The organism is Sabulicella glaciei, from assembly GCF_026183895.1.
In the GTDB taxonomy this organism is placed as follows: Bacteria; Pseudomonadota; Alphaproteobacteria; order Acetobacterales; family Acetobacteraceae; genus Roseococcus; species Roseococcus glaciei.
This window is the reverse complement of the sequence record NZ_JAPFQI010000028.1, coordinates 1-43,076: the sequence shown is the minus strand read 5'-3', so window position 1 is coordinate 43,076 and position 43,076 is coordinate 1. Positions and strand designations below refer to the sequence as shown.

The following is a 43,076-nucleotide window of genomic DNA, read 5'->3' as shown; positions in this document are numbered from 1 at the left end:
CCCGCGGGCGAGGCGCGTCCCGCCCGGTTTCAGCCCGAAGAGCCGGAACACCACCGCCCCCGCCAGGTTGATCCCCGCCAGTTGCAGCAGCAGCAGGAAGAAGGCCGACCGGACCATTCCCCATTCGCCCATCACGGCCCCGATGCCCACGAGCCCGGCAGGCGGCGCCAGGGAGGCCGCGACAAGCATGCCGGTCGCGGCCCCGCTCACGAGGCTGCTGCGCTCCGACTGGCACAGGTTGAGCGCGCCGGCGGCCCCGGCCATGAGCGGCAGGAGGATGGCGACGGAGGACACCATGCTCGTCGCGACCATGAGTTCCGTCGAGACCTGCTGGCCGAGGACAAGGGTCAGGAGGCCCGCCACGAGGATGGTGGTGGCGAGCGCCGCGAAATAGCGGCCCACCGCGCGCCCGAGCAGCACCGCGTCCCCCCTTGCGGTCGCGAGCGCCGCGTTCATCGCGGGGCCGGCGAATGGCGCGATCAGCATCGCGGCGGTGAGCAGATAGACCGTGTTGGTGAACAGGCCGGCCCAGACGACCACGCCGGCCGAGGCGGCATAGCCGAGGAAGCCCTTCCAGGAACCGACGCTCTGCAGGCCGCCGAGGACGATCTCGAGAGGGCTGCGCGACGCGACGTCCTGCACCTGCTCGGCCGCCTCCTCGGCGGGCGGGCGGAGGGGAAGCACGCCCTGCGGGGCCAGCGTGGCATGGAGGTCCGGCAGGTGTTCCAGCGCGTCCAGCAGTGGGCCGATCTCATGATTGGAAAGGCTCAACATCAGCAGGTCGACGGCGCCGCCTTTGGCGTCCCGCCCTTCCATCGCGGCGACGTTGACGGCGCCTCTCGCGGTTGCGGCGGCGAGAATCTCCTTCCCCCGGCCGCGCGGCGCATGGATCATGATTTGCCGCATCGCCTTCTCCTTTCGCCGCCGCGCCAGGTGGCGAAGGCGGTCCGGCGGGGCGTATCCCTCCGGCTGGTTTCGCGTTGAGCGGAGACCCAGAAGGAGGTCACCGCCATGCCCACTGGCTCCCACGATGGGACCCGCCGCGCGCCGATCGGCCCTTGGCTTGCGGCAACCGCATTCCTCGCCCTGACCGGGGGAGCGGCTCTGGCGCAGGTGCCGTCCGGCGCGCCAGTGGAACGCCGCGGCGGCACGAGCGATGCCACGACGCCTGCGCCGCCCCAGGCTCAGACCGTCTCACCGCAGGTGCGCGAGATCCCCCGCTCCGGCGTGATCCAGCCTCCGGCCGGCATCGATCCGGAGATCCGGGACTCCAACGTGCCTGTGCCGAACCCGGGCACGACGCCCGTGATCCCGCCCCCGGTGCCGCCTCAGGCACAGCCGCCGGTCCAGCGCTGAGCGGCGACTTGGCGAGCACCCAGTCCTGGGCTGCTCGCCGCCGTTCCAGTACCCCTGCCTTGCGCTCAGCCCTGTCGTTCTGCGAGGGGCAGTGCGATGAAGCTGCTGGCCTCGCCGCGCTGGATCTGCAGCGCCACCACGGGACGACCCGCCTGGCGCGCAGCCTCGACCGCCGCCACGACGTCGCCCGGTCCCTTGATCTCCTGGTTGCCGACACGAAGGATGACGTCGCCCGGCTGCAGGCCGCGCTCGGCCGCGGCACTATCGGGCGCGACGCGCGTCACCGAAGCGCCTTCGCCCCCGCCCTGCCGCGGCCCCAGGGCCAAGCCCAGCGCGCCCGCGCCCGGCTCGCGCGCCGGCCGCTGACCGCCGCGGGCGGCGACCTCGCGCCGGTCGGGCGGCGTGCCCAGGCTCACCGGCTGCTCGCGCCGCTGCCCGTCGCGGTTGATCGTCAGCGCAAGGTCAGCCCCAGGCCGCGCGGCGGCCACTGCGCCCGACAGGTCGCGCGGGCTGCGCACGGGACGGTCGCCCGCCCGCGTCACCACGTCGCCCGCCTTCAGCCCGGCACGGTCGGCGGGCGAGCCCGGCTCGACGGCGGCCAGGAGCGCGCCTCCCTCCTCGACGCCCAGCGCCTGGGCCAGCTCGCGGTCCAGCGGCTGCAGCGACACGCCGAGCCAGCCGCGCTCGACCTTGCCGTCGTCGCGCAGGTCCTCGATCACGCGCCGGGCCAACTGCGAGGGGACGGCGAAGCCAATGCCGATATTGCCACCCGAAGGCGAGAAGATCGCGGTGTTCACGCCCACGACCTCGCCACGGGTGTTGAAGAGCGGCCCCCCTGAGTTGCCGGGGTTGATGGAGGCATCCGTCTGGATGAAGTCGTCATACGGCCCGGCGCCGATCTGCCGGCCGCGGGCGGACACGATGCCCGAGGTGGCCGTGCCGCCCAGGCCGAAGGGGTTGCCCATTGCGAGCACCGGATCGCCCACACGAAGCGCATTGCTGTCGCCCCAGGGGACGGTGGGAAGGGAGGCGCCCACCTCGACGCGCAAGAGGGCGATGTCGGTCTGCGGGTCGCTGCCGACGACGCGGGCGGGCAGTTCGCGACCATCGGCGAGTTCGACCGTGACGCGCTCGGCGCTGCCGATGACGTGGTTGTTGGTCACGACAAAGCCGCTGGCGTCGATGATGAAGCCCGAACCCTGGCCCATGGCGCGGCGGGGCTGCTGCCCGCCCGACCCGCGGCCGCTGTTGCCGCCGCCGCCGAAGCGGCGGAAGAACTCCTCAAGCGGCGAGCCGCGCATCTCGGGCGGCACCTCGCTTTCCGCCACCTGCGCCCGGCCCACCACCGTCACCCGCACCACCGCAGGCGCCACCCGCTCGACCAGGTCGGCGAAGTTGTGCACCGCCACCTGAGGGGCAGTGTTCTGGGATTGGGCAGGGCCTGGCGGCACGACCAGAAGGCCGCACGCCAAAAGTCCCGTGGAGATCATCTTGCGACTGCACGACATGGCAATTCCTTCAACGCGATTGGCCTTCCCTGGCGGGACGAGCGCTTCCTGACTTGGCGAGAAGTCGGGTGAGGCACCGCCGCCTTCGTCGAAAGACGCAGTGAAACGAGGGTGGACCGCAGCCACGCCCCTTAAGCGGCATGTGGAACGCATCATGACGACATGGGTTCGACGGCTCAGACCCTCCGTTCGCCGAGCGTAGCCTTGTTCGCTGCGCCCGCTCATGAAAGGGCTGTCACGCCCAGCTTCTGGCCGTTGCTTAGGTGAAACGGTTCCGAACTCGGCTCGTTGTGCTGCGATCACCATCAGCCGAGGGGACAGCATGCCGATCTCCCGCGACAGCATTGCCGACATCTGGGGCGAACGGACGCCTTTCCACGGTGAAGGCCAGTGGCCAGCGCGCGTGGATGAGCGAACCCTGGCCGAGCCCGAGCGCTGGGTGCAGTCGGCCTGCGTGCTGTGCTCCAACGGCTGCGGCCTCGATATCGGCGTGAGAGATGGTCGCATCGTCGGGGTTCGCGGGCGGGAGAAGGATACCGTCAACCACGGACGGCTCGGCCCGAAGGGGCTGCATGGTTGGGAGGCCCACAACAGCCCGGATCGCCTGCTCCGCCCCCTGATCCGCGACGGCGGCACGATGCGGGAAGCGAGCTGGGACGAGGCGATGGAGCTGATCGTCCGCCGCTCCCGCGAGATCCGCGAGACCTACACCTCGGGCGCGATCGGCTTCTACACCACCGGTCAGCTGATGCTCGAGGAGTACTACACGCTCGGCCTGATCGGCAAAGGCGGGCTCGGCACCTCGCACATGGACGGCAACACCCGGCTCTGCACCGCTACGGCGGCGGCCGCGCTGAAGGAGAGCTTCGGCTCGGACGGGCAGCCGGGAAGCTATCACGACATCGACACCACAGACTGCATCCTCCATTTCGGGCACAACATCGCCGCCACCGACACGGTGCTCTGGATGCGCATCCTCCACCGGCGCCGCGGTCCCAACCCGCCGAAGCTCGTGGTGGTGGACCCGCGCCGCACCGCGACCGCCGCCGAGGCCGATGTCTGGCTCGCGCCTCATGTCGGCACGAATGTCGCGCTGCTCAACGGGCTGATCCACCTGCTGATCCGGGACGGGCATGTCGACCGCAGCTTATCGAGCAGCGCACGCTGGGCTTCGAGGAGCTGCGCGAAACGACAGCGGAGTATCCTCCGGAGCGCGTGCAGGAGATCACCGGCGTTCCGCCGCACCTTCTCGAGGAGGCGGCGCGGCTGATCGGCGAGGCGCCCACCCTCGTCTCGACCTGCCTGCAGGGTGTCTACCAGTCCAACCAGGCCACCGCGGCGGCCTGCCAGATCAACAACATCAACCTGCTCCGCGGACTGATTGGGCGGCCCGGCTGCGGAATCCTGCAGATGAACGGCCAGCCCACCGCCCAGAACACGCGCGAGACGGGCGCGGATGGCGACCTGCCCGGGTTCCGCAACTGGGACAACATGGCGCATATCAAGGATCTGGCGCGGATCTGGAACCTGGAGCCGCGCCAGATCCCGCACTGGGCCCCGCCGGCCCACGCGCTGGAGATCTTCCACCTCGCCGAGACCGGCCCCATCCGCATGTTGTGGATCCAGTGCACCAACCCGGCGGCCTCGCTGCCCGACCTTGGACGCATCCGCTCCATCCTGGAGCGGCCAGACCTCTTTGTCGTGGTGCAGGACGCCTTCATGACCGAGACGGCGCGGCTGGCCGACGTGGTGCTGCCGGCCGCGATGTGGGGCGAGAAGACCGGCACCTTCACCAACGTGGACCGCACGGTGCACATCTCGCACAAGGCAGTCGATCCGCCGGGCGAGGCGCGGTCGGATTTCGACATCTTCCTCGACTACGCGCGCCGGATGGATTTCCGCGACAAGGACGGGGCGCCGCTGGTCAAGTGGCGGACGCCTGAGGAATGCTTCGAGGCATGGAAGGAATGCACGCGGGGCCGGCCTTGCGACTACACCGGCTTCAGCTACGCCAAGCTGACCGGCGGTTCAGGCATTCCCTGGCCCTGCAACGAGCAGCATCCGGATGGCGCCCCGCGCATCTACGAGGACCACGTCTTCCCGACCGACCCCGATTATTGCGAGTCCTTTGGACACGACCTTCAGACGGGCGGCGTGATCACGCCCACGGAGTACGAGGCACGCAGCCCGGCGGGGCGCGCTTTCCTCAAGGCCTCGCATTAGCTGCCCGTGCCCGAGCAGCCGGATGACGACTATCCCTTCATGCTGACGACCGGGCGCTTGGTCTATCACTTCCACACCCGCACCAAAACCGGACGTGCCGCCGGTCTGCAGAAGGCGGCGCCCGAAGCCTTTGTCGAGATCTCGCCGGAGGATGCTGCGCGGCTCGACGTCGCGGATGACGACATGCTCCGCGTCACCTCCCGCCGCGGCGTCCTGGAGGCGCCGGCGAAGATCGGCGACATCCACGCGGGCCACGTCTTCGTGCCGTTCCACTACGGCTACTGGGACGATCCCGGCCGGGCGAGGGCAGCAAACGAGCTGACCAGCTACTCCTGGGACCCAGTCAGCAAGCAGCCGCACTACAAGTTCGCTGCTGTGAAGATCGAGAAGCTTGCCTCCCCGCGATCCGCGCAGCCGGAGGATATGGACGCCGCCAAGAACCGGCAGGGTGTGCTGGAGGCGATCGGCAGCGCCGCGCGATCGGCCTACAAGGCCGCGGCGGAGACGATCGCGCCGCCGCGCGCGCATGTCGCGGATTACATCGGCCTTTTGCAGGCGAGCGAGAAGATCCTCGCCGACGCCTTCGAGCAGGTGAAGGCCAACCACCCGAAGGTGCCGGATATCGAGTTCGAATGCAGCCTCTTCGCGCAATGGTCCCGCCAGGCGGCGGAGGAACTGCAACCCTTCCGCGACCGCTACGGCACGGAGCAGGAGGGCGAACCGCAGCGGCTGGAACGGGTGCTGGTGAAGCGGCGCGGGACCTCAAGCGGCTTCACCCTGGTCCGGGACCTGCACGACCTGTTCCTGCTGACCAATGAGAGCCTAATCTCCGTCACAATCCTGCACCAGGCGGGAATGGCGCTGCGCGACGAGGATCTCGAGAAGACTCTCGAGGACATGCGGGAAAGGAACAGCCGCCAGCGCCGCTGGATCCACACCCGCGTCATGCAGGCGGCACCGCAGGCGCTCGTGGTGCCGGAATGAGCGCGCTGAAGCTGGCCGCCGCTGGCCTGTCTGCGCTGGTCATCGGCCTGATCGGCCTCCTCGGCTGGTGGGCTGGCCAGCCCTGGCTGCTGCCCAGCCTCGGCCCGACGATTGCGCTGCAGGCCGCCTCGCCGGAGTTGCCGGCCTCAAAACCAAGGCATGTGCTCGTCGGCCATGCCATCGGCCTCGCGGCTGGCCTCGTCGCGGTCTATGTCACGGGCGCCTATGCCGATCCTTCGGTGGCGGGCGCGGATGCCCTCACCCTCGCCCGCGTCGCGGCCGCCGCATTGGCGGTCGGCCTCGCCATGACAGGGGAAGTGCTGGCCCAAGCCTCGCATCCTCCAGCTCAGGCGACCACGCTGCTCGTCGCCCTCGGCGCCGTCGAGCCGACCATCAAAGGGGCGGCGAGCGTGGTTTGCGGGGTTCTGCTGGTCGCGGCTTTTGGCGAGGCCATTCGCCGGCTGCAGGCCAGGGCCTGACGTGCCGTTCGCGAAGAGACCGTCCCGCGGCCATCCCTGCAGAATAGCTGCTGCCAGAACACGACATGCCACTTTCTTGTAGGCCCAGCGCTGGTCGAGCTGCATGTCGCGGTCGCCGAAGAGAAATGCAGCCGCATGGCTTCGCAGCATGAAAGCCGTGAGACAATGCTGGCCTCGTCGCGGTGGGGAGGCAATCAGCCGATGAAGGCTTTGGACGGCTAGGCAGCCAACAAGAAGCCCGAAGGAGCCCTTGCCGCCTGAGCCCTCTCCGCCCACCCAATCGCTTTGGAATCCGGACCCGGCGCTGATGAAGCCAGGGTCAAATCCGGTAGCGCGCTCTTGCCGAGCCGTGCCAGGGTGCCACAGTCCGATGAGACGCAAGAAGCAAGGGAAGGTAACGTCCATGTCATCGAGCCGCCGCTCTCTGCTGCGCGGCGCGGCTGCCCACGGCGCCGCGTTTCTTCTCGCCGCTCCAGCTCTGGCCCAGGGCGATCCGGGGCGCTACCCCGACCCAGCAGTCGAAATCCTCGACCCTTCCTTCGGTCGGTATCGCCTCGTCCTCGCCGCCGTCGAGCGCTTGGCCACGGGCTTCCGCTGGAGCGAGGGGCCGGCCTGGTTCGGCGACCAGCGCTGCCTGATCTGGTCGGACATCCCGAACAACCGCCTGATGCGCTGGCACGAGCCCACGGGCCTCGTGGACGTGTTCCGCGAGCCGTCCAACAACAGCAACGGCAACACGCGCGACCGCCAGGGGCGGCTCATCACCTGCGAGCACCTGACGCGCCGCGTGACGCGCACCGAGCCCGATGGCCGCATCACCGTCATCGCCGACCGCTTCGACGGCAAGCCGCTCAATAGCCCCAACGACGTGGTGGTCCGGAGCGACGGCTCCATCTGGTTCACCGATCCGCCTTTCGGCGTCCTCGGCTTCTATGAGGGCGAGCGGGCCGAGCCGGAATTGCCAACGCACATCTACCGCGTGGATCCCGGCAGCGGCCAGGTGACCGTGGCGACCGCCGAGATCAATCGACCCAACGGCCTCGCCTTCTCGCCGGATGAGCGCACGCTCTACGTCGTGGAAGCGGCCGCGACGCCGCGCGTGATCCGCGCCTTCGACGTCGCGGGGGATGGGCGGCTGACGAACAACCGTATCTTCTTCCAATGCCGCGATGGCGAGACGCCGGATGGGTTCCGCGTGGACGTGGACGGCAACCTCTGGTGCGGCTGGGGCATGGGCACGCCGGAGCTGGACGGCGTGCGCGTCATCAACAAGGACGGTGCCTCGATCGGGCACATCCACCTGCCGGAGCGCTGCGCGAACGTCGCCTTTGGCGGGCGACACCGCAACCGCCTGTTCATGACGGCAAGCAAGTCGCTCTACAGCCTCTACGTGAACACGCAGGGGACGCCCTACGGCTGACGCGGGCCATGAGCCGCCGTTCCGGTGGCTTGCGCGGGGGCGCCGTGCCGGGCAGCGTCCTCCGTGGAGGTACGCGGACTCATGGCACGACGGCTTTACGAGCTTTGTGGGAAGGACCCTGCACGGGTGTTCAGCCCCTATTGCTGGCGCATCCGCATGGCGCTCGCCCACAAGGGTCTGGAGTTCGAGAGCGTTCCCTGGCGCTTCACCGAGACGGAGCGCCTCGCTTTTGCGAATCACGCGCTGGTCCCGGTGCTAGTGGATGGAGAGCGGGTGGTGGCCGATTCCTGGGCCATCGCCCTGCATCTCGAGGAAACCTACAAGCAGGCGCCCGCGCTGTTCCGGGGCGATCCCGACACCTACCGCTTCCTGGTGGCCTGGAACGACAGCATCCTGCAGGGAGGGCTCGCGCGCTTCATCGTGTCGGACATTCCGTCCCTGCTGGGTGATGCGGAGCGCGCCTATTTCATCGAGAGCCGCGAGAAGCGGTTCGGCAAGCCCTTGCACGAGGTGACGGCGGGACGCGAGGAACGCCTGCCGGAGTTCCGCGCATCCCTTCAGCCGCTTCGCGTCGCGCTCAGATCCGCACCCTTCCTCGGCGGCGCAACGCCCGATTACGCCGACTACGTCGTGCTGGGTTCCTTCATGTGGGCACGCGGCGTGAGCCCCCTGCGGATCTTGGAGCCGGGCGATGCCGTCCATGCGTGGCGCGAAAGGATGCTCGACCTGCATGGCGGCATGGCACGCGGCGCGCCCTGCTTCGGCGCATGAACAGGGAGACGTCTCTATGAGCCAGGACAGGCTGGACGCATGACGGCGCTGACGGGGATCCGCGCCTGCGTCTTCGACGCCTATGGCACGCTCTTCGACTTCGGCACGGCGGCTTCCGGCTGCGCGGAGGTGCCGGATGACAGGAGGGCGGCCCTCACCACCCTTTGGCGTGACAAGCAGCTTCAGTATTCCTGGCTGCGCGCCTTGCAGGGTTTTTACGTTCCGTTCTGGCAGGTGACGGGCGAGGCGCTGGACCATTCGCTCGAGACGCTCGGCCTTGCGGAGGATGACAGCCTTCGGGAGCGGCTCCTCGATCTTTACCGGACGCTTGGCTGCTTTCCCGAGGTGCCTTCGGTGCTGGAGGCCCTGCGGCAGGCCGGCCTCGTGACCGCCATCCTTTCCAACGGCTCGCCCGACATGCTCGCGAGCGCCGTCGAGGGGGCGGGTCTTTCCGAGGCTTTCAACGCTGTCCTGTCGGTGGACGAGGTGAAGACCTTCAAGCCGGACCGACGCGTCTATCAGTTGGCCGTCGACCGCCTCGGTGTCTCCGCGGACGCCATCTGCTTCCTGTCGTCCAATGCCTGGGATGCGCATGCGGCCGCGGCCTTCGGCATGCGGGTCATCTGGTGCAACCGGCAGGGGCAGCGCCCCGACCGGCTGCCGGGAGAACCCTGCCGCGAGATCCGCACGCTGGCCGAACTTCCATCCCTTCTGGAGAGCTACCGATGACCCTGCCGGAGATCCGCGAGGCCGATGCCCCACCGGAAGCCGCCCGCATCTATGACGGGATCCGGGCGGCTTCCGGTCTCCCGCTGGTCAACCTGATCTGGCGGCACTTCGCCGCGCTTCCCGGCGTCCTGCCCTGGGCGTGGGAAGTTGCGGGCCCGGTCGTGCGCTCTGCGCAGATGGACGCGGCGCGGCAGCGGCTTGCTGCTCGGCCATCCCTGCCGGCCCTGGCCCCCGTCGACTGGAACTCGGTGGGCTGCGGCGAGGCGGAGATCGCGCGAATACGGGCCATCGTGCTTGCCTATACGCGGGGCAACCTCACGAATCTCCTCGCCCTCACCGCCCTGCGGATGCGGCTGCAGGAGCCCGATGCCCCGGCCGCCCGCCTGGAGCCAACGCCGGGGATTCCCGCTGCGCCGGACCCGATCGACCCGCTGCCGCGCCTCGCGGAGCTTGGTCCTGGCGTCGCTCGTGCCGTGCAGGCCCTTTCGTCCCGCCACGACGTCCGCCCCGGCGTGATCCCGAGCCTGTACCTGCATCTGGCGCCTTGGCCGGCCATCCTCGACGCCCTTCCGGTCTGGCTGGGTCCGCTCTACGCGCCCGGCGCGTTGGAACAAGCAAGCGCGGCGATCCGGCGCCACGCCGAGGAGGAGGCGCGCCTTCTGATGCCGGGCACCACCCCGCCGCCGGCCGGAAGCGGGGCGGAAATCCGCTCGGCCCTGGACGAGTTCACGGGGCGTGTCATTCCGGACCTGTCCACCGTCTGCCTTGCCCTGCACGGCCTTCTTCCGCAGCAAGGCGGCGAATTTCCAGCCGGGATGCCAGGCTAGTCCCGCAGCGCGACGACCTCACGCCGCATCGCCATGTCCATGCCTGCCAGGTAGCGCAGGCGGAGTTGGCCCATCGCCTCCGTGGCGGTCAGGTCGCGGCCTTGTGGGCGGAAGATGCGCGAATTGGCGGCGATCGCCGGCGCAGCAATCACCTCGCTCGCGGGGCGCGCGGGTTCCCTGCGCACGGCGTCGAGGAGACGGAGGCCCCCCTGCGTGCCCAGCACGTGCATCGCGTAGAGGGCGTCGGGCGCGGCCTCGCTGCCGAAGCGACCCCGGAAGCGTGCGGCATTGAAGCGGGCCGTTTCGGCTGCCAGGGATGCGGCAAGGCGCGCGTCGCCACGCAGGTCCAGGACGCGCGACAATTCCTCCTCCGATGCCATGCCGAACCGGCCCTGGCGCTGGGTGATCCGGCCCGCCAGCTCACCCAGCCCATGGGAATGGCCGAAGCGGCGCACGGCGAGGAGCCAGGACTGCTCCGTGAACTGCATGAGCCCCACCGCCGAGGAGCGGCTGTTGCGGGCCGAGGCGCGCAGGCTGCTCTCGCTGGCGGCGAAGGCCAGGAGGACCGTGCGGTCAATGCCGGTCTGGACCGCGGCGGCCTGCGTGGCGTTCGTGATCTCGTCCAGCCCCCCACGCGATCCTGCACGGGCGGCGGAGGAAGCGCGAGGTGGTGCGGCCGGCGAGGGGTTCTGAGCGCCGGCAGCCGCCGATCGGTGCTCTGACGCAGGACGCGGCGCTTCCAGGGCCGAAGGCGGCCACTCGCGCAGCGCGTAGCCGGCCGCGAAGCCCAGCGGCAGCACCGCCAGGCAAATGGCAATCAGGGTCCGGGGCTGAAGCAGCCGGTCGGTGGGACGGTGGATGTTCTGCATTCTTTCTCATGCGCGATGTGGGTCGCGCAGAGGGGTCGGACAAGGTCCATGCCTCGTCAGGGACCGGATGCCCGTGCCGTTGGGCGGCGGAGCTCCTTGCCTCCAGCCATGCGCTTCATCGGGCTGGCTTGAATGGCCCCGACCGGATCCAGGAGGCGAGGAACAGGACGGCCTGCCCTCCGCACGCGCTCATGACCGGGGCCAAGCTGGGCCTTACCGGCCCGCGCCCCTGCCTCAGCCTGCGCGGCTGAAGGCAGAACGGCAGGTGGCTTGGAGTCGACGGCCGGGTTCGGTGCCGAGGGGCCGCGGCAGGACTAGCCGGGCTGGTCTGTCTTTGCCCGGCTGGCAGCCAGTTCCCGCCGCAGGGCTCGCAGCTCCTCGAAGCGGCGCGTCACGTCCCGCAGGATCGCGGCCATGCCCTCCATCCGACCATCGGGCGCATGGAGCGGCACGATGGTGAACTCGAGTGAGATGCGGCCACCATCCGCGCGTAGGCCTGGAACGGCGAGCAGTTCGCCAGCGCCGTAGCGGCTCTCGCCCGTATGCATGACGTGCCGGAAACCGGCCCAGTGACGGGCCCGCTGCGGCTCTGGAATGATGATGTCGAGCGACTGGCCGAGCGCTTCTGCGGCGGGAAGGCCGAAGATGCGCTCGGCTCCCGGGTTCCAGAAGCGGATGATGCCGTCCCGGTCGGCCACGATGATGGCGTCGGATGCCGTGCCGAGCAGCGCGCGGCCCACACGGTCGAGTTCCCCAGGGCTCAGTTCCCCACCACTCACGGCGTTGCCTCCTCTTTGGCCCGCTGGTGCATTCTGTTGAGGCGCGCAGCGCCCCCGTAATTGCCCGATGCGTTGGAGCAGCATGCGTCTCGGCAAGAGTGCGCGTCCAGGTGGGACCGCCTGGGGCCGGGTTCCCAGCAGGCGCATCAGACCTCCTCCATGATCGAACGCGGGTCCTTGCCCGGTTCTGCTCCACGGTTCCAGCATCGCGCCCTGGCAGGCGGAGAAGCGCGTCAACACGGGTTTCAGTCGCGGTGGCGCTTCAACCGTCCGGTCTCGTGCCCCTGCCAGCACCGGGCGCAGCGGGAAACGGTGTAGGCGAGGGGCGAAGCTCCTTGCCTCCGTGAAGGACTGCGCGACCTGGTCCACGCTGCAGGAGAGCGTGCGCACCCGGCATCGCGAGCAGCGTGCTCTGCCGGGAAGTGTCGCGCCCTATTCGACGGTCACATTGGCCGTGCGGATGACTTCGGCCCAGCGCGTCACCTCCGATCGCAGCAACTCGCTCGTCTGGGCGGGATTGCGACCTTCCGCGAGGAGGCCGATCTCGCGGAGCCGCGCCGTCATCGCCGGTTCGCGGACGATGCGCGTCACTTCGGAGGAAATCCGCTCGACGATGGCAGGTGGCGTCCCCGCGGGCGCGAGCAGCATGGACCAGGTGCTGACGGCGAAGTCAGGAATGCCCTGCTCCTGGATGGTTGGGATGTTGGGAGCGAAGGCCGCGCGCTCGCTACTTGCGATGCCCAGCGCGCGGATGGTCCCGGCCTCGAACTGAGGGGCCAGTGCGGAGTTGACGTCGAACATCGCGCCGATGTTGCCGGCCATGAGGTCCTGGAGCGCCGGCTGGGTGCCGCGATACGGTGCGTGGACCATGCGGATCCCGGTGCGCATCTTCAGGAGTTCCATGGCGAGATGCGCGGTCGAGCCGATGCCGCTCGATCCATAGGTGATCGCGTCGGGCCGGCCCTTCGCGTGCTCGATGAATTCCTGAAGCGTGCTGGCCGGAAGGCTCCGGCCACCGGCGAGGACCAGGGGCGAGGTGGCGACGAGCGAGACGGGCGTGAAGCTGGTAATCGGGTCGAAGGGCATCTTCCCGGCCTGGAGCGTCGCGTTCGCCGCATGCGCGGGAAGCACCATGACGAGCGTATGCCCGTCAGGCGGGCTGGAAGCCGCCACCCCCGCGCCGAGGATGCTGTTCGCACCGGGCCGGTTCTCCACCACCACCGGCTGCCGCAGGGCCCGCGAAAGCGGCTCCGCGACCAGGCGCGTGGAAAGATCGGTGAAGCCGCCGGGCGTGTAGGGAACGATGATCCTGACCGGCCGCGTCGGGTAGTCGGAAGCGCGGGCCGAGCCTGCGACGCTGGCGCCGCCGCCGCCAAGGAGGGCGAGTGCCGCGCGGCGAGGCAGGATCGCCCTCTTGGTGATCCGGTCGATCATTGGCGTTTCTCCCATCTGTTTTGCCGCCCTGCGGTGCGGTTTCTCCGCCTCAAGGGAAGGACGGCTCCTGCCATGGTCCCCGCCCCCGGCGAGAAAGGGAAGTGGGGCACGACAGGTCAGGACGGATTGCGGTCGCTGACGATGTCCAGCCGGGCCGTCACCTCAAGGCGGATGCGGCCGCGCGCCGGGCGATGCAGGCGGAGCGGCGCACGCTTGTCCTCAAGTCTCCGCTGCAGGAGGAGAAGCCGCGTTTCGAGGTTGTCCTTCAGTTCGGGCAGCCGCATCCCGGCATCGGCCCGGATCTCGCGGTTCGTGAAGTCGATGCGGCCGGAGGCCGAGTGGGCATCGAGCATCCACATCAGCAGCCGGCCGGGGACGCCCTTGACCAAGTACTGATGGTCGATGAACACGCTGTCGTCCTGCGCGTGGTGCACCACCTGCGCGGAACGGCCCCGTGCGACCTCCGCTTGGCCCGACGGGGCGAGGGGGGTGGCGTCCCCCGCCTCGGCCTCGGCCAGCGCAATCGCGAGGCCGAGTTGCCGGGCCACCAGGGAAAGCACGAGGCCATCCTCGGCGTCGAAAGCCATCCGCCTTTTGCTTTCCAGGAACAGCACGCCCTGTAGCCGCCCCTGCGCTTCCATCGGCACGGCGATCTGGCTCATCGCGTCCGGCACGCGCGGCAGGGCAACCGAACGCGTCCGCGCCTCCTGCTCGGAACCGGCCAGGATGGCGGCGCCGTAGCGGCGCAGGCGGCTTGCGTCCCCCACGCGCACCGGGCGTCGGTCCTGCGCGGCCAGGCCGATCAGCCCCTCGCCCAGCGGCACCTCGGCACCGATGCCGCTTGTCCCGTAGCCGCGGCTTCCCAGCGCGACGAGACAGCCACGGGCTGGCTCGTGCAGCAGCAGGAGCGTCGCCTCGTGCCCGAAGGCGGAGGCTAGCGCGTCGAGCACGGCGTCCACCATGCCGCCCAGCGCGGTCGCGCGCATCAGCGCCTCGGTCACCGCCAGCGCGCGCGCGAGGCTCTGGCCGGAAGGCGGGCCCGGCGGCGCGGCCTCCCTGTCGCTCTGCACCTGCCGCACGTCGAGGACATCGAAGATGTCGATGGCGCGCAGCCGCATCACGTCGGCCATGCCGAGCTGCACGCTCGTCGCGCGCAGATCCGCGGCCATGCGGTCGAAGGCCGGGCCGCCCTGCACGCTCCCGCGATAAAGGATGTCGAGCCGATGCTGCGTGCCGTTCCGCGGGTCCACGATCAGCAAGGCGGCACGTGGATTGCCGCGCAGATTGGCCGAGGTCTTGGAGAAGAACTGGTTCGAGAGCGCGACCTGCGCGTCGCCGAGCCGCGCGACATGCGAAAGATAGGAGACGTTCGGCGTGCCGTCGGCAGCCAGCGTGCAGAGGATGGAGGGGACCACGCCCTCGAAGCAGGCATCGAGAAAGGAGAGGGACGTCATCCGGTGCGCTCGGCCAGGGCATGGCCAGCCCGGGGGCCCGGCGTCTGCACGAAAGCCTGCTGCGGCCGGATGCGCAAGGCCACCAGGTCGCGCTTGGACCGCCACGGCGCCGTGAGTTCGGGCGACATGCCGAGCCCTGCCAGCACCTCGGCGATCTCGGCGGCGTAGCGCGCCGCGCGGGCGTGGAGCGCTGGCGTGAGGGGGCCGATCCACTCCACCTGCCCCTTCACCTGATACGTCACGTAATCGGTGGGCCGGGCAAAGGTGATGGCGATGGTCCCGCTCTCACGTGCCTGCGACACTGTCCGGGGCCACTGCCAAGCGGAGACGACGAGGTGCAGGGCGGCGCCGCCTGCCTCGACCAAGGCACCGAGGCCGCGCCCGATTTCCGGCACGCCCCCAAGCCCGGTTCCGACGATGATCATGACCGGAGACTCAAGGAAGCCGGCCAGTTCCGCGTCGATCAGGCAGCCCGGGGCAGATTGCATGCGGAGAGGCTAGTCGAATAGGAAAATCTTAAGAAGCGAGAGGGCCACTTAAGGAAGATTTAGGAAGCGGCCACGCAGCCGGCGAGGCTAAGCCCAGCCCACGATCTTCCGGCAGAGGAGCCCCGGCATGAGCAACGAAACTCCTATCCCGATGCCGCAGCGCGCGGTGGCCATCATCGGCGCAGGTCCGGCGGGCCTTGTGGCCGGCGCGTGGTTGGCGCGCCAGGGCTTCGAGCCCGTGCTGTTCGAGGCGGCGGACGAGCTGGGTGGCCAATGGAACGCGGCCTCCCCGATGAGCGGCGCCTGGCCGGGCATGCACACCAACACCAGCCGCGTCATGACCGCCTTCGCGGAGCTGGACCATGCGCCAGGAACGCCCGCCTTTCCGACCCAGGAGGAGATGCTCCAGTACCTCCGCCGCTACGCTGCCCAGGCTGGGCTGCTGCCGCGGCTGCGGCTCGGAACGCGGGTCGAGTGCCTCAGCCGATCGGAAGCGGGGCAGGGGTGGATCCTCCGCTCGCGAGGGGGCGGGGAGTTCCGCGTCGAGCATTTCGCGCGCGTCGTCGTGGCCACGGGCCGTTACAACTCGCCTTCGATTCCGGAGGTCCCTGGGCTCGGCAGCTTCGCCGGCGCGGGCGGCGTCAGCCATGGCTTCGATTACGCCGGCCCGGCAGCGTACCGCGGCCGCTCGGTGGTCATCGCCGGATGTTCGATCAGCGCGCTGGAAATCGCCTCGGAGCTGGCACTGGCTGGGGCGCGCCGCGTGACCGTGACGCTGCGCCGGCAGCGCTACGTCCTGCAGAAGCTGACGGGCGGGGTCCCGACGGACCATGTCGCCTTCACGCGCTTCGCCGCATTGGCCGGGGGCGCCCTGCCGCCCGCCGCAGTGGCGGAGGGGCTGCGCCGCCTCGTGGTGTCGAGCGCCGGCAGCCCAGAGCAGGCCGGGGCGCCGCAGCCGGACGCCGACATCTTCGCCGCTGGGCTGACGCAGTCGCAGCACTACCTGAGCCTCGTTGCGGAAGGACGGATCCGCGTCCGGCCCTGGATCTCCGAGGTCGCAGGGCAGCGTGTGGGTTTTGCCGATGGCAGCGCGGAGGCCGACACGGACGCGCTCATCTTCGGGACCGGCTACCGCCTCTCGCTCCCGTTCCTGGCGCCGGAGATCCGCCAGGCGCTGGACCTGGACGACCAGCATATCGACCTGCACGACCACACCTTCCACCCCGAGCTGGACGGCCTCGCCTTTCTCGGCCTCTTCGACCAGGCAGGACCCTACTTCCCCGTGCTGGAGCTGCAGGCCCGGTGGCTGGCCTATGCATGGTCCGGCGTGGTCGCTCCCCCGGGTCCCGCGGCCATGCGCGAGGGGATTGCTGCCTGCCGCGCGGGGCGAGGCGGGCCGCAAATGTTGCCCATGCATGCAATGGCGCTGCTTTTCGCGCGGAATGCCGGCGTCGAGCCGGACCCGGACCTTTGGCCGGAGCTTCGCCGCGCCCTGCTTTTCGGCCCGCTTTCGCCGGCCTCGTTCCGGCTGACGGGACCGGACCGGCGCAGCGACGCCGCGGCACGGACCCTGGCCGACGCCGCCCGTTTCGGATGCGTCTCCTCACCGGAGATGACGGCAGAGGAAGCGGCGCGATGGGAAATGGTCCGGTCGCTTCTCCAGGCGGACGCGGCCTGATCCGGAGCTGCGGCGCGGGATGCCGCTAGGTCCCCGCCGCCACCGACCCCTGGTGGCGAGAAGGGTCCATGCTCCTGCCTGCGATGCGGAGTCCTCCGGCTCGTGGGCGGGCGCTATCCCGTGCGACCCGCCTTCACGTGCTTGCCGACGCAGTGCTGCTGCGCCTTCATTTGCATCCTGCGCGCGAAGAGGCATTCCCAATCACTGCGGATTGGGCTTCAACCGAAGGTGCTCGCCGAGCGAGTGATTTTGGAAGGGATGAAACCATGTCGAAGGCGCTTATTGTCGAGACGATCAAGGCCAACGTCGAGATCAGCGGGGTCGCCGCCACTCGCCTGGCCGGCGAGATCCTGGGGGCGCTGCGCGACGAGCTGGTGAAGGAGGGCCGCCTGGCCTTGCCGGAGATCGGCTCGCTGACGGTGCGTGAGCGTGCCGCGCGCTCGGGCTTCAACCCGCGCACGCAGGAAAAGATCAAGATCAAGGCCGGTGCGGCGATCAAGTTCCGCCCCTCGGTGTCGCTCAAGACGGACGCCATGGCGGGGCTCAAGAAGGCCAAGCGCAAGGCCGCCAAGGGCTGACGTATTCGTCCCAGCGGCCGCCAGGGCGGTGGCCGCTGGTCTCGCCCATCTCGATGTCGTGCCCATCGACGCAAACCGCTCAGGGATGAGATCTGCCTGAGAGCTCGCGGAGGTTTCTCCGACGACCATCAAGCGCGTTGCTCCCGCCGCCGCGCAGGCCGAGGCGTCTGGTTTCCTGAGCCCGCAGACGACTCCGCTCGATCCTGCACCGCGCCCATCCGCCGCGCGGCATCTTGGAAGCGCCTCGCGGCCCGGCCGCCGGAGGCCGAGCTTCGATCAGGGATGCGCTGGCGCTTGTGTAGACTCCGACAAAACAGCCCATACTGCCCGAAACCGAAGGAGCGCCGGTTCCATGGCCAGGGAGATGCGGACATCCGAAAGCCCTCGTGCGCCACGCCAGGACCTTTGGAGCCGTGCATCCTCCCGCCCCAGCGAGGGAGAGGCCTTGTCCAGCGAGGCGCTTTTCCAGGCCGTCGGCGACAATGCCTACGAGTTGGACCGGGAATTTCGCTTCCTGTCCTTCAACGCCAATTGCGAGCGGTACTACGGGATCTCGGCGGACCGGGCATTGGGCGGCTCGATCTTCGACGTGCTTCCCGGCGCCCGCGAAAGCACGCTCGAGGCGCTTCTGCGCTCCGCCATGGCATCGGGTCGTCCGGTCCGGGTGGAGATGGGGGGCGTCGTGCATCCCGGACGCTGGCTGGAGGTGACAGTCTTTCCCACGGCGCGCGGACTGGGGGTCGCCTTTCGTGACCGAACGAAGGAGCGCCTGGCGGTCATGGCTCTCCAGGAAAGCGAGGAGCGCCTGCGCCTCGCGCAGGAGGCGGGGGATGTCGGGCTTTGGGACTGGGATCTCCGGACGGGAAAGGTCTTCTGGTCCGATGTCTACCGCCGGATCTGGAGCATCCCGCCCGAGGTGACGGAACCCAGCCTCGACATGTTCTCCGCCGCCCTCCATCCCGAGGATCGGGAGCGGGTACTCGCGCGGCTCTTCCAGGCGCTTCACGATCCGGCGCTCCGCTCCTACAGCGACGAGTTCCGCGTTCCGCGCGCCGGCGAGGGCGACCGGTGGGTCCTCGCCCGCGGCGAGATCACGCGCGACCCCCTGTCCAGGATCGCCCTGCGTGTCACCGGCGTCTCCATCGACGTGACGGATCGGAAGACCGCCGAGGAGGCCTTGCGCGAGAGCGAGCGGCGTCTCCGCCTCGCACAGGAGGCGGGAGGGGTCGGCTCCTGGGATTGGGATGTGGTGACCGGTCATCTCCACTGGTCGGAAAGCTGCCACCGGATCCATGGAACGGATCCTTCCGTCCCGGTCACCTTCGAGACCTGGAGCAGTGGCATCCACCCCGACGACCGGGAGGGTGTGCAGGTCATGCTGCAGGAGTCGCTCGCGAGCGGAAGCCGAAGCTGGGCGATCGAGTTCCGCTACCGCCGCTGGTCCGACCAGTCGCTCCGCTGGATCGGTGGCCGCGGCAGCATCCTGCGTGATGCCGAGACGGGTGCGCCGCTCCGCGTGCTGGGCGTCGCGCTGGACCTCACCGAACGCAGGGAGGCTGAAGAGAAGCAGCGGCTCCTGGCGCGGGAGCTCGACCATCGGGCCAAGAATGCGCTTGCGGTCGTCCTGGCCGCTGTGCGCCTGACGTCGAAGGCGGACCCGGCCGCCTTCGCGGCTTCGATCGAGGGGCGCGTGGAGGCCCTCGCCCGAGCGCATACGGTGCTGGCCGAAGGCCGCTGGGCGGGAGCAGACCTGCGCGCACTTGCCCAGGCCGAGCTTGACGCCTTCTCGCCCCACGACGCATCGCGAGGTGGCGAGGCGTCCCGCGTGCTGCTGGAGGGTCCTGAACTGCAGCTCGACCCTTCGGCGACGCAGGCTCTCGCGATGGCGCTGCACGAGTTGGCCACCAACGCGACCAAGTATGGCGCGCTGTCCGGGCCAAGCGGGCAGGTGCGGCTGCGCTGGGAGGTGGATGAGGCAGCAGACCTCCTCGCCCTGACATGGGAGGAGAGGGGAGGGCCGTCGCCCGCCGGGCCGCCCGCGCGCGACGGGTTTGGGACGCGGGTGATCCAGGCGACGCTGGCGGACCAGTTGGGCGGCAAGGTGCAGCGGCACTGGGAGCCTCAGGGGCTCCTTTGCGAGGCGCAGTTGCCCCTCGACGCCGTCGCCCCGCTCCGCGCCAAGCGCGTCCCCGGGCCACGCTAGCGTGTGAGAGGCTCGGTGCTGATGAAGAACGCCCTTGAGTGCGACTTCCTGGTGATCGGCGCCGGGTCGGCCGGATGCGTGCTGGCGGGCCGCCTTTCGGAGAATCCGGGCGTCCGTGTGGTGCTGCTGGAGGCTGGCGGCAAGGACAGCGACCCGCTGCTTCTCGTCCCCGCCGCGGTCGGGCGCAACGTGGAGGCCCCGCAGCACAATTGGAACTACCAGAGCGAGCCGGAGCCGGAACTGAACAACCGGACCGTCTTTTGCGCCCGCGGAAAGGTTTTGGGCGGCTCCAGCTCCATCAACGGCATGATCTACATCCGCGGCCATCCCCGCGACTTCGACGACTGGCGGCAGCGTGGATGCACCGGCTGGTCCTATGACGAGATCCTGCCCTTCTTCCGCAAGGCGGAGCGGAGCGAGCGCGGCGCCGACGAGTTCCACGGTGACGATGGGCCGCTTCATGTCAGCCTGGGCCGCCCGGTTCCCCCGATCTGCGAGGCCTTCCTCGCCGCCGCGGCGGCCGAGGGCTACCCGGTGCACGTGGATTTCAACGGGGTCAGCCAGGAAGGCTTCGGGCATTACGACCTGACCACCCGCCGTGGCCGAAGATGGAGCACCGCCAGCGCCTATCTGCGACCGGCCATGAGCCGGCCCAACCTTTCGGTGCTGACCCGCGCCAAGGTGCTGCGGCTGGTCCTGCGGGATGGCCGCGTCACCGGCGCCGAGATCCTGCGGGACGGCGAGCCGATGCGGATCGAAGTGGCCAGGGAGACGGTGCTGGCCGCCGGCGTCTTCAACTCGCCCAAGCTCCTGATGCTGTCCGGCATCGGCCCCGCGGAGCATCTGATGCAGCAGGGCATTTCCGTGCTGCTGGACCGCCCCGCGGTGGGCGGCAACTTGCTCGACCACCTTTCCTACCGCATGCACTACGCCTGCCGTGGCCCGGTGACCGCCTACGCGCACACGAGGCCGTTGCGCGGCGCGAAGGCGCTGCTGGACTATGCGCTGTCCGGACGCGGCATCATCGCGAACACGCCCTTTTCCACCGGCGGCTTCTTCCGCTCCAGCGACGATCTGGAAATTCCCGACATGCAGCTGGGCATGGCCATCGGCCTCATGCCCGCGCGCGGCCGCTGGCCCGAGCGCGAAGGCTTCACCGTCACCATCCGCCAGGGGCGCCCGAGCAGCCATGGCACGGTTCGCCTCCGTTCCTCCGACCCGCGCGCCGCTCCCCTCATCGCGCCGCGCTACCTCAGCAACCCGGCCGATCTGCCCGTGCTGCTCCGCGGCATCCGCCGCATCCGCCATGTGCTGCTGGGCCCGGTCCTCGCGCCCCACATCGAGCGCGAGATGGTGCCCGGTCCCGAGGGCGACGAGGATGCGGGGCTGATCGAGAGCATTCGCGCCGTCTCGAACACCACGCATCACTTCGTCGGCACCTGCCGCATGGGCGGGGATCCGGATTCCGTGGTTGATCCCGAACTCCGCCTGCGCGGGGTGGATGGGCTGCGCGTGGCGGATGCCTCCATCATGCCGGCCCACATCAACGGCAACACCAATGCCGCGACCATCATGATCGCCGAGAAGGCCGCCTCGATGATCGCGGCGCGCTGGGCCTGAGCGGGGCGTGCCCGAAAGCGTTGGCGCCGGCGCTTCGAGCCGGGATAGGCTCCGCGGCACAAGCTTTTCCGGAGGGCTGAACGAATGCATCGCCGCTCACTGATGAAGGGCACCGCCGCCTTTGGGGCCGCGCTCGCCGCACCGGGCGTCGCCTTCGGCCAGACGCGCACGTTGCGCTTCATCCCGCAGATCGACCTCGCCTTCCTGGATCCGCACTGGACCACGGCCAACGTCACCCGCAACCACGGCTTCATGGTATTCGACACGCTCTACGGGCATGACGAGAACTTCGTCGCCCGCCCGCAGATGGTTGAGGGCCACACCGTGGAGGATGACGGGAAGCGCTGGACCATGCGCCTTCGCGAGGGGTTGGTCTTCCACGACGGCGAGCCGGTGCTGGCGCGGGATTGCGTGGCGAGCATCCGCCGCTGGGCCGCGCGCGACGCCTTTGGCGGCGCCCTGATGCGCACCACCGAGGAGCTTTCCGCGCCCGATGACCGCACCATCGTCTTCCGCCTGAAGAAGCCCTTTCCCCTGCTGGCGGATGCGCTGGGCAAGTCCACGAGCATGATGCCCGCCATCATGCCGGAGCGCATCGCCCGCACCGATCCGGGCACGCAGATTTCCGAGGTGATCGGCAGCGGTCCTTACCGCTACGTCCCTGGCGAGCGGCTGCAGGGCTCGCGCAACGTCTATGCGCGCTTCGACCGCTACCGCCCGCGCGATGGCGGCCCGCCGCTCGGCACCGCCGGCCCCAAGGTGGCGCATTTCGACCGCGTGGTCTGGACCACCATTCCGGACGCCTCGACGGCTGCCGGCGCGCTGATGGCAGGCGAGCAGGATTGGTACGAGCAGGTGGCGCACGACCTGAAGCCGATGCTCGCCCGCGCGCGCGGCGTGCGCCTGCAGGTGCAGGAGGAGACCGGCACCATCGGCATGCTGCGGCCGAACCACACGCAGCCGCCCTTCAACAACCCCGAGATCCGGCGCGTGCTGATGCGCGCCATCGATCAGCCCGCCTACATGCAGGCCATCGTGGGCGACGACCGCGCCTCCTACCACGTGCCCACCGGATTTTTCTGCCCCGGCACGCCGATGGCGAGCGAGGTGGCGCTGGACCCGCTCCGCAACCCGCCCGATTTCGAGGCCGTGAAGCGGGATCTGGTCGCGGCCGGCTACAAGGGCGAGAAGGTGGTGCTGCTCGTTCCGACCGACTACGTCACCATGCGGGCCATGGGCGACGTGGCCGCCGACATGCTTCGCCGCGTCGGCGTGAACCTGGACTACCTCGCCACGGATTGGGGCACGATGCTCCAGCGCCGCAACAATCGCGGCCCGGTGGAAAGCGGCGGCTGGAGCCTCTTCGTCACGAGCTGGACCGGCACGGACTGGATCAACCCGGCGACCCATATCTCGATCCGCGGCGTGGGCGCCTCCGGCTATGCCGGCTGGAACGAGAGCGCGCGGCTCGAGGCCCTGTACAACGCCTGGTTCGACGCACCCGACCTCGCCGCGCAGCAGGCCATCTGCCAGGACATCCAGCGCGTCTGCATGGAGGAGGTGCCCTACTACCCGCTCGGCCAATTCAAGCAGCAGACGGCCCTGCGCGGATTGCGGGACCTGCAGCCGGGCTTCAGCAAGTTCTGGGGTGTCCGGCCGGCCTGAGGCCACGCGCCAAGCGGTCCCAGCCCTCCCGTCACTGGTGCCCGGAGCACCGCCGGGCGCGGGAAAGACCGCGCCTTGACGGCACCCGGGCGGGCCGGCGATGAGTCGGAAAAGGGGAACGGCGCCATGGACGGAATCCTGACCGACGCTTCGGAGAAGGCGGCAGCCACCACCTGGCTCGGCGATTTCGAGGCAGCATTGGCGTCCGGCGAGGCCGCGCGCCTCGCGGCGCTCTTCGCCGAAGAATGCCACTGGCGCGACATCCTGGCCTTCGCCTGGGACCTGCACACGGTTTCGGGTGCCGCATCCATCGCGGAACGGATGGTGCCGGCGCTCGGACGCATGGCGCCGCGCGAGATGAAGCTTGCGCAGGGTCGCACGCCGCCACGGCGCGTGAGCCGCGCGGGCACGGAGGCGGTCGAGGCGATCTTCACCTTCGAAACCTCGGTCGGCCCGTGCCACGGCGTGGTGCGCCTGGTCCATGAAGGTGGAAAGCCACGCGCCTGGACCCTGATGACCGCGCTGGATGAGATCCGCGGCCACGAGGACCCGGCCAATGGCCAGCGCTGGCAGGATGTGGACTGGAAGCGCAACTTCGGCGGCGAGAACTGGCTCGACCGGCGCGAGAGGGCGCGCGCCTATGCCGACCGCGATCCGGCCGTGCTGGTGGTGGGCGCGGCGCAGGCCGGGCTGTCCGTTGCGGCCCGGCTGACCCAGCTTGGCGTGGACACGCTGGTCGTGGACCGGGAGGCGCGGATCGGCGACAGCTGGCGCCGTCGCTACCACGCGCTGACGCTGCACAACGAGACGCGCGTCAACCACCTGCCCTACATGCCCTTCCCACGCTCCTGGCCGGTCTTCATTCCCAAGGACATGCTGGCCAACTGGTTCGAGATCTACGCCGAGGCGATGGAGCTCAACGTCTGGACCGGGACCGAGCTTGCGAGCGGGACCTGGGACGAGGAAGCCGGCTGCTGGGATGTGCTGCTGCGGCGCGCGGATGGCGGCGAGCGCCGCATGCGGCCGCGCCACATCGTCTTTGCCAACGGCGTCAGCACCACGCCGGTCATGCCAGACCTGCCAGGCCTTGAGGAGTTCCGCGGCGCAGTGCGGCATTCCGGCGGCTATGGCAGCGGGCTGGACTGGAAGGGAAAGCGCGCGCTGGTGGTTGGCACTGGTACGTCGGGCCATGACGTGGCGCAGGATCTCTCGGTATCAGGAGCGACGGAGGTCACGCTGGTCCAGCGTAGTCCCACACTCGTCGTCAGCCTGAAGGAGGCGCAGGCGCCCTACGCGCTCTATGACGAGGACATCTCCTTCGAAGACAAGGACGTGCTCGCCACCTCCTTCCCGTTCCCGGTCCTGCGCCGCGCGCACCAGATGATGACGGCAAGGAACCGCGAGGCAGACCGCGCGCTGCTGGAGGGACTGGAGCGGCGGGGCTTCCGCCTGACCTCCGGGGAGGACGGCACCGGCTGGCAGGTCATGTATCAAAGCCGCGGCGGCGGCTATTACTTCGACGCCGGCTGTTCCCAGTTGGTCGTGGATGGCCGTGTCGGGCTGATCCAATACGCGGAGATCGACCGTTTTGGGCCCGAGGGAGCCACCATGAAGGACGGCTCGGTGCGGCCCGCCGACCTGATCGTGCTAGCCACTGGCTACGAGGGCCAGGCGGCGGCGGCGCGGCGGATCCTGGGCGATGCGGTGGCGGACCGGATAGGCCGCGTCTGGGGCTTCGACGAGGAGGGCGAGCTGCACGGCATGTGGCGCCCCACCGGCCAGCCGGGCCTGTGGTTCCATGCGGGAGGGCTGGCGCAGTGCCGCATCTACTCGAAGGTGCTCGCGCTGCAGATCAAGGCGCGGGAGCTCGGCATCGCCTCCTGAGCGGAGCCCCGCCGGGGTTCCGGCAGAGCCCCTGATGCTCAAAGCGTCTTGAGGTACTCGACGATGTCGCGGCGCTGCTGATCGCTCAGCTCCGGCCCGATCGTGCCATTGCCGAGCGGGCCGTTGCGGAACTCGTGACCGCGGTTGGAATTGCCGGGCAGGCTGGTGTCGAAGCGGAAGGTGCCGCGGCTTTCTGCAGCAACGAAGCCGACATTGCGCGGGTCGAACTGCCGGCTGCCGACATGGAAGACGGCGTCGCGCCGCTCGGCGGGTAGCAGCATCTGGTAGAGGTTCGGCACCGCGCCATTGTGCAGGTAGGGCGCCGTCGCCCAGATGCCGTTCAGCGGCCGGGCGCGATAGGCCGCCGGCGCGCGCCATTCATTGGGGCGGTTGCCGTTCATCTCCAGCCGGCCGGGACGGACATTGCCCGCCGCATCGACCCAGCTTCCACGCTCAGGCACGTTGTTGGCGTCGTAGAAGGCGTTGATGACATCCGTCGTCGCCTCCTGCAGGCCCTGGGCCGCGGAAACGCGGCGGCCATTCGGCAGGGTGGCGGTGCGGTTGACGAAGTTCATCGCCGCGCGTGGGTCCGTGCCGATGCGGTCGAGCGGCACCATGGTGATGCGCGGTATCCCCGCGCCCTGGGCGGCCGGGTCCCAGGGCTGATGGCAGCCGGCGCAAAGCTGCGCGAACTGGACGCGGCCACGCTCCGCCGCCGCCCGGTCGATGGGGCCGAGCAGATCCTCGGGCCAGGCCGGCGCGCGCAGCCCTAGCCCGGGCGCAGGGCCGGCGAGCATCGTCTCCATGTCGTAGATGTTCTGCACGCGGACGGAGCTGCGATGGATCGGCTCGGCCGGGCCGCCGGTCGGCTTGACGATGGCCCGCACGCCCATCGCTTCCGCGACGTTGCGGCCCATCGGCTGCCGGATCGCGCCGTTGTACTGCACCCAGTCGAACCAGGGCGCGTCCCAGAGCCCGGGATAGCTGACCGGCGCATCGGCGACCGCGAGGTTGTTCGGCATGTTCGGCAGCGTGGCGAAGACGAAGTTGGCGCCGCGACCCAACGCGTCGAGCCGCCCGAACCCCTCGGTCACCGGGTAGAGGCGCCGCCGATCCGCCAACCCCGCCTCCGTGCGCCCGCGATCGAGCGCGAGGCCGAGGCGGCGATGCAGCGCCGCGCGCGTCTCCTCCGTGTTCGGCTGGCCGTTGCGCGCGAGCACGCTCTGGGCGAAGCGCGCGAAGCGCGGCTCGGACCCGTAGGTCAGGAACAGCGCGACGCCGATCTGGTCCTGGAAGGCGCCGACATCGGCCATGGAGGGACCGCCCTCGATCCGCACGGCACGGCGGCCATACTCGATCTGGCCCGTGTGGCAGGCGGCGCAGGTGAGGCCGACCACCACCTCTGGCTCCTCCGACCCTTCCTGCACGCCGAATTCGTCGCGCGCGAAGCCGACGGGCAGCCCGTCCGGGTTGATGGCGGAGCGAGGCGAAGGCAAGAAGCCGAAACGCGCCATGTAGGCGGGGGAGGCGAAGGGCGGCGCGGCGGAGGGCCAGCTCAGGAAGGGCTGCTCCAGCGCCAGGAACCACGCATAGGGCATCAGCTTCGTGCCCTGCGACGTGTGGTGGAACCAGCTGCGCTGCTCGTCCGTCCAGTTCTGTCCGGCTGCCGGGACGACGCTGTCCGGCATCTCCCGTTCGGGCAGATAGCTGGCGCAGCCCAGTCCCGTGAGAACGAGCGCGGCCGCCGCGGCCAAAGAAATGCGCTTGCCCATGCTGCCGTCCTCCCGCGTGCCGTGCCATCAGGCAGGCCGCACAGCAGCGATCTGCCCATGAATTGGGACGAACCAAGCGCCGCAGGGCCGATGGATGGCGCCTGCCGTTTGCTTTCTACCCCTGCGCGCGTTTGCGCTCTGCCCCGTGCTTCAGACGATGGCATGCATCTCGCGGCGCGCGCAACGCGATTTTGTTTCGGCATCGCGCCTGTTCTGACGCGGGCGTAACTCGCGCGTTGCAACCTTCAGGTCGGGCCGGCTGCGGTTCTGGATAGGCGGAACAGTCGGGATCGGGTCAGAACCACCTTTTGCTGGATTGGAGGCAGTGATGCGGAGAAGGGCATTCCTCGCGGGAACGGCACTGACGTCGCTCGCGACGACGGCGAACGCGCACCATGGCTGGAACTGGGCCGAGGGCGAGCAGGTGGAACTCGCCGGCACGATCCGTCAGGTCACCATCGCGCCGCCCCATCCGACTCTCCAGATCGAGACGCCGGATGATGGCGTCTGGACGGTGGAGCTGGGCAACCCGAGCCTGACGCGCCGCTCCGGCTTCGTCGAAGGGGTGGCCAGCCCGGGCGACCGTGTCGTCGCGCTTGGCAACCGCTCGCGGAACCGCGGCGAACGTCGCATGAAGGCGGTGCGGATCACGGTCGGCGAGCGCCGCTTCGACATCTATCCGGAGCGCATCGGGGGCGGCTGACGCGCGTGGAGCCACTGCTCCAGGCGCTGGAGGGATGGCCGGTCGCGGCGGCGCTACGGCGGTCGGAGGTGCTCTACCCGCTGGTCAATGCGGCGCACATCCTCGGGATCGGGCTGCTGATCGGCGCGATCGCCACGCTGGATCTGCGGGTGCTCGGGGTCTTCCGGCACACGCCCTTGCCGGTGCTGGGTCCGCCTCTGGTGCGGATGGCCGCGGCGGGGCTCGGCCTCGCGCTGGCGACCGGCTTCCTGCTGTTCAGCGTGCGGCCGACTGCCTACGTCGCGAACCCAGCCTTCCTTGTGAAGCTGGGCCTCATCCTGGCCGGGCTGCTGAACGTGCTGGCGTTGCGCCTGGGCACAGGCTGGAAGCGGGCCTTGGCCGGGGAGGGGACCGGACGGCCGCTGCGCTTCGCCGCCGGCTTGTCACTGCTGGTCTGGATCTCCGCCCTGCTGGCCGGCCGCTGGATTGCGTTCCTGGAATGAAAGGAGCCACCGGGACAAGCACGACACAGCGCGGCTGCGTCAGGTTTCCCAGCCAGAAGATCGTAGCCGCACCAATGACACAACCGCTCGCCGCACCGCCGCGAGGCGAGGAGGTCGGGCCGCTGCCGCTCGAACCTAGCGCCGAGCACGCCGGCCCGAGGTGCGCTTGGGCTTGGCCCGTGCCTTGGGCCGCGCCGGCGTCGGGGCGAAGTGAACGGGCTGGGCCGCGGGGATGCCGTCCGTTCCCGCGTAGCGCTGAAGGGTCGCGCCGGCGGCGAGGTGCGGATAGGCCTGGGCACCTTTCGGCCAAGCCCTCGCGAAGGCGGCCACTTCCGCGTGATCCATCCGGCGAATGGTCTGGACGAGAAAGGACGCCGCCTGGGCCGGGCGAAGCCGCTCCTTCCCCAGCAGATGCAGGTGCCATTCCCGGGCGCGCAGGGGACACCAATCCACCAGGGACTCCTGCAGGGCCCGGCGCACCTCGGCGGGCAGGTCCTCGAAGGCCCGGTAGGGGTCACCTTTCAGCTTGCTGCGGGGCTTGGTCGCGGTGCTGTTGTCCATGCGCGTCTGCTACCCGAGAGAAGGCGCCGGGAAAACCACGAGGCCAATCGCTTGGCGCTCGGCACGCATGCCGCTGCTGCGTGGGAAGGGGGGCTTTGCTCCCTGGCTCCCTTTGGCGGGACTTTCATCGGTCCGGCCGGTCCGGGGCGCGCCGGCTCCGGCGCGCCCCGCTTCTTCGGCGGCTGGATGGGCGCCGCGCCCTCAACCGTGCGTGGTCGGCATGTCTACCTGGCCGTACCAGGGAAGCCGACGCGGCTCGGGCGTGGGTTCGGCCTCGGGCTTCGGGCAGCGCAGGCTTTCGAGGGTGCGGCGGCACCAAGTCAGCCAGGGCGCGGCGGCAGGGTAGTCGGCGGCCGGGCTCATGCCACGCTCCCAGCCGGGAGGGCCTGGGGGACGGTGCGCGGCTTGGCGAAGCTGCGCAGCAGCACGGCACCGAAGCACAGCATGCCACCCAAGGTCATGAACGAGCCGAGCACCGTGAACGGGAATCCGGCCGGGTGATCCAGGCGCAGGGCCGTCAGCCCGCCGCAAAACACCACGACCCCCGGCACCGCCAGCCAGAACTGCACGCGCGCCAGTCCCTGCTTCGCCGCCTCGGGCAGCGCGTGATAGGTCAGGCCGTAGATGGCGAAGGTCACCCAGCCCAGGAGGTTGAGATGCACGTGCACCGGGACCAGCCGGAAGTCATGGGCGATTCCCATGCCGATGCCGAGCATCATGCCGCAGCTTCCGGCCAGCACCGCCGCGATCAGGTAGCGTTGAACCAGTCCACTCGTCGTTGACATTTCCCGTCTCCAACCCGGCATGGCAGCCGGCAAGGCGGGGCTGATGCCGCATCATCGACTTAGATGTCTTTGGTGCTGGTCTGAAACGAACTAAAATCCTATGCATCATGGGGGCTCCGGCCGAGACTGGACCCATCGGGACGAGCATGGTGGCAAGGGAGGGCCTGTACCGGTGAGCGAGGAGCTGGTCTTCGGTCGGTTCGTGCTGTGCCCGCGGCGGCGCAGCCTGCACGCGGACGGCGTACCGATCGAACTCGGTGCCCGCGCCTTCGACCTCCTGGCAGCACTGGCGCTGAGCAATGGCCGGCTGCTGAGCAAGGACGAGCTCATGTCCCTCGCCTGGCCCGGCCTCGCCGTGGAGGAGAACAACCTGCACGTGCAGATCGGCGCGGTGCGGCGGGCCCTGGGCGACGCGCGCGACGCGGTGATCAACGTGCCCGGCCGCGGCTACCGCTTCGGGCTGCCCCTTCGCGATGCCCAGGCCGCGCCCGCGCCGGTCCGCCTGTCGCTGGCGGTGCTGAGCTTCCTCAGCATCGGCGTGGATCCGGCCGCCGAGGCCCTGGCCGAGGGCGTGACCGACAGCCTCACCACCGACCTGTCCCGCGCCCTGCATGGCGGCCTTGTCGTGTCGCGCACCAGCGCCAGCGCCTATCGCGGCCGTGCCGCCAGCACGCGGCAGATCGGCGAGGAATTGCAGGTGCGCTACGTCCTGGAAGGCAGCGTCGCCCTGGATGCCAGCCGCATCCGGGTCAACGCCCAGCTGATCGACGCCGGCGCCGACCTCCACGTCTGGGCCGAGCGCTTCGACCAGCCGCGCGACGCGAACCTGCTGGTCGCGCAGGATGTCATCGTCGCGCGGCTCACCCGGCTCGTCGCGTTGCAGGCGGTGCTGGCGGAGGCGCAGCGGATCGGCGCCGGCACGCTGGCCGACCCGATGGCGCTGACGCTGCGGGCCCAGGGGACGGCCATCTCCAGCCGCATGTCGGCCGAGGGGGTAGCCGCCGCGCGGGAACTCTACGAACGGGCATTGACCCTCGATCCCGGCAATGCCCAGGCCCTGGCGGGTCTGGCCACGGTCGAGGCCTCCGCGGTCACCAATGGCTACACCTCGCCAGCCGAGCGCCCCGCGCGGGTGGCGCGGGCGGAGATCCTGGCCAACAAGGCGCTGGCCGCGCATCCCGGGCATCTTGGCGCCTTGCAGGTCCGCGCGGTGGTGCTGCGCATCCAGGGCCGCTTTGCCGACGCGATCGTCGCCGCCAGGGCGGTGCTGGAACGCTGCCCGGGTGATCCGCCCACCTGCCGCGAGATCGGCCTCAGCCACCTGTACCTCGGGGAGACGGAGGCGTCGCTGGAGTGGTTCCGCCTGGCCGAGCTTAGCGGACCGCAGGATCCGGGGCGCTGGACCTGGCTTCAGGGACTGGGGCGCGCCCTGCTGCATGCCGGCCGGGCGGCCGAGGCAGTGTCGGTGTTGCGCGCGCTGGTGGAATGCCATCCGGACTGGGCCTTCGGACACGGCCTCCTGGCGGTGGCCCTTGATCGCACCGGTCAACGCGACGCCGCAGCCGAGCGCTTCGCCGAATTCGTGCGCCGAGCGCCCTTGGCCGAGGCGCGGCGGCCTGCACTGATGGCGCCGGTGCCGCCCGAGCGGCAGGGCGCGGCCTACCGGGCGGGGGATGCGGCCCTGGCCGAGGACTTCGCGGCGATGGAACAGGTGCACGAAGAGGCGTCGCGGTCGCTTGCCTGAGCCGGCGATGTCCCGGCCAACCGCGCATCGCCGAGGCGCAAAGCGTCGCTGCCGAGGAGACGGGCGGCGATCCGGATGCGGGGCGTGACGCACTGGTCCGCCAGGGCCGCGGCGGCTGCCACCGCCATGCCCGACCTGGCTGTCGAGGCGCGGGATGCGCGCGACATGGTCGCCTGTCTCCGCAGCCTGAAGCCCACGTCACAGTGATGCTTAGGACGGGTTTGGCTCAGGCGGCGGCAGGGCCTAGTGTCGCGCGGACATCCTTCCGCATCGCGAGCGCCCGATGGACCAGATCGCCCCCGCCTCCCTGCCTCATACGACCCATGAGGACATGCTTGCCCGCCTCGCCGACATCGCCGTCCGCGTCGGGCTGAACCTCCAGCCCGGCCAGGAGCTCGTGATGACCGCGTCGGTGGAGGCGCTGCCCCTGGCGCGCCGGATCACCGACGCGGCCTACCGGGCCGGGGCCACGGTGGTGACGACGCTGCTGTCCGACGACCGGCAGACCCTGTCCCGCTTCCAGCACGGCTCCGAGGAAAGCTTCGATCACGCACCGGCTTGGCTCTTCGAGGGGATGGCGGAAGCCTTCCGCCGCGGTGCGGCGCGCCTGGCGATCGTGGGCGAGGACCCGAGCCTGCTGGCCGGCCAGGACGCGGAGCGGGTGGCGCGGGCCAACCGCGCGCGGGCCAAGGCCTATCGCCCGGCCCTCGACCTCATCACCGCCTCGGCGATCAACTGGACCCTGGTTCCCTATGCGGCGCCGGCCTGGGCGCAGGCAATGTTTCCCGACCTGCCGGCCGCGGAGGCGGAGGCGCGGCTCTGGTCCGCGATCTTTGCGGCGACCCGCGCCGATGCCGCCGATCCCGTCGCGGCCTGGGCCGAGCACAATGCCGCGCTGCTGGCGCGCCGCCGGATGCTGACCGCCCGCCGCTACGCCGCCCTGCGCTTCCGCGGCCCCGGCACGGACCTCACGGTCGGGCTGGCGGACGGCCATGCCTGGATGGGCGGAACCTCGACCGCGCAGAACGGCATCACCGGCAATCCCAACATCCCGACGGAGGAGGTCTTCACGACCCCCCACGCCGCGCGCACCCAGGGCCATGTCGTCGCGACGAAGCCGCTTTCCTTCCAGGGCACGCTGATCCGCGACATCCGGGTCCGCTTCGAGGGCGGCGTGATCGTCGAGGCGAAGGCCAGCACCGGCCAGGAGGTGCTCGAGCGGATGATCGGCACTGACGAGGGTGCCCGCCGCCTCGGCGAGGTCGCGCTGGTCCCGGCCTCCTCGCCCATCTCGCGCAGCGGGCTGCTGTTCCTCAACACGCTGTTCGACGAGAACGCGGCGAGCCACATCGCCCTCGGTCAGGCCTACAGCAAGTGCTTCGTGGATGGCGACACGCTGACCGAGGAGGATTTCGACACGCGCGGCGGCAATCGCAGCCTGATCCACGTGGACTGGATGATTGGCTCGGCCGAGATGGACGTGGACGGAATCGACGCGCAGGGCGTGGCCGAGCCGGTCATGCGCGCCGGGGAATGGGCCGACGCGGCAGGCTGAGCGCCGGACCGGAGCGGCCTTTCGGCACTGCCGACCAGACCCGGCGCGGTGCCGATTTTCCTTGACGGGCCCCGGACCGGGGCCGGTTCATTCACCCTGGCTGCGCCTCGACGCGGAGCCAGGGAGGAAGCATGACACAAGACTATCGGGCCGCCGGCTTCACGCGCCGCGCGACCCTCGGCCTGGGACTGGCAGCCCTGGCCGCGCCGTCCATCGGCACCGCCCAGGCGCAATGGCCCACCGGACCGGTCCGCTTCATCGGCATCTTTCCGCCCGGCGGCGGGACCGACATTCTGTCGCGCCTTTGGTGCATGAAGATGAGCGAGATCACGGGTCAGCAATTCGTGGTCGAGAACCGCTCCGGCTCCGGCGGCAATATCGGCACCGAGGTCATCGCCAATGCCCCCGCGGATGGCACGGCCATCGGCCTGGCCAGCGTCGCGCCTCTCGCCATCTCGCCGACGCTCTATGGGCGCCTGCCCTTCAACGCCGCGCGCGACTTCAGCTTCATCTCCGGGCTTTGGCAATTGCCCAACCTGCTGGTGATCAACAACGACGTGCCCGCGCGCTCCGTGCCCGAGCTGATCGCCCTGCTGCGCGCCAATCCGGGCCGCTACGCCTTTGCTTCCTCCGGCTCGGGCACGACGGTGCACCTGTCCGGCGAGATGTTCCGCTCCATGGCGGGGCTGGACATCCTGCATGTGCCGTACCGGGGAGGCGCCCCGGCGCATGTGGATCTGCAAGGAGGGCGCGTGCACATGATCTTCGACAACATCCCCCAGGGCCTGGCCCTGGCGCGGGAAGGCAAGGTCCGCGCCCTGGCGGTGACGGGCCGCGAGCGCAGCGCGCAGGCTCCGGACGTGCCAGCGATGGCGGAGTTCCTTCCGGATTTCGAGATCACCTCCTGGGGTGGCGTGATGGGACCAGCCGGGATGGCGCCCGTTCTGGTCGAGCGGATCAACATCCTCACCAAGCAGTCGCTCGAAAGCCCCGACCTGAAGCGCCGCTTCGAGGAGAATGGAGCGTCGACCTGGTACACGACGCCCGAGGAATTCGCGCGCTTCCGCGCGGCGAACGAGGCCTCCTTCGCGCCGCTCATCCGCGCATCCGGCGCCAGGGTCGAATGAAAGCCGACGCGCCGGGCAAGTCGCCTCCCGGCGCTTGGATCACGGAGTGAAGCCTTGTCCACAAAAGCCTGAGTGGTGGTTGCACCCAGGCGGCCCATGCGGCTGCGCAGGGAGTATCCGTCCAACAAGTCCCAGAAGGTCAATCCGGTGAATCGCTGATATCGCATGAACTCGTGGGGAGGTAGTCTACGCCCCAGCGAGGTGGCCAATTCGGCGGCATCAGGCATGCGGCTTGCAATCCAGGCTCGTGGTTGGTCATCCGAAAGGTCGCAGGACGGGTTTTCTCATGTCAGCACGACACCCACGAGGTTCAGGCACCGCGAAGGACCTTCTGGCCGCGGCGGGCCTGCTGCTGTTCACCCTCCTTGGTTCGCTCTTCGTCGGCGCGCTCCCACAGGCGGGGCAGACGCGCTTCGTCGCGGTCTTTCCGCCTTGGCAGGATCTCCTGCAATCGACGGAAAGAGTGGGAAGGGCAGGGGGAATGGTGGTCGCCACCGGCGGCTTCCACAATTTCGTCACGGTGCAGTCGGATGACCCTGCCTTCGTGAGCGCGCTTTACCGCTCGGGGGCCTTGCTCGTGCTTGACCTTGCTTCGGCCCGCGGCTGTTCCGGCCTGCCGGCAAGCTCCTCCACCCCTCGAGAGAGAGACGACGTCTAGTGCTCGAACTTGAAAGCCTGCGGACGCGCTTCGCCCGCTTCCTTGTCCTGTTCCTCTGGCTGCACCTTCCCCTGATGGGGGCGGCGGCCCATGCGATGGGACGCCCCCTCGCGCCGCCCATGGTGTTCGTCGGCGCACTCGCGGCCATTCTCCACCTTGCGTGGTGGAGGCGGGGGGCGGCGCCTGTGACGCGCTACCTGTCGGCGGTCGCGCTGATGGCCCAGCCGGCGCTGCTGGTCTACCTGCTGGCAGGGAACGCCTGGCAGATGGACATGCACATGTACTTCTTCGCCGGCCTGGCGCTGCTGATCGGCTGGTGCGACTGGCGTGCCATCGTGATCGGCGCGGCCTCCGTCGCCCTGCATCACCTGACCCTCAACTTCGTGTTCCCGCTGGCGGTGTTCCCGAACGGCACGGATCTGGAGCGGGTCTTCCTCCATGCCGCGATCGTCGTCCTGCAGAGCGCCGTGCTGGTCTGGTTCAGCAACACCCTGGTGTCGAGCTTCCAGCGCATCGAGGCGATGGGAGACGAGATCCGCCAGAGCAACGAGACGCTCGAGCGCCGGGTGGAGGAGCGGACCGAGGAGGCCCGGGCAGCGAATGCAGCCAAGAGCCTGTTCCTGGCCAATATGAGCCACGAGATCCGCACCCCGATGAACGCCATTCTCGGCTTCAGCCATCTCGCGCTCCGGACCGAACTGGCGCCCAAGCAGAGGGACTACGTCCTCAAGATCAAGTCGGCCAGCAGCGCACTGCTGGGCCTCATCAACGACATCCTCGACTTTTCCAAGATCGAGGCCGGCAAGCTCACCCTCGAGCGCGAGCCCTTCAACCTCCGCGCCTCGCTGGAGAGCGTGTCGAGCATCGTCGCGGTGAAGGCGCTGGAAAAGGGCATCGACCTTCGGCTGGACGTGGACCCGGAGCTTCCTGGCGTGCTGGTCGGCGACTCCATGCGCTTCAACCAGGTGCTGCTCAACCTCGTCAGCAATGCGGTGAAGTTCACCGAGCGTGGCCAAGTGGTCGCCGATCTGCGCCTCGCCGAGCGGCAGGGTTCCGAGGTGCTCCTGCAGGTCTCCGTCCGCGACAGCGGCATCGGCATGTCGAAGGAGCAGCAGGCAAACCTGTTCCGCTCCTTCTCCCAGGCCGACAGTTCCACCACGCGCAAGTTCGGCGGGACGGGGCTGGGGCTTGCGATCAGCCACCAGTTGGTCGGCCTGATGGGCGGGACCATCGAGGTGGAAAGCACGCCCGGGAAGGGCAGCACCTTCCGCTTCAATGTGCGGATGGGGATTGGCGAGGCCCGCGGCGCGCCGGTGCGGGTGCCGTCGGAGGAGATGAAGCGCCTGCGGGTGATGGTGGTGGACGACAACGCCGCCTCCCGCGAGATCCTGCAGGAGATCTTCGCGTCCTGGTCCATGCACGCCGATCTGGCGGCTTCGGCCGCCGAGGCGCTGAGCGCGATGCACGATGCCGAGGCCCAGGGCGCCCCGTACGACCTCGTCCTAATGGACTGGAAGATGCCCGGCCTGGACGGGATGGCGGCCACGCGGCAGATCCGCCAGAGCACCAAGCTGGCGAAGCTTCCGACCGTGATGATGGTGAGCGCCTATGCGCGCGAGGAAGCGATGATGGAGGCCGACGCCTCGGGCGTCGCCGCCTTTCTCGTCAAGCCGGTGGATGCCGGCGTGCTGCTCGACACCATCGCCAACCTGGCCAGCGGCCTCGCCCAGCCCGCCCAGCCGAAGGAAGCGACCACCGACGCGCTGCCCATGGTCGAGCCCCGGCTGCGCGGCGCCCGCGTGCTGCTGGTCGAGGACAGCGAGATCAACCGCGAGGTCGCGCTGGAAATCCTTCACGACGCCGGCCTCGTCGTCGAGGTGGCCGAGAATGGCCGCATCGCCTGCGAGAAGGTGCTGGCCAATTCCGGCGCCGCCTATGACGGCATCCTGATGGATGTGCAAATGCCCGAGATGGACGGCATCGAGGCGACGCAGCGCATCCGGGAGTTCTGGCCGGCCGACCGCCTGCCGATCCTCGCCATGACGGCCCATGCCTATGAGCAGGAGCGGCAGCGCTGTTTCGAGGCGGGCATGAACGACCACCTCGCCAAGCCGATCGATCCTGCACTGCTGGTGACCACGCTGAATCGCTGGCTGAAGCCGCCTGCGAACCCGGTCAAGGGCGGTGCCGCATCTGCGGCCATCTTGTCCCTCGCGCCGATGGAGGAACTGCCGGAAGCCCTGCCGCCCTTCGACCTGCATCGGGCGCTCGCCAGGGTCAACGGGAAGCGCAAGCTGCTGTGCAAGCTGATCGTCGATTTCGGCGACAAGTTCCCCGACGTCGCCGCGGAACTGCGCCGGCTGCTGGACGAGGGTTCGACGGAGGAGGCGCGGCGGCTGGCCCACACGCTCAAGGGCGTCGCGGGCTCCTTGGAGGCGCGCGACGTCTTCGAGGCTGCGCGGCAGCTTGAGGACGCGCTCGTCCGACAGGAGTTCGAGGAACTGGATGGGCTGCTCGGCCGTGTCGAGACAGCGATGACTCCCGCCATCGCCGCCGCGCGTTCCCTTTCGGCGAAGCCGGCCAGCGCCCCCAAGGCGTTGTCCCGGCAGGAGCAGGAGCGACTGGATTATGCGGCCGTGGGTTTGCAACTCACGGAACTCAGGGAGCAGTTGGCGCGGCGCAGCCTGCGGGCGCGTGGCACCTTGGCATCGCTGAAAGCGACGCTCGGCGAGACGGCGGAGGCGCATCAGCTCCTTCCCGTCGAGGCAGCGGTGGCAGCGCTCGATTTCGGCAGTGCGGTGAAGTTGCTGGATGAAATGATGGCCGTGTCGGTGGTTCAAGGGGAGCCCGCTCAATGAGCAAGCGTGCGGTGGTGCTGATCGTTGACGACGAGGTCTCGAACATCGAGATTCTGAGCGCGGCGCTAGAGGAGCAGCACGAGATCTGCTTCGCCACGTCGGGGCGTGAGGCGCTGGAGGTCGCGCGCAGCATCTCCCCCGACCTCGTGTTGCTCGACGTGATGATGCCCGACATGGATGGCTACGAGGTGTGCCGGCGCATCAAGGCCGACCCGCTGCTGGCCGACATCCCGGTCATCTTCACCACCGCCCTGGGCGACCAGGAAGCCGAGGTGCGGGGGCTCGAGATCGGGGCGATCGACTACGTCACCAAGCCCATCTCGCCGGTCATCGTGCAGGCGCGGGTCCGCAATCATCTCGAGATGAAGCAGATGCGCGACCAGCTTGCGGCGCTGGCCGTCACCGATGCGCTGACCGGACTGGGCAACCGGCGCAAGATGGAGACGATCCTCAACCAGGAGGTCATGAGGCTCGCGCGCACCGAGGCGAACCTGTCCGTCCTGATCCTCGACATCGATTTCTTCAAGCGCTTCAACGACAGCTACGGCCACACGGCGGGCGACCGGTGCATCGCGATGGTCGGCGCCGCGCTGGCCCGCGCCGTCCGCAGGGCCGCGGATCTCGCTGTCCGCTATGGTGGCGAAGAGTTCGCCTGCCTGCTGCCCGAGACGAGCCACGACGAAGCCATGGAGGTCGCGAGCAACATCCGCGAGCGGGTGCGGGCGCTCGGGATCCCGCACAGCCAGTCGGAGGCCGCACCCCACGTGACCGTCAGCGTCGGCGTGGCCACGGCTACCTGCTTCAACGGCGCCGATCCGATGAGCTGGATCAAGGCCGCCGACGAGCAGCTCTACATCGCCAAGAAGGCGGGACGGAACGGCGTCGCGGGCCGCATCTTCGGCAGGGCGGAACTGCAGGAGCTGCACGCCGCGTAGGCCTCCCCCTCCTTGGCTTGACCCTGTGGCGTTCGCGGGTGACCGTGCTGTCCTGCCAGCAGGATGAAGGGAGAGGGCGATGGGTGGCGAGGACGACGCGCTGTTCGAGAAGGGTCTGCCGATCCGGCGGGAGGTGCTGGGGGCGGAGTACGTGGACGCCTCGCTGGGCAAGGCCGACGACTTCATGATGGCCTTCCAGCGCATCACCACCTCCTGGGCGTGGGGGATGGCGTGGGGCGACCCGACGCTGGACCGCAAGACGCGCTCGATCATCAACCTCGCCATGCTGACGGCGCTGGGCAAGATCCCGGAGGTGAAGCTGCACGTGAAGGGCGCGCTGAACAACGGCGTTTCGGTGGACGAGATCAAGGCGACGCTGTCGCACGCCGCCGCCTATTGCGGCATCCCCGCGGCGCTGGACGCCTTCAAGGCCGCCCACGAAGTGCTCCTCGCCGAAGGCGCCATCCAACCCAAGAAGTGAGCGACATGGCCGCCATCAAGAGCATCGCCTTCGCCGGCATCGGCAACATGGGATGGCCGATGGCGGCCAACCTGCTGAAGGCCGGCTTCGACGTCACGGTCTGCGACGTCGTTCCCGGCCGTGCCGAGGCCTTCGCCGCCGAGGCCGGGGGCCGCGCCGCCGCGAATCCGGCAGAGGCGGCCGCGGGCGCGGATTGCGTCATCACCATCGTCCCCACCAGCAAGCAGGTGGCCGAGGCGGTCGAGGCGATGGGCGCTTCGCTCCGAAGCGGGATGATCGTCATCGACATGACCTCCGGCCAGCCGGGACGCACGCGGGAGATCGCAGCGGCCCTGGCGGAGAAGGGCGTCGCGATGATCGACTGTCCGGTTTCGGGCGGCGTGCCGCGCGCAAAGTCCGGCCAGTTGGCCATCATGGCCGGTGGGGCGGAGGCCGATCTCGACCGTGCCGAGCCGGTGTTGAAGGCGATGGGCACCTCCATCCATCGCTGCGGGCCGATCGGCGCCGGCCAGGCGATGAAGGCGCTGAACAACCTGGTTTCGGCGGGCGGCTTCCTGATCGGGATCGAGGCGCTGCTGATCGGCCAGCGCTTCGGCCTGGACCCGGCGAAGATGGTGGACGTGCTGAACGCCAGCACGGGCATGAACAATTCCACCCAGAAGAAGTTCAAGGAGTACGTGCTGTCCCGCCGCTTCGACGCGGGGTTTGGCCTCGACCTCATGGTCAAGGATCTGTCCATCGCGCTGGAAGTGGGGCGCGAGACGACGACGCCGACGCCCTTTTCCGCGCTTTGCCGCGAGATGTGGGCGGCGGCGGCCGCTCTGCTCGGCCCGGGGGCCGACCACACCGCGGTAGCGAAGCTGTCGGAGCAGTTGAGTGCCACGACGCTTGGCGGCAACAAGGAGGGATAAGCCGGCATCGCCGGGCCGCTGGGTGAAGGCCCAACGGTGCTGAGGCAGAGCCTCATTGCTCCTGTCGCTTCCTGCCAAGGGCTATCCGCAGGCGACCCCACGCAACCACGCTTCCCATGTGAGGCTTTCCTGGTCGGGCAAAGAGACGCAGGGGAAAGCGGCGATGTGCGGTTGGCTGCGGCGTGACGCATGGGTGAACCGGCCAAGCGGCGAGGCGATCCGGCGTGGCTGAGCCAGGGGACGAAGAGGCAGCCCCCCACGACACTGCGCGGGCGTTGCAGGACGCGGCCCGTTCCGCAGGGCTGGCGATCGCACCGGCGGAGGTCGAGCCGCTGCTGCTGGCGCTCGGTGGCCAGCCGCCGGCCACGGAGGGCACCTTGCGCCGCGCGTTGCTCCAGATCCGGCGCGCTGGCTGGCGCGGACGCTTGTCCGTGCTTCATCAGGGGGCCGGCGCGCTGCCGGTGAGCGCGGTGGATCTCGACCTCGCGGTCACGGCGGTCGCCGATCCGGCGGCCGGGGATGCCGAACTGCTCTCGGCCCTGCGCGAGACCGTGCTGGCGCGCCTGGGGGGATATGGCTCGCCGGCAGCGGCCCTGGCCGCCGCGCTGGACGATCTGCCGAAGGGCGCCACAGGGGAGGCGAAGCTGGACGCGGTCGGCCACTGCGCCGCCCTGGTGGCCGAGGCCTTCGCCCTGCCACCCGCCGATGCCGCCGCCTTCCGCCGCCAGGCTCTGGAAACGGAGGAGCGGCGCCGGAAGGAGCGCCGCGTCGCGGCCCGCGCCGCAAAGGAAACCCGCGCGGTCGAGGAGCGCCGGCTAAGGGCCTGGGAGGCCTCGCTGGTGGATGCCGACGCCGTGCCCGCCCTGCTGGGCTGCACGCGCGAGGAAGCGGAGCGCTGGATCCGCGCGGGGCTGGTGCCGGTCGCGCGCCGCGTGACGGTCCGGCGCGGCAGCCGGACGACGCGGGAGGCCGAGTTCGACCCGGCGGAACTCGAAAAGCTGTGCGGGGCCGTGCCGGGCTGGCGGCGCGGCGATGGCGGGCACCGGAGCGTGGCGCGGCGCGAGCCCCGGGACGAGGGGAGGGGGTCCAGCAACGCGGCGGTCGCCCGCGTCGCCGGGCTCGACCGCTATGCCGCGCATTTCGCCACGGCGCGGTCCTTGAACCGGCGGCTGGTCGCCTGCCTTGGCCCGACCAACTCGGGCAAGACCTATTTCGGCCTGTCCCGGCTCGCCCAGGCCGAAAGCGGTGTCGTGCTAGGTCCGCTGCGCCTCCTGGCCCATGAGTATCGCGAGGCGCTGGAAGGGCAGGGCATCCGCACTGCCCTCTCGACCGGGGAGGAGCGAATCCCCGTGCCGGGCAGCCGCCACACCGCGGCGACGGTGGAGATGTGCCCGTTCCACACGCCGATGGACGTCGCGGTCATCGACGAGGCGCAGATGCTGGCCGATCCGGAGCGCGGGCCGGCCTGGACCGCCGCGATCATGGGCGTGCCGGCGCGCACCGTGATCATCCTGGGGGCGCCGGATGCCGCGTCGATGGTCCGCCGCATCGCGCAGCTTTGCGACGACCCGCTGGAGGAAGTGCGGCTGGAGCGCATGGGGCCGCTGGTCGCCGCGCGTTCCCCGGTGCCGCTGGGCGATATCGGGCGCGGCGACGCGGTGATTGCCTTCTCCCGCCGGTCCGTGTTCGAGATCCGGGCCGAGCTGCTGCGGCGCGGGCGGAGCGTGGCCGTGGTGTATGGCGCGCTGGGCCCGACCGTCCGCCGCGCGGAAGCCCGCCGCTTCCGCGAGGGCGAGGCCGAGGTGCTGGTGGCGACGGATGCCATCGGCATGGGCCTCAACATCGGTCCGCTGCGGCGCGTCGTTTTCTCCTCCCTGCGCAAGTTCGACGGGGAGCAGGAACGCCCGCTCTCGGTGCAGGAGATCAAGCAGATCGGCGGGCGCGCCGGACGTTTCGGCGGCGCGCATGCCGAGGGCATCGTGGCGGTGCTGGCCGGCGGGGGCGATCCCAGGGAGATTGCGCATGCGCTCACGGCCCCTGCCGCCACGCCGGAGGATCTACGCCCGCCCGTCGCGCCCGATGCGGATATCGTGGCGGCCGTGGCGGCCGAAATCGGCACGGAGAGCCTGTTCGGCACGCTGCGCCGGATCGAACGCTCGGTGCTGCGTCGGGACGACCCGAATTACCGCCTGGGCGACCTTTCGACGCAGATCGCCATCGCGGAGGCGGTGGACGGGGTGCGGGAACTCACCCTGCTGGATCGCTGGACCTATGCGATGTGCCCGGTGGATGAGCGGGACGAGGGGATCTCACGGCTGACGGATTGGGCGGTGGAGCATGCCATGGGCCTGGCGGTCGCGCCGCCGCGCGCTGGGCGGCTGCCTCCGCCGGATCGGGCGAGCCAGGATGCGCTGCAATCGGCGGAGCGCCTTCACCGACGCCTGGTGGCGTGGCGCTGGCTGGCCATGCGCTTCCCCGAAGTTTACCGGGACCTTGATTCCGCCCTTGCCGAGAGCCGCCGTCTCAATGATTGGATCGAGGATGTGCTGGCGGCTCGCCCCTCGGAACGGACGCTCGGTGCGGGCAAGCCTGCGGGGCCACCGGGCAAGCCGCGCAAGGGAAACCCGCCGCGCCAGCGCAGCGCCAAGCCGCGCCGGCAAGGATAGCGCTTGCCTCCGACGGCCAGCTCAAAGCCGAGTGCGAAAAGTGGTGCGGGAGCCCTTGAACAGGGGGGGACGCTCAGCTAGATACCCGCTCCACCGCGGGGCAAGGGCTTTTGAAGACCAAGCGTCCCTCCCGGTGTTGCGATATTTGATTTGGAAATAGGTAAGGGGACTTGAAGCTGGGACCGCAAGGTGCCATTCCAGTCCCTGGAAGAAAACGTGGCTCTCGTCATCGAGATCTGGATGACCCAGTCTTGCAGGGCGGTTGAGCGATGCTTATGTTCTCTTCTCACCGAAAGGTGGTTTTCTTGAAGGTCGGCCTCGGCCACTAGGCGCGAGTGACGAATTTCTTCGAGGTTGAAAAAAAAGGCTTGAAGCTGGTGCGGCAACGCGCTATATCAAGTCTTCCGCAGCGGAGTGGATGCTCCTTCGGATCTGGTTGAGGCGCCCTCGGGTTCCTCCCGGTTTCTGAGTTGAAGGTTCATCTGGCTGCGGGGTTCCAGATCCTGTGCTTTCGGGCGCATGGTGTCTCGCTCTGCGGAAGCGTGGAGTGTCTGGTCGTTTGGGGCGCCGTATTGGCGCTTTGGCGCGGTCGGGAAGCTGTTTGACAAGTGTATCTGTCTTTTGGAAGCAAGAAGCGCTTGCGCTTGGATGCTGACGTGCTGGCGTAAGCTGGTTGCGGTGGTGTCCGGCAGTGAGTGCTTCGCATCGAGAATGGTGAGCGGAACTTGCTCGATAAGGCATCGAAGCTGTCCGGTCTTCGGGTTGGATGGCAGATGATGAACCTGAGAGTTTGATCCTGGCTCAGAGCGAACGCTGGCGGAATGCTTAACACATGCAAGTCGCACGGGCCTTTCGGGGTCAGTGGCGGACGGGTGAGTAACGCGTAGGA

General features: G+C 69.6%; 38 protein-coding genes and 1 rRNA gene. 28 read left to right on the top strand and 11 right to left on the bottom strand.

All coding sequences use genetic code 11. The features are described 5' to 3' along the window. On the bottom strand, positions 1 to 906 hold a 906-nt coding region (locus tag OF850_RS21570; protein ID WP_301592395.1), incomplete at its 3' end, for a DUF389 domain-containing protein. Between the two features lie 105 nt (positions 907 to 1,011). On the opposite strand from OF850_RS21570, the gene OF850_RS21565 reads away from it, so the two are divergent. After that, positions 1,012 to 1,356 (top strand): hypothetical protein, encoded by a 345-nt coding sequence (locus tag OF850_RS21565; RefSeq protein WP_301592394.1) that lies wholly within the window; start codon positions 1,012 to 1,014, stop codon positions 1,354 to 1,356. 65 nt (positions 1,357 to 1,421) lie between these two features. On the opposite strand, the gene OF850_RS21560 is transcribed toward OF850_RS21565, so the two are convergent. Then, positions 1,422 to 2,765: a Do family serine endopeptidase gene (locus OF850_RS21560; RefSeq protein WP_301592393.1), complete on the bottom strand. Its 1,344-nt coding sequence runs from the start codon at positions 2,763 to 2,765 to the stop codon at positions 1,422 to 1,424. Between the two features lie 421 nt (positions 2,766 to 3,186). Between OF850_RS21560 and OF850_RS21555 the strand changes: the two genes are divergently transcribed. The 8 genes from OF850_RS21555 to OF850_RS21520 all read left to right on the top strand — a co-directional run bounded on the left by OF850_RS21555 (position 3,187) and on the right by OF850_RS21520 (position 10,297). After that, a complete protein-coding gene (locus OF850_RS21555; RefSeq protein ID WP_301592392.1) occupies positions 3,187 to 4,134 on the top strand; it encodes a molybdopterin oxidoreductase family protein in 948 nt (315 codons plus the stop codon). Next, positions 4,080 to 5,087, top strand: coding sequence for a molybdopterin-dependent oxidoreductase (locus OF850_RS21550; protein ID WP_368044717.1), 1,008 nt, complete (start codon positions 4,080 to 4,082; stop codon positions 5,085 to 5,087). The genes OF850_RS21555 and OF850_RS21550 overlap by 55 nt, the downstream gene beginning before the upstream one ends. A 6-nt stretch (positions 5,088 to 5,093) precedes the next feature. Further along, positions 5,094 to 6,071: a molybdopterin dinucleotide binding domain-containing protein gene (locus OF850_RS21545; RefSeq protein WP_301592391.1), complete on the top strand. Its 978-nt coding sequence runs from the start codon at positions 5,094 to 5,096 to the stop codon at positions 6,069 to 6,071. Then, positions 6,068 to 6,550, top strand: coding sequence for an HPP family protein (locus OF850_RS21540; protein ID WP_301592390.1), 483 nt, complete (start codon positions 6,068 to 6,070; stop codon positions 6,548 to 6,550). Before OF850_RS21545 ends, OF850_RS21540 begins: the two co-directional genes overlap by 4 nt. 403 nt (positions 6,551 to 6,953) lie before the next feature. Continuing rightward, entirely contained in the window at positions 6,954 to 7,970 is a 1,017-nt protein-coding gene (locus tag OF850_RS21535; protein ID WP_301592389.1) for an SMP-30/gluconolactonase/LRE family protein, read from the top strand. Positions 7,971 to 8,051: 81 nt separating this feature from the next. Then, a complete protein-coding gene (locus OF850_RS21530) occupies positions 8,052 to 8,741 on the top strand; it encodes a glutathione S-transferase family protein (RefSeq protein ID WP_301592388.1) in 690 nt (229 codons plus the stop codon). A gap of 39 nt (positions 8,742 to 8,780) precedes the next feature. Then, positions 8,781 to 9,470 carry a haloacid dehalogenase type II gene (locus tag OF850_RS21525; RefSeq protein ID WP_301592387.1) on the top strand — a complete coding sequence of 230 codons (690 nt, stop codon included), beginning with the start codon at positions 8,781 to 8,783 and terminating at the stop codon, positions 9,468 to 9,470. Continuing rightward, entirely contained in the window at positions 9,467 to 10,297 is an 831-nt protein-coding gene (locus tag OF850_RS21520; RefSeq protein ID WP_301592386.1) for a hypothetical protein, read from the top strand. Before OF850_RS21525 ends, OF850_RS21520 begins: the two co-directional genes overlap by 4 nt. On the opposite strand, the gene OF850_RS21515 is transcribed toward OF850_RS21520, so the two are convergent. From OF850_RS21515 to OF850_RS21495, 5 genes are all read right to left on the bottom strand, one after another. Continuing rightward, the gene (locus tag OF850_RS21515; protein ID WP_301592385.1) at positions 10,294 to 11,166 is read right to left on the bottom strand and encodes a transglycosylase SLT domain-containing protein; all 873 of its coding nucleotides are present in this window, start codon (positions 11,164 to 11,166) and stop codon (positions 10,294 to 10,296) included. The two genes, OF850_RS21520 and OF850_RS21515, sit on opposite strands and share 4 nt — an antisense overlap. 314 nt (positions 11,167 to 11,480) lie before the next feature. Continuing rightward, complete coding sequence (locus tag OF850_RS21510) at positions 11,481 to 11,945, bottom strand: PAS domain-containing protein (RefSeq protein ID WP_301592384.1); 465 nt, start codon at positions 11,943 to 11,945, stop codon at positions 11,481 to 11,483. Between the two features lie 432 nt (positions 11,946 to 12,377). Further along, entirely contained in the window at positions 12,378 to 13,379 is a 1,002-nt protein-coding gene (locus tag OF850_RS21505) for a Bug family tripartite tricarboxylate transporter substrate binding protein (RefSeq protein ID WP_301592383.1), read from the bottom strand. Positions 13,380 to 13,495: 116 nt separating this feature from the next. Then, positions 13,496 to 14,833, bottom strand: coding sequence for a GAF domain-containing protein (locus tag OF850_RS21500; RefSeq protein ID WP_301592382.1), 1,338 nt, complete (start codon positions 14,831 to 14,833; stop codon positions 13,496 to 13,498). Then, entirely contained in the window at positions 14,830 to 15,321 is a 492-nt protein-coding gene (locus OF850_RS21495; RefSeq protein ID WP_301592381.1) for a hypothetical protein, read from the bottom strand. Before OF850_RS21495 ends, OF850_RS21500 begins: the two co-directional genes overlap by 4 nt. Before the next feature lie 127 nt (positions 15,322 to 15,448). Between OF850_RS21495 and OF850_RS21490 the strand changes: the two genes are divergently transcribed. From OF850_RS21490 to OF850_RS21465, 6 genes are all read left to right on the top strand, one after another. Beyond that, positions 15,449 to 16,999 (top strand): flavin-containing monooxygenase, encoded by a 1,551-nt coding sequence (locus OF850_RS21490; RefSeq protein ID WP_301592380.1) that lies wholly within the window; start codon positions 15,449 to 15,451, stop codon positions 16,997 to 16,999. Between the two features lie 266 nt (positions 17,000 to 17,265). Further along, complete coding sequence (locus tag OF850_RS21485; RefSeq protein WP_301592379.1) at positions 17,266 to 17,577, top strand: HU family DNA-binding protein; 312 nt, start codon at positions 17,266 to 17,268, stop codon at positions 17,575 to 17,577. 445 nt (positions 17,578 to 18,022) lie between these two features. After that, complete coding sequence (locus tag OF850_RS21480; protein ID WP_301592378.1) at positions 18,023 to 19,780, top strand: PAS domain-containing protein; 1,758 nt, start codon at positions 18,023 to 18,025, stop codon at positions 19,778 to 19,780. 21 nt (positions 19,781 to 19,801) lie between these two features. Continuing rightward, entirely contained in the window at positions 19,802 to 21,400 is a 1,599-nt protein-coding gene (locus OF850_RS21475) for a GMC family oxidoreductase (protein WP_301592377.1), read from the top strand. A gap of 84 nt (positions 21,401 to 21,484) precedes the next feature. Beyond that, positions 21,485 to 23,065, top strand: a complete 1,581-nt coding sequence (locus OF850_RS21470; protein ID WP_301592376.1) for an ABC transporter substrate-binding protein — start codon at positions 21,485 to 21,487, stop codon at positions 23,063 to 23,065. Between the two features lie 126 nt (positions 23,066 to 23,191). Continuing rightward, entirely contained in the window at positions 23,192 to 24,949 is a 1,758-nt protein-coding gene (locus OF850_RS21465) for a flavin-containing monooxygenase (protein ID WP_301592375.1), read from the top strand. A gap of 38 nt (positions 24,950 to 24,987) precedes the next feature. Here OF850_RS21465 and OF850_RS21460 read toward each other — a convergent pair whose 3' ends face one another. Continuing rightward, entirely contained in the window at positions 24,988 to 26,721 is a 1,734-nt protein-coding gene (locus OF850_RS21460; protein ID WP_302474543.1) for a di-heme-cytochrome C peroxidase, read from the bottom strand. A gap of 328 nt (positions 26,722 to 27,049) precedes the next feature. Between OF850_RS21460 and OF850_RS21455 the strand changes: the two genes are divergently transcribed. Next, positions 27,050 to 27,424, top strand: a complete 375-nt coding sequence (locus OF850_RS21455; RefSeq protein ID WP_301592374.1) for a DUF6152 family protein — start codon at positions 27,050 to 27,052, stop codon at positions 27,422 to 27,424. Positions 27,425 to 27,429: 5 nt separating this feature from the next. After that, positions 27,430 to 27,906 (top strand): DUF2214 domain-containing protein, encoded by a 477-nt coding sequence (locus OF850_RS21450; protein ID WP_301592373.1) that lies wholly within the window; start codon positions 27,430 to 27,432, stop codon positions 27,904 to 27,906. Between the two features lie 135 nt (positions 27,907 to 28,041). Here OF850_RS21450 and OF850_RS21445 read toward each other — a convergent pair whose 3' ends face one another. The 3 genes from OF850_RS21445 to OF850_RS21435 form a co-directional block, all read right to left on the bottom strand. Beyond that, on the bottom strand, positions 28,042 to 28,467 hold the full coding sequence (locus tag OF850_RS21445) for a DUF6525 family protein (protein WP_301592372.1): 426 nt from the start codon (positions 28,465 to 28,467) through the stop codon (positions 28,042 to 28,044). A 201-nt stretch (positions 28,468 to 28,668) separates the two neighbouring features. Next, complete coding sequence (locus OF850_RS21440; RefSeq protein ID WP_301592371.1) at positions 28,669 to 28,830, bottom strand: hypothetical protein; 162 nt, start codon at positions 28,828 to 28,830, stop codon at positions 28,669 to 28,671. After that, positions 28,827 to 29,252, bottom strand: a complete 426-nt coding sequence (locus OF850_RS21435; RefSeq protein WP_301592370.1) for a heme-copper oxidase family protein — start codon at positions 29,250 to 29,252, stop codon at positions 28,827 to 28,829. Before OF850_RS21435 ends, OF850_RS21440 begins: the two co-directional genes overlap by 4 nt. Positions 29,253 to 29,424: 172 nt before the next feature. On the opposite strand from OF850_RS21435, the gene OF850_RS21430 reads away from it, so the two are divergent. From OF850_RS21430 to OF850_RS21380, 11 genes are all read left to right on the top strand, one after another. Then, entirely contained in the window at positions 29,425 to 30,996 is a 1,572-nt protein-coding gene (locus tag OF850_RS21430; protein ID WP_301592369.1) for a winged helix-turn-helix domain-containing protein, read from the top strand. A gap of 84 nt (positions 30,997 to 31,080) precedes the next feature. Next, positions 31,081 to 31,203: a hypothetical protein gene (locus tag OF850_RS21425; protein ID WP_301592368.1), complete on the top strand. Its 123-nt coding sequence runs from the start codon at positions 31,081 to 31,083 to the stop codon at positions 31,201 to 31,203. A gap of 76 nt (positions 31,204 to 31,279) precedes the next feature. Next, a complete protein-coding gene (locus tag OF850_RS21420; RefSeq protein ID WP_301592367.1) occupies positions 31,280 to 32,551 on the top strand; it encodes an aminopeptidase in 1,272 nt (423 codons plus the stop codon). A 131-nt stretch (positions 32,552 to 32,682) separates the two neighbouring features. After that, entirely contained in the window at positions 32,683 to 33,678 is a 996-nt protein-coding gene (locus OF850_RS21415) for a Bug family tripartite tricarboxylate transporter substrate binding protein (protein ID WP_301592366.1), read from the top strand. A gap of 232 nt (positions 33,679 to 33,910) precedes the next feature. Next, complete coding sequence (locus tag OF850_RS21410; protein WP_301592365.1) at positions 33,911 to 34,336, top strand: hypothetical protein; 426 nt, start codon at positions 33,911 to 33,913, stop codon at positions 34,334 to 34,336. Further along, on the top strand, positions 34,336 to 37,194 hold the full coding sequence (locus tag OF850_RS21405; protein WP_301592364.1) for a hybrid sensor histidine kinase/response regulator: 2,859 nt from the start codon (positions 34,336 to 34,338) through the stop codon (positions 37,192 to 37,194). Before OF850_RS21410 ends, OF850_RS21405 begins: the two co-directional genes overlap by 1 nt. Beyond that, entirely contained in the window at positions 37,191 to 38,129 is a 939-nt protein-coding gene (locus tag OF850_RS21400; RefSeq protein WP_301592363.1) for a diguanylate cyclase, read from the top strand. The genes OF850_RS21405 and OF850_RS21400 overlap by 4 nt, the downstream gene beginning before the upstream one ends. A gap of 79 nt (positions 38,130 to 38,208) precedes the next feature. Continuing rightward, the gene (locus OF850_RS21395) at positions 38,209 to 38,610 is read left to right on the top strand and encodes a carboxymuconolactone decarboxylase family protein (protein ID WP_301592147.1); all 402 of its coding nucleotides are present in this window, start codon (positions 38,209 to 38,211) and stop codon (positions 38,608 to 38,610) included. A 5-nt stretch (positions 38,611 to 38,615) separates the two neighbouring features. Then, positions 38,616 to 39,521 carry an NAD(P)-dependent oxidoreductase gene (locus tag OF850_RS21390; RefSeq protein ID WP_301592362.1) on the top strand — a complete coding sequence of 302 codons (906 nt, stop codon included), beginning with the start codon at positions 38,616 to 38,618 and terminating at the stop codon, positions 39,519 to 39,521. A gap of 224 nt (positions 39,522 to 39,745) precedes the next feature. Next, a complete protein-coding gene (locus tag OF850_RS21385; protein WP_301592361.1) occupies positions 39,746 to 42,187 on the top strand; it encodes a helicase-related protein in 2,442 nt (813 codons plus the stop codon). Positions 42,188 to 42,965: 778 nt separating this feature from the next. Beyond that, positions 42,966 to 43,076: ribosomal RNA gene (locus OF850_RS21380) — 16S ribosomal RNA — on the top strand; the annotation flags it as partial.

Excerpts from the sequence above, each read along its gene's own strand:
- OF850_RS21420 (WP_301592367.1), top strand. The coding sequence starts at position 31,280 with ATGGACCAGATCGCCCCCGCCTCCCTGCCTCATACGACCCATGAGGAC.
- OF850_RS21445 (WP_301592372.1), bottom strand. The coding sequence starts at position 28,467 with ATGGACAACAGCACCGCGACCAAGCCCCGCAGCAAGCTGAAAGGTGAC.
- OF850_RS21470 (WP_301592376.1), top strand. The coding sequence starts at position 21,485 with ATGCATCGCCGCTCACTGATGAAGGGCACCGCCGCCTTTGGGGCCGCG.
- OF850_RS21400 (WP_301592363.1), top strand. The coding sequence starts at position 37,191 with ATGAGCAAGCGTGCGGTGGTGCTGATCGTTGACGACGAGGTCTCGAAC.
- OF850_RS21460 (WP_302474543.1), bottom strand. The coding sequence starts at position 26,721 with ATGGGCAAGCGCATTTCTTTGGCCGCGGCGGCCGCGCTCGTTCTCACG.
- OF850_RS21525 (WP_301592387.1), top strand. The coding sequence starts at position 8,781 with ATGACGGCGCTGACGGGGATCCGCGCCTGCGTCTTCGACGCCTATGGC.
- OF850_RS21515 (WP_301592385.1), bottom strand. The coding sequence starts at position 11,166 with ATGCAGAACATCCACCGTCCCACCGACCGGCTGCTTCAGCCCCGGACC.
- OF850_RS21435 (WP_301592370.1), bottom strand. The coding sequence starts at position 29,252 with ATGTCAACGACGAGTGGACTGGTTCAACGCTACCTGATCGCGGCGGTG.
- OF850_RS21540 (WP_301592390.1), top strand. The coding sequence starts at position 6,068 with ATGAGCGCGCTGAAGCTGGCCGCCGCTGGCCTGTCTGCGCTGGTCATC.
- OF850_RS21415 (WP_301592366.1), top strand. The coding sequence starts at position 32,683 with ATGACACAAGACTATCGGGCCGCCGGCTTCACGCGCCGCGCGACCCTC.
- OF850_RS21490 (WP_301592380.1), top strand. The coding sequence starts at position 15,449 with ATGAGCAACGAAACTCCTATCCCGATGCCGCAGCGCGCGGTGGCCATC.
- OF850_RS21395 (WP_301592147.1), top strand. The coding sequence starts at position 38,209 with ATGGGTGGCGAGGACGACGCGCTGTTCGAGAAGGGTCTGCCGATCCGG.
- OF850_RS21500 (WP_301592382.1), bottom strand. The coding sequence starts at position 14,833 with ATGACGTCCCTCTCCTTTCTCGATGCCTGCTTCGAGGGCGTGGTCCCC.
- OF850_RS21535 (WP_301592389.1), top strand. The coding sequence starts at position 6,954 with ATGTCATCGAGCCGCCGCTCTCTGCTGCGCGGCGCGGCTGCCCACGGC.
- OF850_RS21465 (WP_301592375.1), top strand. The coding sequence starts at position 23,192 with ATGGACGGAATCCTGACCGACGCTTCGGAGAAGGCGGCAGCCACCACC.
- OF850_RS21505 (WP_301592383.1), bottom strand. The coding sequence starts at position 13,379 with ATGATCGACCGGATCACCAAGAGGGCGATCCTGCCTCGCCGCGCGGCA.
- OF850_RS21485 (WP_301592379.1), top strand. The coding sequence starts at position 17,266 with ATGTCGAAGGCGCTTATTGTCGAGACGATCAAGGCCAACGTCGAGATC.
- OF850_RS21565 (WP_301592394.1), top strand. The coding sequence starts at position 1,012 with ATGCCCACTGGCTCCCACGATGGGACCCGCCGCGCGCCGATCGGCCCT.
- OF850_RS21555 (WP_301592392.1), top strand. The coding sequence starts at position 3,187 with ATGCCGATCTCCCGCGACAGCATTGCCGACATCTGGGGCGAACGGACG.
- OF850_RS21530 (WP_301592388.1), top strand. The coding sequence starts at position 8,052 with ATGGCACGACGGCTTTACGAGCTTTGTGGGAAGGACCCTGCACGGGTG.
- OF850_RS21440 (WP_301592371.1), bottom strand. The coding sequence starts at position 28,830 with ATGAGCCCGGCCGCCGACTACCCTGCCGCCGCGCCCTGGCTGACTTGG.
- OF850_RS21390 (WP_301592362.1), top strand. The coding sequence starts at position 38,616 with ATGGCCGCCATCAAGAGCATCGCCTTCGCCGGCATCGGCAACATGGGA.
- OF850_RS21475 (WP_301592377.1), top strand. The coding sequence starts at position 19,802 with ATGAAGAACGCCCTTGAGTGCGACTTCCTGGTGATCGGCGCCGGGTCG.
- OF850_RS21495 (WP_301592381.1), bottom strand. The coding sequence starts at position 15,321 with ATGCAATCTGCCCCGGGCTGCCTGATCGACGCGGAACTGGCCGGCTTC.
- OF850_RS21455 (WP_301592374.1), top strand. The coding sequence starts at position 27,050 with ATGCGGAGAAGGGCATTCCTCGCGGGAACGGCACTGACGTCGCTCGCG.
- OF850_RS21520 (WP_301592386.1), top strand. The coding sequence starts at position 9,467 with ATGACCCTGCCGGAGATCCGCGAGGCCGATGCCCCACCGGAAGCCGCC.